Here is a 55586-nt window from a genome sequence, read left to right as displayed (position 1 = left end):
GCCCAGCTCGGCGACGACGTAGTGCCGGGTGCGCGGCTGGTCGGCGAGCTCGCCGCGCATCATGGCCTCGCTCCAGGCGTCCGCGGGGAACGTGGTCCGTTCGATGTCCATCACGGCGGGCAGATCGTCGTGGGTCATCCGGCGCAGCACGATTTCGGTCTGCCTCACGACGTGCCTCCGGGGCGGGTCACGCCGTCACCCGCTTCGGCGCCCCGGGCACCTGCGCGTCGGGACGCCGCAGGTAGATGGGCCGGGGCGGGCCGAGCACGGCCAGCTCCCGCGCCTTCTCGACCGAGTCCACGCGGCCCTCGGGCACCCGGGCGAGCTCCGCCGCCGCCTCCTCGCTCAGCGTCGCGAGGTGCTCGGCCGCCAGGGCCGCGAGCGCGCCCGCCGAGGGGTGTTCGGGGCCGCGCACCCGGTCGGGGCCGATCACGTCGGCGTACATGGCGCCGCCCGCGCCGATCACGGGCAGTTCCCCGGGCAGGTCGTGCGGCCGGTCCACGCGCGGCCCGTCGAGCCGCGTGCGCGAGTCGCCGTACCGGGCCCAGAAGACCTCCTTGCGGCGCGCGTCGGTCGCGACGAGGAACGGACCGCTCTCCCGCGCGGCGTACGCGAGGGCGTCGAGCGTGCACATCCCGAACGCCGGCACCCCGGCGGTCATGGCCAGCGCCGTCGCGGTCATCAGGCCGACCCGCAGGCCGGTGTACGGCCCGGGGCCGGTCCCGGCGACGATGGCGGTCACGTCCTTGAGCGTCGCGCCGGACTCGCGCAGGACGTGCTCGACGGCGGGTGCGAGGAGCTCCCCGTGCCGCCGCGCGTCGATCGTCGTCGACTCCGCCACCACGCGCTCGCCGTCGTACAGCGCTGCGGTGACGGCGGGAGTGGCGGTGTCGAAGGCCAGAACAAGCACGAAGGTCAAGGGTAGTCGCTGTGCGGAGGCGGACCGCCACGCCGGGGACCGGTCCCGGCCCGTACGGCCGCCGCCGGCCGTACGGGCCGGGCGCCGGGGCGTCGGGTGGCTCAGGCGGGCTTCAGGCGTCGCGGATCAGCGAGGCGTAGACGATGACGTTGTCGCGGTATTCGTGCCGCGACCAGTCGAATGTGCCGCCGCAGGTGATCAGGCGCAGGCCGTCTTCGGTGTAGACGCGCTCGGCGGGGAAGTCGTCCTTCGGCACGCGCTCCACCGAGTCGACCCGATAGGAGGCGGTCTTGCCATCGCTGCGCACCACCTTCACGACTTCTCCCCGGCGCAGGTCGCGCAGCCGGTAGAAGACGGCGGGCGCGGTCTTGGTGTCCACGTGACCGATGATCACGGAGGCGCCGGGGTCACCCGGCACGGCGCTTCCCGTGTACCAGCCCGCGGTGGACGGCTTGTCGAACGGCGGCAGCTCGACGTCGCCGTCGCCGGTCAGGCCGAGTTTCATCACGGGTGCCTTGAGGTGCAGCGCCGGGATGTCGATCCGCTTGGGTACGACGGAGGATCTGGCGGCGGGCTGGTCCGTCATCCCTCTGCCGCCCGCGACGGCGGCGAACGCGAGACCGGTGACCACCCCGGCGATGATCACCCCCCGGGTGGACAGCGCCAAGGTCAGGCCCCGGAGCGCCTGCGGACCACGCCGATGCCGACGCCGAGCGCGGCCAGCAGCACGACGACGGTCACGCCCATCGGCAGGCCGGACTCGTCTTCGGAGCCCCCGGCCGCCGTGCCGCCGCCGCCCGCGTGCGGCGCCCGGGTGGGAATCCTCGTGTGATCCTGGGTGTGGTCCTGGGTGTGGTCCGGCTCCGGCGCGACGATCCGGAACGACGCGCTGCCGATGTCGTTGGTGGCCTCGCAGCGCACCTGCACGCGGTAGCCGCCCGGCTTGGCTCCGGCCCTGATGGTCGCGCTGCCGCGCACCATCGGCACGGCGGCGGACGGAGTGGCCTCCGACGACGCCGGGGCGACGAGCGTGACGAGACCGGTGAAGGCGTCGGAGCGGGCGGTCGCCCGATATGCCGTGCCGCCCTGGGGCAGCGGGCACCTGGCGGTGATGTGGATGCTCTTGGTCGACCCGCCGACGATCCGCTTCGGATCGAGCTCCACCCGCACGTCCTGCCGGGGGACGGAGACGAGCGGCGTCGACTGGGCCGGGGTCTGCGCCGCCGCGGGGTCGGTGGAGACCGTCTCGGCCGACGCGGTGCAGCCCAGCGCGGCGAACAGTAAGGCTCCCCCGACGGCGACCTGCGTGATCCTGCTCAACGGCACACCTCTTCCACGCCGGTCCCTTACCCAGAAAATCCTTGCCGACTCATGACCGGGGATCTTCCTTGCCCCGATGATCCTCAGGTACGCGGACAGGCGTCAAGGACTGTGCGGCCGACCGGTCTGGAACCCGTACGGACGACGTCCGGCTTGTCCCCGCAGGTCCTTGTCGCACGTCAGAGTCCGAGTTGCGGCCTTTATACGGCTATCCGGCCCAGGGCGGCGGGTGCTCAGGCGGTGAGGAACCAGGGCGGTCAGGCGGCGCGATCAGGGGACGGTGTGATCAAAGCGACAGGGTGATCCGGTGACGCGGTGATCAGGCGGTGGGATGGTCGGGCGTGGTGAGATCACACGGCGCGGTGATCAGGGCGGCAGGTGCTCAGGCGGCGGATGCTCAGGCCAGGGAGAGCTCCGACCAGCGCGGGCCCACGCCGGTCACCCGTACGCGGCGCTCCTCGTCCTCGGCGCCCCGCTCGATCTGGACGTCCAGGCGGTCCTCGGACAGGCCCTCGACCAGGCCCTCGCCCCACTCGACCACGGTCACCGACTCCTCAAGCGACGCGTCGAGGTCGAGGTCGTCCACCTCCAGCGTGCCGCCCAGCCGGTAGGCGTCCACGTGCACGAGCGCGGGCCCGTCGGACAGGGACGGGTGGACCCGGGCGATCACGAACGTGGGGGACGTGATCGGCCCGCGCACCTTCAGGCCCTCCGCGAGGCCCTGCACCAGTGTGGTCTTCCCCGCGCCCAGCGGGCCGCTCAGCACGACCAGGTCTCCGGGGGCGAGCAGCCCGGCCAGCCGCGCGCCCAGCTCACGCGTCTCATCGGCGGTCGTGGCCCGGAACTCGGCCGTGGTCACGTGTTCCCCCTCTCGGCTCGCTTCAGCAGCTCGCGGAGCGCCTCGTTCACGGCGTCGGGCCGTTCGAGCTGAACGAGGTGCGAGGTCTCCGGCACGATGGTGAGCTGCGCGGTCGGCACGGCCGCCGCGATCGCCTTGCTGTGGTCGAGCGGCGTCAGCCAGTCGCGGTCGCCCACGATGATCGCGGTCGGCACCTTGTTGAGCACGTCGAGCGAGGTGAGCTTGTCGTGCGTCATCAGCGCCGGATAGAAGTCGGCGATCACCTCGGAGGGGGTCGCCCTGATCATCGACTCGACGAAGTCCACGACGGTGGGGCTGACGTTCTTGGAATCGCCGAACCCGAGGTGGCGCAGCGCCAGGAAGGACAGGTCGGTGCCGGCCTCACGGCCCCGGTCGACCAGCGCGCCGCTCCTGCGCATGATCGAGACGGCCGACGGCACCGCGAGGTTGACGAGCTTGGAGACCAGGGCGGGCAGGCCCAGGGTGATCTCGGCGAGCTTGCCCGCCGAGGTCGCCACCAGCGAGACGCCGCGGATCTTGTCGCCGAACAGCTCGGGCCGCCGCTCCGCCAGCGCCATGACCGTCATGCCGCCCATGGAGTGGCCCACCACCACGCACGGCCCCGGGACGAGCTCCTCCAGCACCAGCGCGAGATCCTCGCCGAGGCGCTCGATCGTGCAGTCGCTTGCCATCGCGCGCGCGGAGTGGCCGTGGCAGCGCTGGTCCCACAGCACGAGCCGGTAGGAGTCGCGCAGATCGCGCCGCTGGTAGTGCCAGGAGTCCGACGACAGGCAGTAGCCGTGGCACAGCACCACGGTCAGCGGCGCGTCCTCCACACCGTCGATCTCGGCATGGATCTGCACGCCGTCCGAGGTCTCGAGCGTCACCGAACGTCCGTGCAGCTCGCCGAAGGGCTCACTCGCCTCCAGGTCCGGCCGCAGGCGGATGCGGCCCACGGCGTACCTTTTGGCGAGCGTGGCCGCCGCCACTCCCGCGGACGCCGCACCGAAGACCGCTCCGGCGATCCCGACCTTGCGACGTGTGCTCATGCCTGCCCTCCTCGCAGCCGCGGCTCAGCGTCCGTCCGTATGGACACGAGGCACGCGGGATCCGATCCTCGTCACGATCTCATGGGTAATCGTGCCCAGGGAATCCGCCCATTCCTGACAAGTTGGCTCACCATTGTCCCCGGGACCGAAAAGGATCACCTCGTCCCCCGATTCCGCAGGATCGTCACCCAGGTCGATGACGAACTGGTCCATGCACACCCGCCCGGCGATACGCCGCCGCCGGCCCGCTGCCAGCACCTCCGCCCGGTTGGTCCCGTTTCTCAGGATGCCGTCCGCATACCCGAGAGGAACGAGGCCAAGCGTGGTCTCACGCTCCGTGACGTACAGGTGCCCGTACGACACGCCCGCGCCCGGGGCGGCCCGCTTCACCTGCGCGAGCCTGGCCGTCAGCGTCATGGCCGGGCGCAGCCCGAAGTCGCCGAGCTCGGGGATCGGGCTCAGGCCGTAGACGGCGATGCCCGTACGGACCATGTCATACCTGGCCTGCGGCAGTGTGACTGTCGCCGCCGAGTTGGCGAAGTGACGGATCGCGTCGCTCGGCACCCCCGCCTTGTCGGCGACGGCGAGCGCCTCCTCGAACGTCGCGAGCTGGTCCTCGATCGAGGGATGGCCGGGGATGTCCGCGCAGGCGAAGTGCGACCACAGCCCGGCGATCTCGATGGCCCCGCTCACCCGCGCGGCGAGCGCGTGCTCGACCAGCGACGACCAGTCCGCCGGTGTCGCGCCGCCGCGGGAGTTGCCGGTGTCGGCCTTCAGGTGCACCCGGGCGGTGCGCCCGGTGCGCCGGGCGGCCTCGACGATCTCGTCCACGACCCATGTCGCCCCGGCCGACAGCTCGACGTCCGCGAGCAGCGCGGCGTCCAGCGGCTCGCCGGGGGTGATGAGCCACGACAGGATCGGCGCGGTGATCCCCGCCTCGCGCAGCGCCAGCGCCTCGCGGACGAGCGCCGTGCCGAGCCGGCTCGCGCCCGCCTCCAGGCACGCCTTGGCCACCGGAGCCGCGCCGTGACCGTACGCGTCGGCCTTGACGACGGCCATCATCTCGGCGCCGGCGGCCGACTCCGCGAGCAGCCGCACGTTGTGCGCGATGGCGGACAGGTCGACGCGCGCCTCGGCCGGGGTGGCGGAGTGCACCGTTGAGAAGCTCATTTTTCCAGTGTGTCAGGTGGACCCGGGTGAATGCGCCCACCCTGACACCGCACGTCATAGCGTGCGCAGGGCCTCGGGCAGCGCCTCGGCGACGTCGAGCGCGGCGATCGGCGCCTGCCCGGGCCCCGCCGCGACGCCGCCGCCCGAGGCGACCCGCGCCGCCAGGCCGTGGACGTACGCCGCGCACGAGGCCGCGTCGTAGCCCGTCAGCCCGGCGGCCAGCAGGGCGCCCGCGATGCCCGACAGGACGTCGCCGGTGCCGCCCGTCGCGAGCCAGGGCGTCCCGGTGGTGTTGACCCGCACCGGTCTGTGCTCCTCGGCGACGAGCGTGGTCGAGCCCTTGAGCAGCACCGTCGCCCCCAGCTCGGTGGCGGCCCTGCGCACGTGTTCGAGCCGCTCGGCCTCGATGTCCTCGCGCGGCACGCCGAGCAGCCGCGACAGCTCTCCCGCGTGCGGCGTGAGCACGGTCGGGGCGGCCCGGCGCAGCAGCGAGCGGTCCTTGGCGACCAGCGTCAGCCCGTCGGCGTCCACCAGCACGGGCACCCCGGTGGACAGCACCGCGCGGGCCACCGCGTGCGCCTCCGGGCCCGTGCCCAGCCCGGGGCCGAGCACCCACGCCTGCACCCGCCCGACCTCGTCGAGCGAGCTCCTCAGCACCAGCGACGGGTCGAGCACGGTCGTGACGGCCTCCGGCCAGCGGGTCCTCACCAGCCGCACCGGCTCGGCCGAGCTCGCGAAGCGGACCATCCCCGCTCCGGCGCGCACCGCGCCGCCGACCGAGAGCACGGCGGCCCCGGTGTACCTGTCGCTGCCTGCGGCGATCCCGACGACGCCGCGCCGGTATTTGTCGCTCTCCGCGCCCGGGCGCGGCAGCAGGTCGGCCACGTCGTCGCTGGTCAGCGCGGTCACCTCGGGATCCGGCAGGTAGGGCCCGAGGCCGATGTCCACCAGCTCGACCGCGCCCGCGTGGGCGGCGCCGGGATCGATCAGCAGACCGGCCTTGTACGCGCCGAACGTGACCGTGAGGTGCGCGCGCACCGCCGGTCCCTCGACCCGCCCGCTGCTCGCGTCCACCCCGCTCGGCACGTCGACCGCGACGACCAGGCCGTCGGTCCGGCCGGTCAGCTCCGCGAGCGTGGCGTACGGCTCCCGCAGCGCCCCGCTGCCTCCGATGCCGACGAGGCCGTCCATCACGAGGTCGGCGCGGGCCAGCAGCTCACGGGCCCGCTCGGCGTCGTAGGGGTGCGCCCGGCCGCCCGCCTGCCGCAACGCGGCCAGGCCGCCCTCGTGGGTACGCGAGCCGGCGAGGACCGCCTCCACCCGTGCTCCCCGGCGGGCCAGCCTGGCCCCGGCGTACAGGGCGTCCCCGCCGTTGTCGCCGCTGCCGATCAGCAGCGCCACGCGGGAGCCGTACACCCGGCCGCAGGAGCCGGCGAGCAAGTGTGCGCAGACGGCGGCGAGCCCGGCGGCGGCCCTGCCCATCAGCGTTCCCTCGGGGAGCCTCGCCATCAGCGCGCGCTCGGCGGAGCGGATCTGGTCGGAGGTGTAGGCGGTCCGCATGCGTCCGACGGTAGCCTGCCGGGTCCGCGATGGCGATCACCCGGCGTCCGGCGTCGGCGGGAGGACGCCGGCACGGCGCGGGCAGCGGTCCTCCCGGCGTGGGTCCTCCCGGCGTGGCCGGGCGTGCCTCAGGCGGCAGGACGCCGCCACGCGCGGCGGCCGGGCGTGCCACTCTGTGAAAGGCGTGCGCTCAGGACTCGGCGACGACATAGGCGACCGCCATGCCGCCGTCGTGCGACAGCGAGACGTGCCATCTGCCTACGCCGAGGTCGCGGGCCACCTCGGCGGCCCGGCCCGTGATCCGCAGCTCCGGCCTGCCCTGCGCGCCGCGCACGATCTCCGCGTCGAGGTGCCGCAGGCCCGGCGGCGCCCCGAGGGCCTTGGCCACGGCCTCCTTCGCGGCGAACCGCGCGGCCAGCGACTCCAGCGGCAGCGCGCCCTCGGCATCGGTGAACAGGCGCTTTCGCAGCGCGGGCGTGCGCTCCAGGGCCGCGCCCAGGCGCGCCACCTCGACCACGTCCACCCCGATGCCCACGATCACACCGCCAGCGTACGGGCCAGTTGTTGTTCCCCGTCGCGCGCCGGAGTAATCCATCGATTTCTGTCCACAGGCTGTGCACGACCCCGGATGGGCGCGGGCGAAGGCCATGGCTACGCTTGCCGTCGTGGCAGATGGGGACGCGTACGTCGAGCTGAGCCGGGAGCAGTGGCGTGACCTGCGTAAGAACACACCGCTCACGCTCACAGAGGCGGAGCTGGAAGAACTGCGCGGCGTCCACGACCCGATCGACCTGTCCGAGGTCACCGACATCTACCTGCCGCTGACCCGACTGCTGAACCTGCACTTCACCGGTTCGCGGCAGCGCGGCGCGGCCGTCGGCGCGTTCCTCGGCGAGCAGGACGCGCCCCCGCCGTACGTGCTGGGCATCGCGGGCAGCGTCGCGGTCGGCAAGTCGACCACGGCGCGCCTGCTGCACGCGCTGCTCGCCCGCTGGCCCGAGCACCCCCGGGTCGACCTGATCACCACCGACAGCTTCCTCTACCCCAACAAGGTCCTGGAAGAGCGCGGGATCATGCACCGCAAGGGCTTCCCGGAGAGCTACGACCGGCGGGCGCTGGTGAGCTTCGTGGCCGACGTGAAGGCGGGCCGCCACGCGGTGGAGGCACCCGTCTACAGCCATCTGGAGTACGACATCGTGCCCGGCGCGGCACATACGGTGGACCGGCCGGACATCCTCATCGTCGAGGGCCTCAACGTCCTGCAGCCCGCGCCGCCGGACGCCCTGGCGGTCTACGACTACTTCGACTTCTCCATCTACGTGGACGCCCGGATAGAGGACATCCGCACCTGGTATGTGGAGCGCTTCCACAAGCTGCGCCGCACGGCCTTCTCCGACCCGAAGTCCTACTTCCGGGACATCGCGGCGCTGTCGTACGAGGAGGCGACCACGTTCGCCGAGAACGTGTGGCGTGACATCAACGAACGCAACCTGGTGGAGAACATCGCCCCCACCCGCCGCCGGGCCGGCCTGATCCTGCACAAGGGCCCCGACCACTCCGTCACACGGGTGCGGCTGCGCAGAACCTGAGCCGGATGCCCCCGGTACGGCGGCGGTCTTCGGAAGGGCGTGAGAGGCATACCTGAGACGTAGGCGGGTTCCTCCATCAGGCGGAGGCCCGGCGAACGCCCAGCCCAGTAGGGTCGGATCATGACAGCGAGCGCGACTCCATGCTTCGCGACCGAGGGGCTGACCAAGCGTTTCCCCCGCGTCACGGCGCTCGACGACCTCACGGTCGCCGCCGGCACCGGCGTGACCGGCCTGGTGGGCGCCAACGGCGCGGGCAAGTCGACGCTGATCAAGATCCTGCTCGGCCTGCTTCCTCCGACCTCCGGGCGTGCCTCGGTGCTCGGCTTCGACACGGCCACCCAGGGCCTGGAGATCCGGCGCGCCGTCGGCTACATGCCCGAGCACGACTGCCTGCCGCCGGACATGTCCGCGACCGAGTTCGTGGTGCACATGGCCCAGATGTCCGGGCTGCCGCGTACGGCCGCCCGCGAGCGCGCCGCCGACACCCTGCGCCACGTGGGGCTGGACGAGGAGCGCTACCGCCCGATGGGCGGCTACTCCACAGGCATGCGGCAGCGGGTCAAGCTCGCCCAGGCCCTCGTCCACGACCCGAAGCTGGTCTTCCTCGACGAGCCCACCAACGGGCTCGACCCGCAGGGCCGCGACGACATGCTCACGCTGATCCGGCGCATCGGCACCGAGTTCGGCATCAGCGTGCTGGTCACCTCCCATCTGCTCGGCGAGCTTGAGCGGGTGTGCGACCACGTCATCGTGATCGACGGCGGGCGGCTGCTGCGCTCCTCGGCGATCCGGGAGTTCACCCGGGCCGAGCAGACCATCGCGGTGGAGGTCGAGGAGGGGCAGCAGCGGCTGGCCGAGCGCCTGACCGCCGGCGGCGAGACGGTCGTCACGCAGGGCAGGCTGATCACGGTCCAGGTCTCCGCGGACGACCCCGGCCGCACCTACGACGCCGTACGCGACGCCGTCTGCGACCTCGGCCTCAGCCTCCTGCGGCTGGAGCAGCGCCGGGGCCGCATCGAGGACGTGTTCAAGGAGCCGGTGGCATGACGACAGAGCCGACCGCGGTCATCCACGACATCGGATACCGCCACTACGACGGCGTACGGCTGGGGCGTGGCAGGGCGACGCTCGCCCTCGGCGTGCAGAGCCTGCGCGGCGTGTTCGGGCTCGGCCGCACGGTCCGCGCCAAGATCATGCCGCTGCTGCTGGCCGCGATCATGCTGATGCCGACCGTGGTGTCGATCGGCGTGATGGCGCTCGCCAAGCAGTTCGTCATGCCCTATCCGAACTACGCGGTCTTCATGCAGGCGGTGATCGCGGTCTTCCTGGCCGCGCAGTCGCCGTACCTGGTCGCGCCGGACCTGCGCTTCCGCGTGCTGCCGCTGTATCTGTCCCGCCCGCTGACCGTGACCGACTACGTGCTGGCGAAGCTGGCCGCGCTGGCGGTCGCGCTGTTCGGGCTGCTGGCCGTGCCGCTGACGATCGAGTTCGTCGGCGAGCTCCTGGTCGACATGCCCGGCCCGCCGCACACCGCCGACTATCTCGGCGCGCTGGGCGGCGCGGTCCTCCACGCGGTTCTGCTGTCGTCCGTGGGCATCGCCCTGGCGTCGTTCACCCCGCGCCGCGGTCTCGGCGTCGCGTCGGTGATCGCGTTCTACATGTTCACCGCGGCCGTCTCCGGGATCTTCGCCGGCGTGCTGATCTCGTCGGGACGCGACGATCTCGCCGGGTGGGCCCTGCTGCTCAACCCGTTCTTCCTCGTCGACTACGCCCAGTCGGCCCTGTTCGGCACCACGCCCGTCAACACGGAGTCGGCTCCGCCCGGCATCGCGACGTGCCTGATCCTGCTGGCCGTGATCGCCGTGGCCGTGACGGGCGTTCTCCTGCGCTACCGGAAGGCGGCGTCGTGACCACCACAAGCTCTCCCGTGACCACCCGCCAGGGCGTGCTCGAACTCGCCCAGGTGTCCCGCTGGTATGGCAACGTCGTGGCGGTCAACGACGTCACGATGACCATCGGACCCGGCGTCACCGGCCTGCTCGGGCCGAACGGCGCGGGCAAGTCGACGCTGCTGCACATGATGGCCGGGTTCCTCGCGCCGTCCAGCGGCACGGCGACCCTCGACGGCGGGCGCATCTGGCACAACCACGAGATCTACCGGCGGATCGGCCTGGTGCCCGAGAAGGAGGCCGTCTACGGCTTCCTCACCGGGTGGCAGTTCGTGCTGTCGTCGGCCCGGCTGCACGGCCTGCCCTCGCCCGCCGACGCGGCCGAACGGGCCCTCGACCTGGTGGAGATGACGGACGCCGCCGGCCGCCGCATCGAGACCTACTCGAAGGGCATGCGGCAGCGCGTCAAGGTCGCCGCCGCCCTCGTCCACGACCCCCAGGTGCTGCTGCTGGACGAGCCGTTCAACGGCATGGACCCCCGGCAGCGGCTCCACCTCATGGACCTCGTACGCCGCATGGGCGAGGAGGGCCGGACGATCCTGTTCAGCTCGCACATCCTCGAAGAGGTCGAGCGGGTGGCCCACCACATCGAGGTCCTGGTCGCCGGGCGACACGCCGCGTCGGGCGACTACCGCGAGATCCGGCGCCGCATGGCCGACCGGCCGCACCTGTTCCGGGTCAGGTCGAGCGACGACCGGCGCCTGGCCGCCGCGCTCATCGCCGACCCCTCCTCCAGCGCGGTCTCGCTGACCGAGCAGGGCGTCGAGGTCCAGGTGACCGACTACGCGCGCTTCACCGCGCTGCTGCCGCGGATGGCGCGCGATCTCGCCGTACACCTGTGGCAGGTCTCCCCCACCGACGAGGACCTGGAAAGCGTCTTCTCCTACCTCATCTCCGGGAGCTCTCGATGAACACGGTGGTGGCGGACATCACCTACCGGGCCATGCTCGGGCGCAAGCGGATCTGGCTGCTGATCCTGCTGCCGGTGGCGCTGGTCGCGCTCGCCGCGCTGCTCAGGGTGGTGAACGGCCAGGACGAGCAGACGGCCGTGCTGCTGATGAAGAGCTTCGCGATCGGCACGATGCTGCCGCTGCTCGGGCTGATCGCCGGGACGGGCGTGATCGCACCGGAGATCGAGGACGGCACGATCATCCACCTGCTGGCCAAGCCGATCTCCCGCCCGGTGATCGCGGTGACGAAGTTCGTGGTCGCGGCCTCCCTCATCGCGGTGCTCGCGGCCGTCTCGACCTACGCCTCCGCGTATCTCCTGGTCGGCTCGGAGTCGGGCGTCGCGAGCGGCTTCGCCCTCGGAGCGCTGTTCGGCGGCATCGCGTACGCCGCGGTGTTCCTGCTGCTGGGCGTGCTCACCCGCCACGCGGTCGCGGTCGGCGTCATCTACGCCCTCGTGTGGGAGGGCGTGGTCGGCGGCTACGTGCCCGGCGCCCGGAAGTTCTCCATCCAGCAGTGGGCCCAGTCGCTCGCCGACCAGGTCTCCTCCTCGCCCTTCTTCTCCACCGAGGTGACGCTCGGCTTCGCCGTACCGGCGATGATCATCGTCACGATCGGCGCGGTCGTCTGGACCGGTCAGCGCCTGCGCTCCCTCTCCCTGACCGGCGACGACTGATCGGGTCCAGAGGTTTCCAGAGGTCGAAGCCCGCCCGACACGTCGATGTTCTGGGCCGCGTAGGCCGAATGACCGTCTGCTCGGCGGCGTCATGCGGTGGCGTCGGGGGACAGGACGCGGGCGAGCCACTCGGTGCGCGTACGGCGGGCCGTGGCCGAGATCCGCGCCTGCGGAAAGAGGGCGTCGAATCCGTGGAAGCCGCCCGCCCAGACGTGCAGCTCGGCCTGACCCCCGGCCGCCCAGATGCGGGTGGCGTAGTCGGCGTCCTCGTCGCGGAAGACCTCGGCGGAGCCGGTGTCGATGTAGGTGGCCGGCAGGCCCGACAGGTCGTCCGCCAGCGCGGGCGGGACGTACGGGGGCACCTCGTCGCCGGTGCGGCCGCCGAGGACGGACCGCCAGCCGAACTCGTTCATCTCACGGGTCCAGACGCCGGGCACGCCGGAGAACTGGCGGCTCGACGTGCTGGTGTTGCGGTGGTCGAGCATGGGGCAGATCAGCACCTGCGCGGCGATAAGCGGGGTGCCGCGGTCGCGGGCCAGCAGCGTGACGCCCGCGGCGAGGCCGCCGCCCGCGCTGGCGCCCGCGACGACGATCCTGGCGGGATCGACGCCGAGCTCGGCGGCGTGCTCGGCGACCCAGAGCAGGCCCTGGTAGCAGTCGTCGACGAGGGTTGTGCCGGTGGCCTCCGGGGCGAGCCGATATTCGACGGAGACCACGACCGCGCCGAACCGGTCGAGCCACTCCAGCGGGATGTCGATCTGCGAGAAGCGGTCGCCCATGACCATCCCGCCCCCGTGCATCCAGTAGACGCAGGGCGCGTCGGCGGCGTTCTCCGGACTGAAGATCGAAAGGGCGATCGGGGCGCCGTCCGGGGCGGGCACGGTGACCTCGCGCCGGTCGACCCGCCGGTCTGCGAGGAGGGAGTCGACGGGGGCCGCCGGAAGCCGGCGCAGGTGCGCGAGCACTTCGGCGTCGAGCTGCGACATGAGGGGCATCTCGGCCAGCAGGTCACGCAGTTGGGGGTCCAGGGCGGGGCGTACGGGGGTCATGGTCACTGCCTTTCAGAGGGGAGGGTCGCCGGGTGGCCGGCGGGGTCAGAAGGCGGCCTTGCCGCGCACCGGGACGTGGTCGGCATATTCCGACTCCTTGGCCAGCAGCCCGCCGATCCGCGCAACGATGGCCTGGGCGGCCTCGCCGGCGAAGACCCGGTGGTGGTCCTCCTCGCTGGTCCAGCCCTCGATGACGTGGACGACCTCGGGGTCGGAGGCGGAGCGGGAGACCAGATAGACGACGCAGTGCTCGCTCGCGGCGGGGCTGCCCTCGTCAAGGCCGGTCAGCAGCACGTCGACCAGCAGGTCGCCCATGCCGGGCCTGGCGGTCAGGGTCGCGGCGAAGCCGTAGGTGACGGTCATTGATTCCCTCGTGTTTCTCATCGGTGGAGTGAGCTGATCCCATTAAATCGGTTTGACCTGCGGAAACGTTAGAATGATGCTCGCCGCTATTTGCACGATCCTCTCGCGTTCGGGAACGCGGGCCCGGAATCGTGCTGCAATGGCCGCATGTGCCTCGAAGAGCTCCGCACCCTGCTGGCGCGGCATGCCCGGCCCGACGGGACCACCGCCATCGACGGCGTGCTCGTCTCGAAGGTCGACAGGTCGGACCCGCCGGCGCCCTCGATGTCCGGCACCGTGCTGGCGGTCATCGCCCAGGGCGCCAAACGCCTCGCGCTCGGCGACCGGATCTTCGAGTACGGCGCCGGACAGTATCTGGTCGCCTCGGTCGATCTGCCGGTGACCGGGCAGTTCACCCAGGCGGACCCCGAACGTCCTGCGCTGGGCTTCGGTCTCGTCCTGGAACCGTCCGCCGTAGCCGAGCTGCTGCTGCAGGCCGCGCCCGGTGACACTCCCCTCACGAGCGGAGGCGCGGCGCCGGGGATCACCGTCACCGACGCCCCGGCTCCGCTGCTCGACGCGGTGGTCCGGCTGCTGCGCCTGCTCGACGAGCCGCGCGACCGGGCCGTGCTCGCCCCGCTGGTCAAGCGCGAGATCCTGTGGCGCGTGATCACCGGCGAGCAGGGCGCGACGGTGCGCCAGCTCGGCCTCGCCGACAGCGGCCTCAGCCACATCTCGCGGGCCGTGCGCTGGATCCGCGAGCACTACGCCCGGTCGTTCCGCGTCGAGGACCTCGCACGGCTGTCCGGCATGAGCGTCTCCGCCTTCTACCGCAACTTCCACGCGGTGACCGCGATGAGCCCCATCCAGTTCCAGAAGCAGATCCGGCTGCAGGAGGCCCGGCTGCTGCTCGCCACCCACCCGGGCGACGTCATCGGAGTCGGCCACCGCGTGGGCTACGACAACCCGTCGCAGTTCAGCCGGGAATACCGCCGTCAGTTCGGCGCGCCGCCGAGCCAGGACGCCGCCCGCCTGCGGCAGAGCGTCCGCACTCCCGCCGGCGTCCTGCCCTGACAGCAGTCAGCGGCGTACGGACGACCGCCGTGAACGGGCGGCCGTCCGTACGCCGGAGAGACGCCGGGGAGACGTCAGAACGGGCAGGTGCTGCGGTATTCCTCCACGGTCAGACCACGGCTCGGGCCCGGGCAGAGGAACCGGTCATAGCGGGTGTCGTCGTCCACGAACCGCTTCATCCAGGCCACGGCGTACTTGCCGATGGTGGTGTTGGTCGTGTTCGGCGCGAAGTGGGTGGCGTTGTTCAGTTCCAGATATGCCTTGTCGAGCGAGGACGGCAGGCTGGTGTAGAAGGGCACCGCGTGCGAGGAGACCGGCGCGACCGTGTCGTTGTCCGCGCCGATGATCAGCGTCGGGGTCTGCACGCCCGGCCAGGTCTTGTCGAGGTTCCACGGCGTCAGCGGCACCGAGGCCCGCAGCGACGGCCGGTCGTCCACGGCCTCCAGCGTGCCGCCGCCGCCCATCGAGTGGCCCATCACGCCGAGCCTGCTCGCGTCCACCCGGCCGCGGACCGAGCTGCGCTCAGTCAGGTAGTCGAGGGCCGCGAGCAGCTGCCTGCCCCGGCTGTCGGGCTGGTCGAGCCGGGTCAGCGTGTCGATGTTGAACACCACGAAGCCGTGCGAGGCGAGCCGGGCGGCCAGCCACGCGAGGCTCGACTTGTCGGCCGTGTAACCGGGGGCGATGGCCACGCCGCCGAACGTCCCCTCGGACGTGGTGGTCGGATAGTAGATGGTCCCGCCGCCGAAACCGCTCACGAGCAGCGACGACACGTCGACCTGCGCGGTCGTGTACGGCCCGCGCGACGCCTCCAGCAGCGCGTCGGTGGGGTCGGGGCCGTGTACGGCGGCGTGGGCGGCGGGAGCGGTGAGGAGACCGCCGGCCAGTGCGAGCAGTACGACGAGCGCCAGCGTCGTGACCGCGGAGGACAGGCGTCGCAGAAGCAGGGTTGGGGAGTGTGTCGGCACGTCGGTGCACTCCTTGGGGGGAGGAGTGGGAACGGCCACACGGGCCCGTTCCCGCGAGCAGTTTGACCGTCGTCACTGTCGCGCCGCCGACGCCGCACGCGCATCGGCGAAATCACCGGCCGCCGCCACGCACCCTCCTCAGTACAGAAGGCGGGTCAGCTCGACCCGGGAGCGCACGCCGAGCCTGGCGAAGATGTTGCGCAGGTGGTGCTCCACGGTGCGCGGGCTGATGAACAGCCGGGCCGCCACCTCGCGGTTCGTCGCGCCCTCCGCCACCAGGGTGGCGATCTGGAACTGCTGAGCCGTGAGCAGCCGGTCTGCCTCCGAGCGGGAACCCGAGGGCCGCACCGACTCCCCGGCCGCGCGCAGCTCCGCGCGGGCGTGCTCGCTCCACAGGCGGGCGCCGTACCGCTCGAACGTCTCCAGCGCACCGTGCAGGTGCTCGCGGGCCGCGCCGGGGCGGCGCGACCGCCGCAGCATGCCGCCGTACAGCAGCCGCGTGCGCGCGGTCTCGAACGCGCACGCCCCCTGGCGGTGCAGTTCGAGCGCCTCGGAGAAGCGCTCCCCCGCCTCGGCCGGGGGCGCGAGCAGCGCGTGGCACCGGGCCGCCAGCGCCAGCCGGTCGGGGTCGCGGGTGCTGTCGGCCCAGCGGTCCAGTATGACCAGCGCGTCCCGCGCCTGCGCGATGTCTCCGGTGCGTACGGCGCTCTCGACGAGCAGCGGCGTCGCCATCACCCGCACGACGAGGGGGTCACCCGTACGGGCGACCGTGCGCAGCCGGTTCACGGCGTCGGCGTGGCGGTTCGCCGCGACGTCCAGATGGGCCAGGGCCAGCGTGCCGAGCGCCTCGGCCACGCTGACGCCGTGGGCGTTGGCCAGCTCGACGGCCCGCGCCGCCCGCAGGACACAGGTCTCCTCGTCGCCCGCGACGGCGGCGGTGAACGCGAGCCAGGCGAGATGCTGCGCGCCGCTGGTGGCCCGGCCCGTCTCCTGCGCCAGGCGCAGGCCGTCCATGGCGTTGGCCGCGACCGCGTCATAACGGCCGCTCCAGAGCTGGGCCTGGATCAGGATCTCCAGCATCTGCGGCATGCTGGCGACCGCGCCGTGAGCGCGCGCCATCTCGACCGCCCGGGACGCCAGCCTGAGCGCGTCGGCGCCGTTGCCGAGCAGAAGGTGCGCCACGCCGCCCCACACGAGCGCCGAAGGGCTGCCGGCCGAGGGCGGCGCCGTCACGCCGGTGACGACGCGGCGCAGCGAGGCGGTCGCCTCACGGTGTCGGCCCCGGAAGGTGGCGGCCATGCCCGCGAGATACTCCAGCGCCAGGCGCGTGACGTGGTCGTCGTCGGGCCGCCGCAGGGTCTCGGCCCGGCGTGCGATCGCCAGGAACCGGCGGTTGTCCCCCGCCAGGTAGCTCGCCTCGCCCGCCCGGACGAGCGCGCGTACGGCCTGCTCGCGGTCGGTGCGCAGCAGCCGCTCCGCGGCGGCGAGCAGCGTGTCGCAGGCGCTGTCGGTCGTGCCGGCGCGCAGCTCCAGGCTGCCCCTGACGAGTTCGGCGTGACCGCGCACCTCGACCCCCGCCCCGAGCGTGTCGATCCGGGACAGCAGCGACCTCGCCCGCTGCGGCTGCCCGGCCTGCCAGGCGTGCCGGGCGGCCGCGGCCAGCCGTGCGGCCTTGGCCTCGCCGTGCCCGGTGAGCTCGGCCGCCCGTTCGAGGACGCGGAACGGCTCGGGAAACGCCGTCGCCTTCGCCGCCGCCTTCGGTGCCGCCGCGAGCGCGCGTACGAGGTCTTCCGCCAGGTGGTCGGCGGGCCCGTCGAGTGCGGCGGCGCGGTGCCAGGCCCGCCGCAGCCGCTGGTGCTCCCCGCCGGGAACACCGTCGTAGAGGCGTGCCAGCAGGCGGTGGGCGGCCCGCCGCCGGGCGAGGGACGCCTCGGCGTACGCGACGTGCCGCAGGATCGGGTCGGCCAGGTCGAAGCCGCCGTCCGGAGTCTCGGCGACGACGCCCGCGGTCTCCGCCGCCTCCAGGGGCGCGAGCCCGCACCGCGACTCCGCGGCGCGCACCAGCGTGGCGGCGTCGATGCCGGGATCGGCCGCGATCAGCAGGACGAGGTCGGCCGTGTCGGCGGGCAGGCCGCGGAGCCGGTCGGCGTACGCCCGCCACAGCCGTCCGGCGCGTGGCGGCGTCTCGGGCGGCGGCGCCGCGCCCGTGCGGTGCGCGCCGGTCAGCGAGCCGGCGAGCTCGGCCAGCGCGAGCGGGTTGCCCCGGGCCGCCCGCACCAGCGCCGTACGCAGGTCGCCCGGGAGACCGTCGGGGACGAGGTCGTCGAGCACCTGGCAGGACGCCCGCTCGTCGAGCGGGGCGAGCGGCAGCGGGGGCAGGTCGCCGGGGGCCGTGCCGGGCTCCCCGGAGGCGAGCAGCACCGCGACGGGCGCCGCGGCGGCCCGGCGCGCCACGAAACAGATCGCCTCCCGGCTGGGGGCGTCGAGCCACTGGAGGTCGTCGGCGCACACCAGCACCGGGCGCCCGGCGGTCCGCAGGAGCCGCAGCAGCGCGGCGGGCAGCGCCAGGCCGCCCGGGGCGACGCCGGCGCGCAGCGCCTCGGCGAGCATCCGCATGTCGGCCGCCGTCGTGTCCAGCCGATCCGCGATCGGGTGGAGCAGGGCGTGCAGCCCGGCGTACGGCAGGTGGGTCTCGCCTCTCACCCCCTGGGTGCGGAGCACGAGGAACCCGTGCGGGGTTTCGCCGGCCGCGTACGCGGCGGCGAGATCGAGCAGCGCGGTCTTGCCCGTGCCCGGGCCGCCGAGGAGGAGCAGGCACCTGCCCGCACCGGCCCCGGCCCGGTCCACGAGCGCGCGCAGCGCGTCCGACTCCTTGTCACGCCCCCTTAACGCCCCCGTCGGAACACCGGTCAGATAAGACATAAATCAGTGTTACGCGCACATTACGCAATTGAGAAGCGCTTCCAATAAGGAACCCCGCCGGGCACACACCCGGCGGGGTTCCTTGTCGGCTGGTGACGCGCGTCAGACGCAGACCGTACGGACGACGTCCGCGAGGCGATCGGCCACGGCCTTGGCCTGGTCGTGCGACGCGGCCTCGACCATGACCCGGATCATCGGCTCGGTGCCGCTCGGGCGGATCAGCACGCGGCCGGTCTCCCCGAGCTCGGCCTCCGCCTCGGCCACGGCCGCCCGCAGCGCGGGGTCGGAGGCCTTCGCCTTGGCCACGTCCCTGACGTTGACGAGCACCTGCGGCAGCTTCGTCATCACCGACGCGAGGTCGGCGAGGGAACGGCCCTGCCGGGCCACCTCGGCCATCAGGTGGAGCGAGGTCAGCAGGCCGTCCCCGGTCGTGGCGTGGTCCAGCATGATCACATGACCGGACTGCTCGCCGCCGAGCGTGTAGCCGCCGTCCTGCATCGCCTCCAGGACATACCGGTCGCCGACCGCGGTCTCCACCACGGTCAGGCCTGCCTCTCTGAGGGCGAGCTTGAACCCCAGGTTGGACATGACCGTCGCGACGACCGTGTCCTTGGCGAGGCGGCCGTCGGCCTGCATCGACAGCGCCAGGATCGCCATGATCTGGTCGCCGTCGACCTCCTCGCCCGCACCGGTGACCGCGAGGCAGCGGTCGGCGTCGCCGTCGTAGGCGATGCCGAGGTCGGCGCCGCTTCCGACGACGGCCTCCCGCAGGGCGGCCAGATGGGTCGAGCCCACACCGTCGTTGATGTTCAGCCCGTCAGGGGCGGCGCCGATGGTCTCCACGACCGCTCCGGCGCGCAGCAGCGCCTCCGGGGCGACCATGTGCGCCGCGCCGTGCGCGCAGTCGACGACGACCCGCAGCCCGTCGAGGCGGTGGGGCAGCGTGGTGAGCAGGTGGGAGACGTATCGGTCGGCCTCGCCGTACGCCTCACGGACCCGGCCGACGGACGCGCCGACCGGGCGGTCCCACTCCTCCCCGAGCCGCTGCTCGATCTCGTTCTCCACCGCGTCGGGCAGCTTGTAGCCGCCCCGGCTGAAGAACTTGATGCCGTTGTCCGGCGCGGGGTTGTGCGACGCGGAGAGCATGACGCCGAGGTCGGCTCCCAGCGCGTTGGTCAGGTACGCGACCGCGGGGGTGGGCAGCACGCCGAGCCGCAGCACGTCCACACCAGACGACGCGAGGCCGGCGACCACGGCGGCCTCCAGGAACTCTCCTGAAGCCCGCGGGTCCCGGCCTACGACGGCGATCGGGCGGCCGCGCCGCCCGACGCTGGCGTGGAACGCCCCGGCGTCGCCGAGCACGTGCGCGGCGGCCACGGACAGGTCCATGGCCAGCTCCGCGGTGAGGTCGCGCCCGGCGACCCCACGTACCCCGTCGGTGCCGAAGAGGCGCCCCCGGGAGGGGGCGCCCACGGGGTTCCGCGACATTAACGCTTGCTGTACTGCGGAGCCTTACGGGCCTTCTTGAGGCCGTACTTCTTCCGCTCCGTGGCGCGGGCGTCACGGGTGAGGAAGCCGGCCTTCTTCAGCGGCGGGCGGTTGACCTCGGCGTCCAGAGCGGCGAGCGCGCGGGACAGGCCCATGCGCAGCGCACCGGCCTGGCCGGTCACGCCGCCGCCGTCGATGCGGGCGATGACGTCGAACGCGTCCTCGGCGCCGAGCACGACGAACGGCTCGTTGATCAGCTGCTGGTGGACCTTGTTCGGGAAGTAGCTGTCCAGCGAGCGGCCGTTGATCGTCCACTTGCCGGTGCCCGGCACGATGCGGACACGGGCGATGGCCTCCTTGCGGCGGCCGGTGCCGTACGAGTTGCCCGTGGTGACGGGCTTGCGCACGGCGCCCTCGCCGGCAGGGGCCGACTCGGTGGTGTACTCGGAGGGGAACTCCTCCGAGGAGTAGTCTTCCGGCTCGCCCTCGACGAGCGTCTCGATACCGGTGGGCTCGGCCACGGTTCTCCTCTTAACTTTCCTGGCTCGCGATTACTGGGCGATCTGGGTGATCTGGAAGGGCACCGGCTGCTGGGCCTGGTGCGGGTGCTCGGCGCCGGCGTAGACCTTGAGCTTCTTGGCCATCTTCCGGCCCAGGGCGTTCTTGGGAAGCATGCCACGGACGGCCTTCTCGACGGCCCGGTCCGGACGCTTCTCCATGAGCTCGCCGTAGCTGACGGAGCGCAGACCGCCGGGGTAACCCGAGTGGCGGTACGCCTTCTTCTGCTCGAGCTTGTTGCCGCTCAGGGCGATCTTGTCGGCGTTGATGACGATGACGAAGTCACCCGTGTCGACATGCGGAGCGAAGATCGGCTTGTGCTTCCCGCGGAGCAGGGTCGCCACCTGGCTGGCCAGCCGGCCGAGCACGACGTCGGTCGCGTCGATGACGTACCACTGACGTTCGACGTCGTTGGGCTTCGGTGAGAACGTGCGCACGGCAGTGCCTTCTGTCGGAATGTGAACTCTCGGTAGGTTGCGCAGGCACGGCGACAACCTCCGTCTCCACATGTACGGGAGAAGACGCCGGACGCGCCGTGCACCGGTCTGCGGACAGACCGATCCACACACAACGAACTAGCAGACTACCGACCCGATGCCGCCTGGTCAAAACAGCGAGGGGCACGCGGGATTGGAACGCCTCATTTGAACGTTCATCAAATCCATACCCATTAGCCTCTTCTTCCCCATGGCGCGGATCTCTATATTTGACTGCGGTATGTGGCAGACCCCTTACAAAAAACACACCTTCCGTGGCCCCCTGCGGGGGACTCAGATGGGTCTGCTGGCGTGCGCGGTGGCCATCCTGCTCACCGGCGTCGTGATCGGCAGAATGAGCGCCAGGTCGAGCGCGCTCGACGACGTCTATCTGCGCGAGACGGAGCCGTCTCCGTCGCTGAGCGTGAACGCGGCGGGCGCGGTGCCGCGCGAGCGGCCCACTCTCGACCACGTGCTGCACACCACGACTCCGACCGCCCCCCGGGAGGAGCCGCAGCGCCGCCCCCGGAAGGAGAAGCCGCCCTCCAACCTGATCGACGGCTACGGCAGCGGCTCGCGGCACACCGTCATCACACCCGGAAACGACGGCGGCGGCGACGACGCGTACGACGCCGACTCGATGCAGTACGCCTCGATGGAGGCCGAGGTCGTGCGCCTGGTCAACGCCGAGCGCCGCAAGCACGGCTGCCGGCCCCTGCGCGTGGACCCGCGCCTGGTGGAGTCCGCCCGCGCGCACTCGGACGAGATGGCGTCGAGCAAGCTGTTCCGGCACAGCTCTCCCGGCGGCGCCTCCCCCTGGGAGCGCATGGGCGCGGCGGGCTACTCCGACGGCGGGGCCGAGACGATCGCCAGGGGCTACCAGACCGCCGAGGCGGTCGTACGCGGCTGGATGGCCGGGCGCAGCGACCGCTCCACGCTGCTCGACTGCCGCCTGGTCGCGACGGGGGTCGGCGTGAGCACGGGCGAGGGCGGTCCGTGGTGGACCGAGGACTTCGGGTATTCCTGACCCTTCCTCATCTGTCCAGATCGCCGACTAATCTCAGCGCCATGGGTTACCCCGGCGACCAGCAACCACCTCCGCCGCATCATCCCCCGGATCCCCGCAGGCGAGACCTGCCGCCGTACTCCGGCGGGGACGACGCGCCCCTCGCCGGCCGTCGCGACGCGCCCCCTTACGGCGGGGGGCAGCCGCCATACCAGCGCGAGCCGTCGCCGTATGCCCGCGAGCAGTCTCCATACGAGCGCGAGCGGTCGCCGTACGCACGTGAGCAGGCGCCTTACCAGGGCCATCCGCAGCAGGGCCATCCGCAGCAGGCGTACCAGCAACAGGGGTACCAGCAGCAGCCCGAGCAGCCGCCGTACGCCGGGGCCTACGAGCAGGAGGGCCCCCAGCGTGCGGAGGAGCTCGCGTCCGGGCCGTACGCGGCGCCGACCGGGCCGTACGCGTCTTCCACCGACCCGTACGCGTCCCCCTCGGGCGCGTACGCGGCCTCCTCGGGCGGTCAGGCGGGCGGCGCGGACGCGGACGCGCGGCGGCAGCGGGCGGCGTCGCGGATGCCTCCGCCGCCGGAGCCGGTGTGGGATCCGGACGCGAAGGGCCCATGGTGGCGTCGCCCCTGGGCGCTCGGCCTCGCCCTGCTGCTCATGATCGGGGCGTTGTTCACCGGTCTGTGGTACGCCGCGCGCAACGAGAAGCCGCCGGTCGCCGCCCCGACGCCCACCGTCCGCCCCACGAAACCGCTCGTCTCCGAGGGACCCCCCGGCAAGTTCGGCTACACCGCCTCACGGACGACCGACAAAACCCCGCTGTCGCTCCGGGAACTGTTCGCGAAGGGCAAATTCGTCAAGAACAAGCGTTCATACGTCCGCACGGCGTACCGCAAGGAGAAAAAATGTGCGGACGGCGTCACGGGCGACAAAATCACCAAGGCGCTCAAGGCGGGCGCATGCACGCAGCTGCTGCGGGCGAGCTTCGCCGACTCCAAGGGCGTGGTCATCGGCACCGTGGGCGTCGCCAACCTCAAGACGTCCGCCACGGCGAAGAAGGTCGCCTCGGCCGGAGGCGGCGGCGAGCGCAAGGACTACCTCAAGCCGCTGCCGGGCAAGGACGAGGCCACCAAGCACCTCGGCACCGGCGAGGCGTACGCGGGCGGCTGGACCCACGGCCACTACGCGGTGCTGCTCTGGTTCCAGTTCAAGGATGGCCACAAGCCGGCCAAGAACGAGCTGAAACGGCTCTACCAGGCAGCGGTGGACGTCACCGACGCGACTGTTTTCCCTGCCCTCGACACTCGTTCGCTGAACGGTGGCCCCAGCTGAGGCCAGGCGTTCGCTGAGGTGAAGGCCGGTGGGCGAGCTGGGGCGGCACGGACCGAAACGCCCATAGGGGCACGCCGATCGCGCCCGCGCCGTTACGCTTCCGGCTATGCGTGGCAAGGATTCCGGTTCCGGGCACGAGCACGAAACGGCGCGGGCCCGCCCCGAGGCGGACGCCGAAGGCTCGGCGACATCTCCGACGCCACCTCCGAGCTTCGGGCAGACCCCGTCGCCCGGGTTCGGTCAGCCCGCGGCGGACGACGGCACGGCCTGGGCCCCGGACGCCGTGGGTGCGGCGGACCGGACGACGGAAGTGTCCTACCCGACCAGGTTCGGGCTACCCGGCGGTCTCGGGGCGCCGCAATCGTCTGACGACGACCCGGAGAGCACGAACAGGTTCAGGGCCGTCCCAGCGTACGGCCCGCCGCCCGCCGCCCCTGGAAACGCCGCTGTGCCCGGCGATGCCGGAACGCCGGGCGGCCACGGAGTGTCGGGAGACGCCGGAACGCCCGGGAGCGAGGGCATGCCGGGTGGCTACGGGGTCTCCGGGAGCGCCGGAACGCCCGGGAGCGAGAACCTGCCGGGGAACGCGGGAGTTTCGGGGGACACCGGGGTGTCAGGCGACGCCGGGAACCTTCCCGTGCCGCGCCGCCCCGGCGACGAGGCCCTCGCCCTGCCCGCACCCGGTGAGCCGCACTCCGGAGCCGATCAAGGAGCCGATCACCGCGCCGGCCAGGGAGCCGACCAGGGTGTCGGCTACGGCGCCGCTGACGGTGCCGGCTATGGCGCCGTTCCTCCGCAGCCCGCTTATGGCGCCGGCACGCCCACCTGGCAGCAGCCTGAAGGCCAGGGCATCCACGCGTGGCAGCAGCCCGGTCCCGGCGAGCCGCAGCAGCCCGGCCAGGGCGCCCAGGGACACCCCGGGTATGGCCCGCCTGCCTGGCAGCCCCCGGCTCCGGCCACGTCCCCGTGGCAGCCTCCGGCCGACCCGAACGCCGCCATCCCCCAGCAGCCCGCGCTCGGCCCCGGCGGACCCTCCTGGCAACCCGAGAACCAGGGCAACCCGTGGCAGCCACCGGCCGACCCCAACGCCGCCAACCCGCAGCCACCCGCGCTCGGCCCCGGCGGACCCTCCTGGCAACCCGAGAACCAGGGCAACCCGTGGCAGCCACCGGCCGACCCCAACGCCGCGCAGTGGGACCACCAGCACCCGCAGCACGCACAGGGCCCGGACGCCGCGTCCTGGCAGCCCGCGCAGCCGTCCTGGCAACCCGCACCGGGCGCGGGCGGCCCGGCGTACCCGCAGCTTCCCCCGCCTCCGGGCCCGCAGCAGCCCGCCCACGGCCCCGGGGCGCACTCCTGGCAGCCGCCCGCAGATGGGGCGAACCCTGCGGCGTGGCAGCCGCCCATGGAGGGGCCCAACCCGGCGTGGCAGGCGCAGGCCGATCCGGGAGCGCAGCCGTGGCCTCCGCACGGCCCCGGAACACCGGCCTGGCAGCCGGCCCCGCCGGGCCCGATCCCGCCTCCGCCTGGTTCGGCCCCGCAGTCGTGGCAGCAGGAGCCGCCCTCCGCGGGAGCCCCGCAGATGTGGCCCGCCCCCGTCGGCGATCCCGGCACGCAGCCTGGTCCCCAACCCGGTCCCCAGCCCGGCATGCAGCCTGGCGGCGTCACCTCCTGGCCTTACTCGGGCAACGAGTCGCAGTGGCCGCAGGGCCCCGCCCCGGCCGGGACGGGTGACACCGGCCCCGCCCCGTGGCAGGCCCCGCCGGGTGGCGCACCGGCCGGTCCCGGTGCCTTCGGCGCGTCCCCCTCGCCGTACGACGAGGGATCTCACGGCGGGGCGTGGCAGGGCCCGGCCGGGCCTCCCGCCTGGCAGCAGCCCGGCGGCCCTCCTCCGGCACCGGGGTCGTACGGGCCGGATCAGCAGAACACCGGCGGACCCTGGGCCGCCCAGCCCGGCGTGCCGACGTTCCCGGAGTGGGGACCCGCCCCGGGGCAGCCGTCCGGCGGGGACGGCTGGCATCAGGCTCCCGCTCCCCACCAGGGGTATCCGCCCGCCGCCCCGCCGCAGTCCGGGCCCGAGTACGCACCCCAGCACGGGCCCCAGCACGGGCCGCAGCATGGGCCCCAATACGGGCAGCAGTACGCGCCGCAGCCCGCCCCGGAGTTCGCCCCGTATCCGGAGGCGTACGGGCAGGGAGCCGTGCCCCCGGAGGCGGTCCGTCCCGGGGAGCCCGGAGACGTGCCCGTGTGGCCGCCACGGCTGCCGGGCGAGCCGTACCCGCAGGGCGAGCTGCCCGCGGGCACCTCCTGGCCGCCGACGCACGCCTACCAGGAGGAGCCCGCCATAGTGCAGGCGTCCGAGGGCGCGTCCGGCGACGGTGCGGGCACGAGCGAGCCGGGCGACGCACCTGGCGACGCGCTCGCTCCCACCGGCACGCCCGACCAGTCCACAGCGTCCGACCAGTCCACAGCGTCCGACCAGTCCAGGGCGTCCGGCCAGACCACGGCATCTCACCAGACCACGGCATCCCACCAGACCACCGTGCCCGACCTGCCCACCCCGTCCGGCCGCCACAGCGCTCCCGAGCACGCCACCGCACCCGACCACGCCATCGCACCCGACCGAACCACCGGGCCGGATCCCTCCGCCGCGGCAGAGCACACGGGATCATCCGCGGACCCGGCACGCCCTGCCGACATGCAGGCCGACGCGCATGCCGACATGCAGGCCGACGGCGGCTCGTCCGCCGAAGGACCAGGACAGTCCGCACGGGGCGGCTCGGGGCAGGACGCTCCCGCGGACGCGTCGTATCCCCCCGCGCAGCATCACGCGGCACCGGATCACGCGGCACCGAATCACGCAGCACCGAATCATGCGGCATCGGATCACACGGCGCCGATCGCCGGGCCGCCCGCGGGCTTCGGGGCCGAGATCGCCGCCGCGGTGACCCCCATCGAAGGGTTGCCGCTGCCCGGCACACCGCACGAACCCGGCCATGCCCTCGTGCCCTCCGGACAGACCGCTCCGATCACCGAACCGCAGCACCCGGCCCACGACACGACGACACAGCCGCTGCCCGCACCGCAGCCCGAGGAACCGTTCCCAGCACCCACACAGACATCGATCGCGCCTGGTCAGGCGCAGGACAGCGCACCGTACGGGACACCACTGGGGAGACAGGACGAGACACAGGGTCAGACCGCGTCTCAGTCACCGTCCCCGTCGCCGTCCGCGACGTCCCCCTCGGATGTCCCGCCATCCGCCGTGCCCTCTGGCGCGGCGCCATCCGACACGCCGCCCCCGGGTCCGTCCGCGAGCGATGGCACCGACGGGGCGGACTCCCCCGACCCCAGTTCAGGACAGATGGCGACAACCTCTCCCACGACCGGTTCGCCCTCGCAGCCGACCGGTGAGACCCCGTTCGCGTTCACGCCGGTGACCCCGGCCAAGGCGGGCAAGCCGACGCCTCCACCCGGATTCGGGCCCGACCCCTCCACCCCCGGCGGCTCCGAGGGCAACCTCCCGGCACGGCTGGGCACCGCCGGCTCTCCCCCGTCCGGCGGGAAGATCAAGCGGATCCTGATGGCCGCCGGCGCAGTGGTCGTCGTGGGGGCGATCGGCACCGCGGCCTACTTCGCCTACTCGGGCGAGCCTGACGGCAGCCAGGCCGCGCCCACGCCGGCCGCCACCACCGCCACCCCGACCCCCACCGAGGAGCCGACGCCGGCTTCCACGGTCTCCTCCACGATCCTCGACTCCGAGCAGACCGACCCCAAGACCCTGAAGCCGACGGAGGCGTTCCCGGACGAGAAGGTGACGCTGGCGGGCCGGACGTACCGCAGGGTCACGATGAACGTGACCGACGACTGCGGGAAGGCGGCGACGGGCGCGTTCGCGCAGGCCCTCGCCGAGCAGCAGTGCCGCAGGGTGCTCCGGGCGACCTTCGTGGACAGCAAGCGCCAGTACGCCGTGACCACGGGCATCGCCGTGCTGCCGGGCAAGACCGAGGCCCTCGCCGTCGACCAGGCCAAGGATCTCAACGCGAACGTCTGGTTCCGCGGCCTCGACGGCGACAAGAAGAGCCGGGCGGACAAGGTGTCGATCTCCGGCGGCTACGCCGCGGGCATGGTGTGGGGGCGCTACATCGTGTTCAGCTACGCCACCTACACCGACGGGCACACCCCGGACGCGAACGACAAGAACCTCGGGCCGATCAGCGGCGCCTTCCGCGACCACATGGCGAAGGTGATCGAGAAGCGCGCCTCACGCTGACGATCCCGGCGCGCGGCCTCCGCGAGAGGCCGCGCGCCGCCACAGCCCCGATCCGCACCAACGGCTCGGCGCGCACAGGGCATCGCGGGCGGCAGACCGGGACGGGATCTGCGGGGTGCGCCGGCCTGGTGATGCGCAGGGAGCTCATTACGTCCCTTTTTTTGAGGATCTTGCTCATGCGTTGCGGGTCACTCCGCGGTGCGCCCCGAACGCCCCGAGGGCCCCGGCGACCTCGAACGATCCCCAACGGCCCCCAAGCCGCTCGGCCCTGCGTCAGGTGCTCAGGGTGCGCACGCGGCGGGTTGCGGCGGCCCGGCGTGCCAGCTCCTCCGGCCCGGGATAGCGCACCTCCTCGAGCGTGAGACCGTGCGCGGGCGCGACGTGCACGCCCGAGTCCCGTACGGCTCTCGCCAGCACCTCGGCGGGCCACTCGACGGGCCGCCTGCCCTCCCCCACGGTCAGCAGCGAGCCGACCAGCGCCCGGACCATCGAGTGGCAGAACGCGTCGGCGACCACGGTGGCGAGGAGGATCCCGTCCTCGCCCCTGACCCAGTCGAGCCGCTGCAGTTCGCGGATGGTGGTGGCGCCCTCACGCTTGCGGCAGAAGGCGGCGAAGTCGTGCTCGCCCAGCAGACGGGCGGCCGCCGCGTTGAGCAGGTCCACGTCGAGCGGCCGGGCGTACCACAGCACCTCGCGCCGCCGCAGCGGGTCCACCCCGCCCGGGGCGTCGCAGACGCGATAGCCGTACCGGCGCGAGAGCGCGGAGAACCGGGCGTCGAAGCCCTCGGGCGCCACGCTGACGGCGTGCACCCGCACGTCGAGGGGCAGCACACCGGCCAGCCGCCTCGTCAGCGCAGCGAGCCACTCAGCGCCGCGCTCCTCCCATGCCCGTTCCGGATCCTCGGGGGCGGGGGCACGCCCGGACGAGGCAGCGGCCAGCGCCGCGAGCGGGACGTCGACGTGCGCCACCTGCCCCCTCGCGTGGACGCCCGCGTCGGTGCGGCCCGCGACGGTGAGCGACGGCGGGGTCTCCAGCCGCAGGACACGGCCCAGCGCGTCCTCGATCTCCCCCTGCACGGTCCGCCGCCCCGGCTGGCGCGCCCAGCCGGAGAAGTCCGTGCCGTCGTAGCCCAGGTCCAGTCTCAGCCGCAGTTCTCGCTCCACGCCATCCCTCGTGCGGTGCCTCGGAGAAACGAAGAGCGGGCCCAGCATCCCCCGGAAGGGAAACTGAGCCCGCTCACAGAGCCTGGGATCAGGCCTCGTCCTTCTTGTCGCCCTCCGCCGGAGCGGCCTCGGTGGCCTCGGCGGTGGTGCTCTCGGCGGCCTCGTCCTGCGCCGCCGGCGTCTCCTCGGCCTCGGCGGCGGCCGGAGCGGCCGGCGCGGCCTCGGCGGCCGGAGCCGTACGGGAGACCCTGACCGGGTTCAGCTGCTCGGTGACCAGCTCGATGACCGCCATCGGAGCGGCGTCGCCCTTACGCGGGCCGAGCTTGGTGATCCGGGTGTAGCCACCGGGACGCTCGGCGTACGTCGGGGCGATCTCGGTGAAGAGGTGGTGGACGACGCCCTTGTCGCGGACGACCGTCAGCACCTGGCGACGGTTGTGGATGTCGCCCTTCTTCGCCTTGGTGATCAGCTTCTCCGCGAGCGGGCGGAGACGCCTGGCCTTGGCCTCAGTGGTGGTGATCCGGCCGTTCTGGAACAGCGCCGTGGCGAGGTTCGCCAGGATCAGCCGCTCGTGGGACGGGCTGCCACCGAGACGGGCGCCCTTGGTGGGCTTGGGCATTTCATGCTCCTCATGGATAACCCGCTCCGGCCGTGTCAGGTACCGGGGTCGGGCCGACCGGCGTACCGGTCGTGACTTGTCATCGCCGTCTCATGCCGCCCTGGACGGGCGGCACGAGACGGTGGTGCCGCTGCGCGGAGACGGATCAGTACTGCTCGGTCTCGATGAACCCGCCGTCCTCGTCGTCGTACCCGCCGCCGGCGACGGCGGAGGGGTCGAACCCGGGCGGGGAGTCCTTGAGAGCCAGGCCCATCTCGTGCAGCTTCTGCTTGACCTCTTCGATCGACTTGGCGCCGAAGTTGCGGATGTCCAGCAGGTCCTGCTCGCTGCGGGCGACGAGCTCACCCACGGTGTGGATGCCCTCGCGCTTGAGGCAGTTGTACGAACGGACGGTGAGGTTGAGCTCCTCGATCGGCAGCGCCAGGTCGGCCGCGAGAGCCGCGTCCGTCGGCGACGGGCCGATGTCGATGCCCTCGGCCTCGACGTTGAGCTCACGGGCCAGTCCGAACAGCTCGACCAGGGTCTTGCCGGCCGAGGCCACCGCGTCGCGGGGCTTCATGGACGGCTTGGTCTCGACGTCGAGGATCAGGCGGTCGAAGTCCGTGCGCTGCTCGACACGGGTGGCCTCGACCTTGTAGGTGACCTTGAGGACCGGAGAGTAGATCGAGTCGATCGGAATCCGGCCGATCTCCTGGCCAGGCTGCTTGTTCTGGGCGGCGGAGACGTAGCCGCGGCCGCGCTCGACGGTCAGCTCCATCTCCAGCTTCGCCTTGCCGTTCAGCGTGGCGATGTGCAGGTCGGGGTTGTGCACCTCGACACCGGCCGGAGGCGCGATGTCGGCGGCGGTGACCTCACCCGGGCCCTGCTTGCGCAGGTACATCACCACGGGCTCGTCGTGCTCGGACGAGACGACCAGCGACTTGAGGTTCAGGATGATGTCGGTGACGTCTTCCTTGACCCCGGGCACGGTCGAGAACTCGTGGAGCACGCCCTCGATGCGGATGCTGGTGACCGCCGCCCCCGGGATGGAGGACAGCAGCGTGCGCCGCAGCGAGTTGCCGATGGTGTAGCCGAAGCCCGGCTCGAGCGGCTCGATGATGAACCTGGACCGGTGCTCCTCGAGCGACTCCTCCTGGAGGCTCGGGCGCTGTGCGATGAGCATCAGGATCTCCTGGATCCGGGACGGCCCCGCCACGCTGGACGGGAGGTCCCTGGGTTACGGCGACGCCCGCTATTTGACGCCGCTCGCCTACAACCATGATGCCGTACGGCCGGGAGTGTACCGGCCGTACGGCGTCATGAAGTGCCGGGGCTCTACTACTTGGAGTAGAGCTCGACGATCAGCTGCTCCTGGACCAGCGTGTCGATCTGCTGGCGGACCGGGAGCTGGTGCACGAGGATGCGCATGTTCTCGGCTGAGACGCCCAGCCAGGCCGGGACGGTCTTGTCGCCGGCGGTCGCGCGGGCCACCTCGTACGGAAGCAGGTTGCGCGACTTCTCGCGGACCTCGATGATGTCGTGCTCGCGCACGCGGTACGACGGGATGTCGACCTTCTTGCCGTTCACGAGGAAGTGGCCGTGGCGCACCTGCTGGCGGGCCGCGTCACGCGACTCGGCGAAACCGGCGCGGTAGACCACGTTGTCGAGACGGCTCTCCAGGATCTGGAGCAGGTTCTCACCCGTCTTGCCCGCCTTGCGGTTGGCTTCCTCGTAGTAGTTGTGGAACTGCTTCTCGAGGACGCCGTAGATGCGGCGGGTCTTCTGCTTCTCACGGAGCTGGAGCTGGTACTCCGACTCCTTCGGACGGCCGCGGCCGTGCTCACCCGGCGGGTACGGGCGGATCTCGATGGGGCACTTGGCGGACTCGCACTTCTTGCCCTTGAGGAAGAGCTTGGTCTTCTCACGGCGGCAGAGCTTGCAGTCCGGACCCGTGTAACGAGCCATTTCTCTCTACTCTCCTGAGCTCAGACGCGACGGCGCTTGGGCGGACGGCAGCCGTTGTGCGGGACCGGGGTCACGTCCTGGATGGACCCGACCTCAAGACCGGTCGCCTGCAGCGAACGGATCGCGGTCTCACGGCCGGAGCCGGGACCCTTGACGAAGACGTCGACCTTGCGCATGCCGTGCTCCATGGCGCGGCGGGCGGCGTTCTCGGCAGCCATCTGCGCGGCGAACGGGGTGGACTTACGGGAGCCCTTGAACCCGACGTGGCCGGCGCTGGCCCAGGAGATCACGTTCCCGTTCGGGTCGGTGATCGAAACGATCGTGTTGTTGAACGTGCTCTTGATGTGGGCGTGCCCGTGAGCGACGTTCTTCTTCTCCTTGCGGCGCACCTTCTTCGGTGCGCCCTGGCGGCTCTTCGGCGGCATTGAAGCGCTAACTCCTGGAAATGTGGCTGCTAAGGACTACTTCTTGCCCGGCTTCTTCTTGCCGGCGACGGTCTTCTTCTTACCCTTGCGGGTGCGCGCGTTCGTCTGCGTCCGCTGACCGTGGACAGGCAGCCCCTTGCGGTGCCGGATGCCCTGGTAGCAGCCGATCTCGATCTTGCGTCGGATGTCGGCCTGAATCTCGCGGCGGAGGTCACCCTCGATCTTGTAGTTCGCCTCGATGTAGTCACGCATCGGGACGAGCTCGGCGTCCGTGAGCTGGTGGACGCGCAGGTCGGGGCTGATGCCGGTCGCGTCAAGGATCTCCTTGGCGCGGGTGCGGCCGATTCCGAAAATGTAGGTGAGAGCGATCTCCAGCCGCTTGTCGCGGGGGAGGTCGACGCCAACCAGGCGGGCCATGGTCGGGCATTCTCCTTCAGTGTGGCGGAGGTCTTGCGCCACACTTCCCCTCCCATGCCCGGGCGAGGGCCCCGGCCTCCGACCGGGGGTCTCCCGCGTGGTACGGACTCCTCGCGGAGGCCGCCTGCGCGGGTGTGTGACGCGATTTCGTTGTCCTGGCCCGCACGCGGTCGAGACCGCCACGGGGGCGGACTCAGCAGGGGCCTGGTGGCGACGTACTGAGAGCTGGGCTCAGCCCTGGCGCTGCTTGTGGCGCAGGTTGTCGCAGATCACCATGACGCGACCGTGCCGGCGAATCACCTTGCACTTGTCGCAGATCTTCTTGACGCTCGGCTTGACCTTCATAGTCCTTATTCGTTCCGCATACGGCCCGTCCCCGCTGGCGGGGGGGCTACTTGTACCGGTAGACGATCCGTCCGCGACTCAGGTCGTAGGGGCTGAGCTCCACGACCACCCGGTCGTCGGGCAGGATCCTGATGTAGTGCATCCGCATCCGCCCGCTGATGTGGGCCAGGACCTTGTGACCGTTGTCGAGCTGCACCCGGAACATGGCGTTCGGAAGCGACTCAATAACAGTGCCCTCAATCTCGATGGCGCCGTCTTTCTTGGCCATGGCCCTCGCGTTTCACAGTTCGGATCGTCAGAGGCTTCGGAACACTAAGCAGCCGCGACCTTCGGGCGCTTCCAGAGAGCGGCGACCAGCCAGGCCGCCTAGGCGCAAAGGTCATAGTGAACCGACAAAGGAGTGTACGACAACCCGGGCCGAATTGCGAAACGACGGCAGGGGTCCCGACACAACCAGATCACAGAGTACCCCCCGTGGGGGTGTCCGGCCAGCGCGCCGCCTGCCGATTCCGATGTGGGCTTTCTGGGGAGGCCGCCGCACCCGCCCGCCCGGCACCGCCGAAATGCCGCCGCGCGCGGGTGCGGCCCGAGCACCGCGGGGGCACGGCCCGAGCGGGCCGTACGTCGCGACACCGGACGTCTACCCGCCCCAGACTCCCGCGACGGCGGTACCCCGGTAAAGAAGGCTCAGGCGCCGCCTCGGGACCGTCCGCCCGCGTCGGAAATCGTCTTGAGGAGGAGGATGACGCCCCACGGGCCCATGACCCACATCGGCCACGGAGGGATGAAATGCCCCGAAGCGACAGTGGCGATGAGCCAGATCATCCAGCTGATGGCGCTCGCGCCCGCCCAGGCGGTCCACGCGCTCCTCAGGCTGCCCTGCGCCTTACCGGGCTGGGCGACCTGGGCCCGTTGCGCGGGCTCGGTCGCGGCGGGCATCCGGTGCAGGTCGATCTCCGGCAGATCGGAGGTGAGCCGGGCCAGTTCCCCGTACGTGCGGCTCTGGTAGACCGCCTCAAGCCGCTCGTTGAACTCGTCGATGGTGAGCCTGCCTTCGGCCACGTGCTCACGCAATGCCGCGGCGACCCGGTCACGGTCGCCGTCGGAGGCCCGCATCTCCGGCATTGCCGCCATCTACCATCTCCCGGTCCGTCGAGCGATAAGACCATTATTGTTCAAGCGACGCCGAAATGGGCGTTCCCATTCGGGAGGCGGTTCAGGAGGCGCTTTCTCCCGCGTCCGTGGCGACGCCGGGGAAACGGGAGGCCCCGCCGTCGAGCGCCGTGAGAACAAGGGGGCCGTTCTCCGTCACCGCGACGCTGTGCTCGAAGTGCGCCGAGGCCTTGCCGTCGAGCGTCACGACCGTCCAGTCGTCGGCCAGCACCTTGGTGCGGTCGGTGCCGAGGTTCACCATCGGCTCGATCGCGAAGCACATACCGACCTCGAAGCGGGGGCCGCGCCCCGGCTTGCCGTGGTTGGCCACCCAGGGGTCCATGTGCATCTCGGTGCCGATGCCGTGCCCGCCGTACTCCTGGGGGATGCCGTAGCGGCCCTGAGAACGCACGTACTTCTCGATCTGGTGGCCGATGTCGGACAGGTGCCCGCCGACCCGCAGGGCGGCGATGCCGCGCCACATGGCCTCCTCGGTCACCCGCATGAGCTCGGTCAGCTTGGGGTCGACCTCACCGATGCCGACGGTGATCGCCGAGTCGCCGTGCCACCCGTCGAGGATCGCGCCGCAGTCGATCGAGATGATGTCGCCCTCGCGGAACGGACGCCGGTCGGTGGGGATGCCGTGGACGACCTCGTCGTTCACGGAGGCGCAGATCGTGGCGGGAAAGCCCTGGTAGCCCTTGAACGACGGGATCGCGCCCTCGCCCCGGATGGCCTTCTCGGCGATGGCGTCGAGGTCGAGCGGCGTCATCCCGGGCTCGACCGACTTCCGGAGCAGCTCCAGCGTGCGCGCGACGACCAGGCCGGCCGCACGCATCTTCTCCAGTTGCTCGGCGCTCTTGATTTGAATTCCGTGCCGGTTCTTCTTGAACACCTGACGCACCCCCTCCCGAAATTGTCCCATATAAGCCTGAACGCCACCCCATGTACTGGAGTGGCGTTCCCGGCCGCGGTAATGAATCAGTCGGCGAACCGCCGCAGCGCCGACATCGCCCGCTGAGTGATCTCCTCGACCGGCCCGGTCGCGTCGACCCCCTGCAGGATCCCCTCGTCGGCGTAGAACGCGATCAGCGGCTGCGTCTGCTCCTGGTAGACCTCCAGGCGCCGCCTGATGGTCTCCTCACGGTCGTCGTCCCGCTGGAAGAGCTCCCCGCCGCAGGCGTCGCAGACGCCCTCCACGGCGGGCGGGTCGAACACGACATGCCACACCTTGCCGCAGGAACGGCACGTACGGCGGCCCGCGAGGCGCCGGACGACCTCGTCGTCCTCGACGACCAGGTTGAGGACCACGTCGAGCGCCGTGCCGAACTCGGCCAGCATCTTCTTGAGGACCTCGGCCTGGGGCACGTTGCGAGGGAAGCCGTCCAGGAGGAAGCCCTCCTGCGCGTCGTCCTCCGACAGCCGGTCGCGGACCATGGCCACGGTCACCTCGTCGGGGACGAGGTCGCCGCGGTCCATGTACTCCTTGGCGAGCTTGCCGAGCTCCGTGCCGCCGGAGACGTTGGCACGGAAGATGTCGCCTGTCGAGATTTTCGGGATCGACAGGTGCGAAGCGATGAACTGGGCCTGCGTCCCCTTACCCGCTCCGGGGGGCCCAACCAGGACGACGCGCACTATCTCAGGAAGCCCTCGTAGTTGCGCTGCTGAAGCTGGCTCTCGATCTGCTTGACCGTGTCCAGACCAACACCAACCATGATCAGAATGCTGGTCCCTCCGAACGGGAAGTTCTGGCTCGCTCCGGCCACCGCCAGCGCGATGATCGGGATGAGCGAGATCACACCCAGATACGGAGCGCCTGCGGCCGTGAGCCTGTTGAGCACGTAGCTCAGGTACTCAGCGGTCGGCCGGCCCGGACGGATGCCCGGGATGAACCCACCGTACTTCTTCATGTTGTCAGCCACTTCAGGGGGGTTGAAAGTGATGGACACGTAGAAGTACGTGAAGAAGACGATCAGCAGGAAGAACGTGGCCATGTAGACCGGGTGGTCGCCCCTGATCATGTTCTGGGCCAGCCACTCGATGACCGCGTTGGGCTTCTGGCTGTTGCCGAACAGCGTCACCAGAAGCTGCGGCAGATAGAGCAGCGACGAGGCGAAGATGACCGGGATGATGCCGGCCTGGTTCACCTTGAGCGGGATGTAGGTCGAGGTGCCGCCGTACATGCGACGGCCGACCATCCGCTTGGCGTACTGGACCGGGATCCGGCGCTGCGCCTGCTCGATGAACACGACGACGCCGATCATCACGATGCCGACGATCATCACGATGACGAACTTGAACGGGCTCTGCCGGAAGATGTTCACGAGCTCCGACGGGAACACCGCGATGACCTGAGTGAAGATCAGGATCGACATGCCGTTGCCGACGCCGCGGTCGGTCACCAGCTCGCCCAGCCACATGATCACGGCGGTGCCGGCGGTCATCGTGATGACCATGGTGATCAGCGGGAAGACGTCCTGGCTGAGCAGGATCTCCTGGTTGCAGTTCTGGAAGAGCTGCCCGCTGCGGGCCAGAGCGACGAACGCGGTGGACTGCAGCACCGCCAGCCCGATGGTCAGGTAACGGGTGTACTGCGTGATCTTCGCCGTGCCCGCCTGGCCCTCCTTCTTGAGGGCCTCCAGCCGCGGGATCACCACCGTCAACAGCTGCAGGATGATGCTCGCGGTGATGTACGGCATGATGCCGAGCGCGAACACTGAAAGTTTCAACAGGGCGCCGCCGCTGAAGAGCTGCACCATCCCGTAGATGTTGGCAGCGTCTCCCGCCTGGGCCTGCTCCAGACACAGGGCCACGTTCTGGGCGTTGACCCCCGGAGTGGGAAGCACCGAGCCAAGCCGGAACAGCACGATGATGCCCAGTGTGAAGAGCAGCTTCTTGCGCAGGTCAGGCGTCCGGAACGCCCGGGTAATCGCGGTCAGCACGGTCCCTCCTGCGCGCCAGTGACGCGGTAACGGTCGGCGATGGCCCGCAAGGCGTCCATCGACATGTCTTCCTGCCAGAGTGCTTGGTCGAACACGGGGGGACCCCCGTGCCAGGCGAACTCTAACGCACTACGGGCGCGGAGGCTCATAGTGAACCTCCGCGCCTCGCAGCACGTGATGCCTACAGCTCGGAAACCGAGCCGCCGGCCGCGGCGATCTTCTCCTTCGCGCTGGCGGAGAAGGCGTGCGCCTGCACGTTCAGCGCCACGGAGATCTCGCCGGTGCCCAGCACCTTGACGGGCTGGTTCTTGCGGACCGCACCCTTGGCCACCAGGTCGTCGAGCGTGACGTCGCCGCCCTGGGGGAACAGCTCCCCGAGCCTGTCCAGGTTGACGACCTGGTAGGTCGTCTTGAACAGGGCGTTGGAGAAGCCCTTCAGCTTCGGCAGCCGCCGCTGGAGCGGGACCTGGCCACCCTCGAAGCCCGGCATGACAGCCGTACGGGCCCGGGTGCCCTTGGTGCCACGGCCGGCCGTCTTGCCCTTGGAGCCCTCGCCACGGCCCTTGCGGGTCTTGGCCTTGTTGGCGCCGGGGGCCGGACGGAGGTCGTGGATCTTGAGCGGAGCGTTCTCGGTCATGACTAGTCGACCTCCTCAACCTCGACGAGGTGCGACACCTTGGCGACCATGCCCCGGATCTCCGGGCGGTCCTCCTTGACGACGACGTCGCCGATTCGCTTCAGACCCAGCGAACGCAGCGAGTCACGCTGGTTCTGCTGGCCACCGATCTTGGACCGGGTCTGGGTGATCTTCAGACGAGCCATCACTAGCTCACCGCCTTCGCGGCCGCGGCCGCCTCGGCCAGACCCTCGGCACGAGCCTTCAGCATCGCCTTGGGAGCGACGTCCTCGATCGGCAGGCCACGGCGGGCGGCGATCTCCTCGGGCCGGCTGAGGCCCTTCAGAGCCGCCACGGTGGCGTGCACGATGTTGATCGGGTTGTCCGAGCCGAGTGACTTGGACAGCACGTCGTGGATCCCGGCGCACTCCAGGACCGCGCGGACCGGGCCACCCGCGATGACGCCCGTACCGGGCGAGGCCGGACGCAGGAGGACGACGCCGGCGGCGTCCTCGCCCTGCACCGGGTGCGGGATGGTGCCCTGGATGCGCGGAACCTTGAAGAAGTGCTTCTTGGCCTCCTCGACACCCTTGGCGATCGCCGCGGGCACCTCCTTGGCCTTGCCGTAGCCGACCCCGACGAGACCGTTGCCGTCGCCGACGATGACCAGCGCGGTGAAGCTGAAGCGCCGGCCGCCCTGGACGACCTTGGCCACTCGGTTGATCTTTACGACGCGCTCGATGTACGAGACGCCCTTGTCTGCGGCGCCACCGCGGCGGTCCTCACGACGGTCACGCCGCTCGCCACCGCCGCCGGCACCGCGACGCGGAGCTGCAGCCATCAGTGGTTCCTCTTCTCGTTGCTCTTTGGACGGGTCGTCGGTCGCGACCCACGGACCGGAGTCATCAGAACTCCAGCCCGCCTTCACGGGCGCTGTCCGCGAGAGCGGCGATCCGCCCCGCGTAGCGGTTGCCACCGCGGTCGAACACGACAGCGGTGATCCCGGCGGTCTTGGCCCGCTGAGCGAGAAGCTCGCCGACCTTCTTCGCCTTCTCGGTCTTGTCACCCTCGGCGTTGCGCAGCGAGACGTCCATGGTGGACGCGCTCACCAGCGTGTGGCCCTGAGTGTCGTCGACGATCTGCACGAACAGGTGACGGGTCGACCGGTTGACGACCAGGCGCGGACGCTCGGCCGTGCCGAAGACGTTCTTGCGGACACGGCGGTGCCGGCGAGCCCGGGAGACCGTGCGGGCGGCCGTGTGCTTGCCGAACGCAGTCTTTCCAGCCATGCCTACTTACCAGCCTTTCCGACCTTGCGGCGGACAACCTCGCCCTGGTAGCGCACGCCCTTGCCCTTGTACGGGTCCGGCTTGCGCAGCTTCCTGATGTTGGCGGCGACCTCGCCGACCCGCTGCTTGTCGATGCCGTCCACGTGGAACAGGGTCGGCCTCTCGACACGGAAGCTGACGCCCTCGGGGGCCTTGACGATCACCGGGTGGCTGAAGCCCAGAGAGAACTCCAGCTCCGTCGGACCCTTGGCCTGGACGCGGTAACCGACGCCGACGATCTCGAGCGTCTTCGTGTAGCCCTGCGTGACACCCGCCACCATGTTGGCGATGAGCGTGCGGGACAGGCCGTGCAGCGCACGAACCTTGTTCTCGTCGTTCGGGCGCGTGACGGTGATGGTGCCGTCCTCGCCGCGCGAGACCTCGATGGGCTCGGCGACCGTGTGAGTGAGCGTGCCCTTGGGCCCCTTGACCTGGACTTCCCGGCCGTCGATCGTGATGTCGACACCCGCCGGTACGGGGATGGGCAGCCGTCCGATTCGCGACATGCTGAGTGCCTCCCCTCGTTACCAGACGTAGGCGAGGACTTCCCCGCCCACTCCACGCTTGCTCGCCTGCCGGTCCGTCATCAGACCGCCGGACGTCGAGATGATCGCGACGCCCAGACCGCCCAGAACGCGGGGCAGGTTGTCCTTCTTTGCATAGACCCGCAGACCGGGCTTCGACACCCGGCGCAGGCCCGCGATGGCGCGCTCGCGGCTGGGGCCGAACTTCAGCTCCATCACGAGGTTCTTGCCAACCTTGGCGTCCTCGACGCTCCAGCCCTGGATGTAGCCCTCCTGCTGGAGGATCTCCGCGATGTGTGCCTTGATCTTGGAGTAAGGCATGCTCACGGTGTCGTGATAGGCCGAGTTCGCGTTACGCAGACGAGTCAACATGTCTGCGATCGGGTCGGTCATCGTCATGGCCGGTGGCCTTCCTCACCGCGGTTTCCCCGATGGGACCTTCGGTGTGGTCGTGGGCGCTGCGACCAGCGCCCGGTTGATATGACTTCTTTACGGCTGGCCCGCGGAGGGCTTACCAGCTCGACTTGGTGATGCCGGGCAGCTCGCCCCGGTGCGCCATCTCGCGGAAGCACACGCGGCACAGCCCGAACTTGCGGTAGACAGCGCGGGGACGCCCGCAGCGGGAGCACCGAGTGTACGCCCGGACCTCGAACTTCTGCTTGCGCGCTGCCTTGACCTTCAGCGACGTCTTCGCCATGATCAGGCCTCCTTGAAGGGGAAACCGAGGAGCTTCAGCAGCGCCCGGCCCTGCTCGTCGTTCTTCGCGGTGGTCACGACCGTGATGTCCATGCCCCGCTGCCGGTCCACCTTGTCCTGGTCCACCTCGTGGAACATGACCTGCTCGGTGAGGCCGAAGGTGTAGTTGCCGTTGCCGTCGAACTGCTTCGGCGACAGACCACGGAAGTCCCGGATACGCGGCAGCGCCAGCGACAGCAGACGGTCGAGGAACTCCCACATGCGGTCGCCGCGCAGCGTCACGTGCGCGCCGATCGGCATGCCCTCACGCAGCTTGAACTGCGCGATGGACTTGCGGGCGCGGGCGACGGCCGGCTTCTGGCCGGTGATCGCGGTCAGGTCGCGAACGGCGCCCTCGATGAGCTTCGAGTCGCGGGCGGCCTCGCCGACACCCATGTTCACCTTGATCTTGGTGATCGTGGGCACCTGCATGATGTTCTCGATGCCGAACTCCTCGCGCAGCTTCGCGATGATCTCCTCGCGGTAGCGCTGCTTGAGGCGCGGAACGATGCGCTCTTCAGTCGTGGCGGTCATCAGCTGTCCTCACCCGTCGCCTCGGCGTCGCCCTTCGCGGCGGCCTTCTTCTCGGGCTTCTTCTCGTCATCCTTGAGCTTCTTCACGTTGCTCACGTGGATGGGAGCCTCCATGGTCTGCACGCCGCCTTCCTTGGCGCCGCGCGGTCCCTGGTTGGTGACCTTGGAGTGCTTCTTGATCATGTTGACGCCCTCGACCACCACGCGCTCCTCGCGCGGGTAGGCGGCGATGATCCGGCCCTTGGCGCCCTTGTCCTTGCCGGCGATGACCTGGACGAGGTCGCCCTTCTTCACGTGCAGCTTCGGCATCACAGCACCTCCGGCGCGAGCGAGATGATGCGCATGAACTTCTTGTCGCGCAGTTCACGGCCGACGGGGCCGAAGATGCGGGTGCCCCGAGGGTCGCCGCTGTCCCTGATGATGACCGCGGCGTTCTCGTCGAAGCGGATGTAGGAGCCGTCGGGGCGGCGGCGCTCCTTCACGGTGCGCACCACGACAGCCTTGACAACGTCGCCTTTCTTAACGCCCCCGCCGGGAATAGCGTCCTTCACCGTGCCAACGATGACGTCGCCGATTCCCGCGTAGCGCCGACCCGAGCCGCCGAGAACGCGGATGCACAGAATCTCCTTGGCACCCGTGTTGTCGGCGACCTTGAGCCGCGACTCCTGCTGGATCACGTCTACTCCTGTTTGTCGTGCCGGTTCTCACCCTCGCGGTGAGCCTGGCCGAACCTGATGTGGTCTTTTTCCCTCGGCGACAGCCGTACGACCGCCGCCGCGGGCGGACGGGACCGATGCCCGGCCCCGCCCCTTGGACGCCATCATGGGGGGCGGTCTCCCACCCCCCACGAGGCGCGTCTGTGGTGTGTTACTTGGCCTTCTCGAGGATCTCGACGACCCGCCACCGCTTGGTGGCCGAGAGCGGCCGGGTCTCCATCAGGAGGACGCGGTCGCCGACGCCGCAGGCGTTCTGCTCGTCGTGGGCCTTGTACTTCGTCGTACGGCGGATGACCTTGCCGTACAGCGGGTGCTTGACGCGGTCCTCGACGGCGACGACGACGGTCTTGTCCATCTTGTCGCTGACGACCAGGCCCTCGCGGGTCTTGCGGTAGTTCCGCGCCGTCTCCGCGGTCGTCTCAGTGGTAGGGGTCTCGGTTGCTTCAGACATCGCTCGGCTCCTTCTCGACCGTGACGATTCCGAGCTCGCGCTCGCGCATCACGGTGTAGATGCGGGCGATCTCGCGGCGGACGGCGCGCAGCCGCCCGTGGCTCTCCAGCTGACCCGTCGCCGCCTGGAAGCGGAGGTTGAACAGCTCCTCCTTGGCTTCCTTCAGCTTCTGGACCAGCACCTCCTGGTCCTCGACACGCAGCTCCGCGGCGGTCAGACCCTTAGCCATCACGCCTCACCCACTTCACGCTTGACGAAACGGCACTTCATGGGGAGCTTGTGCATCGCGCGCCGCATGGCCTCGCGGGCCACGGGCTCGGCGACACCGGACAGCTCGAACATGACACGGCCGGGCTTGACATTGGCGATCCACCACTCCGGAGAACCCTTACCGGAACCCATGCGGGTCTCGGCCGGCTTCTTCGTCAGGGGACGGTCCGGGAAGATGTTGATCCACACCTTGCCGCCACGGCGGATGTGCCGGGTCATGGCGATACGCGCGGCCTCGATCTGGCGGTTGGTCACGTAGGAGTGCTCAAGCGCCTGAATGCCGAACTCGCCGAAGACGACCCGGGTGCCGCCCTTGGCGGCTCCGCTGCGGTCGGGCCGGTGCTGCTTGCGGTGCTTGACCCTGCGCGGGATCAGCATGGTCAGCTCCCTTCAGCACCCGGCTGCTCCGCCGGGCCGGTCTCGGGGGCGGCCTGCGCGACCGCCTCAGTCCTGGGTGCACGGTCGCCGCGGCCTGCGCCGCCACGACGGGGACGGTCGCCGCCACGACGCGGACGGTCGCCCGCGCCACCGCGACGGTCGTCGCGCTCACGACGCTGGCTCGCACGGGCGCCGGCCGCGGCCGCCTCCCGCTCGGAGCGGCTGGTCGGGGCCTCGCCCTTGTAGATCCACACCTTCACGCCGATGCGGCCGAAGGTGGTGCGGGCCTCGTAGAAGCCGAAGTCGACGTCCGCACGGAGCGTGTGCAGGGGCACGCGGCCCTCGCGGTAGAACTCCGAGCGCGACATCTCGGCGCCGCCCAGACGGCCGGAGCACTGGACACGGATGCCCTTGGCCCCGCTCTTCATGGCGGACTGCATGGCCTTGCGCATGGCCCGGCGGAACGAGACGCGGCTGGAGAGCTGCTCGGCCACGCCCTGCGCGACGAGCTGCGCGTCGATCTCGGGGTTCTTCACCTCGAGGATGTTCAGCTGGACCTGCTTCTTGGTCAGCTTCTCCAGGTCGCCGCGGATGCGGTCGGCCTCCGCGCCGCGACGGCCGATGACGATGCCCGGCCGGGCGGTGTGGATGTCGACCTGGACGCGGTCGGTCGTGCGCTCGATCTCGACCTTGGAGATGCCGGCCCGCTCCATGCCCTTCTGCAGCATGCGACGGATCGCCACGTCCTCGGCGACGTACGACTTGTACAGCTTGTCGGCGTACCACCGGCTCTTGAAGTCGGTCGTGATGCCGAGGCGGAACCCGTGCGGGTTAACCTTCTGGCCCACTAGCGGGTCCTTCCCTTCGGCTCGCGGGACTCCACGATCACAGTGATGTGGCTGGTCCGCTTGTTGATCCGATAGGCACGACCCTGGGCACGCGGGCGGAAGCGCTTGAGCGTCGGGCCCTCGTCGACCCACGCCCGGCTCACGAAGAGCGTGTCCCGGTCGAGCTTGAAGTTGTGCTCAGCGTTCGCGATCGCGCTCGAGAGCACCTTGTAAACGGTCTCGCTCGCCGCCTGGGGAGCGAACTGCAGCACGGCCTGCGCCTCCGAAGCGGGCAGCCCGCGAATGAGGTCCACCACGCGGCGGGCCTTCCGGGGCGTGTGGCGCGCGTACCGCGCCTGTGCCCTGGCTTCCATCGCTTTCTCCTCTAACTGCTGGCTTGAAGGCGCTTACCGCCGGCTGCGGCGGTCTTCCTTGACGTGGCTGCGGAACGTCCGCGTGGGGGCGAACTCACCGAGCTTGTGACCGATCATCGACTCGGTGATGAACACCGGGACGTGCTTGCGGCCGTCGTGCACGGCGATCGTGTGGCCGATCATGTCGGGCACGATCATGGAGCGCCGCGACCACGTCTTGATGACGTTCTTGGTGCCCTTCTCGTTCTGGGCGTCCACCTTCTTCTGAAGGTGATCGTCCACGAAGGGACCCTTCTTAAGACTACGTGGCATTTCGGCTGCTCCTACCGCTTCTTCCTCTTGCTCCGACGACGGATGATCAGCCGGTCGCTGGGCTTGTTCGGCTGGCGGGTGCGACCCTCCGGCTTGCCCTTCGGGTTGACCGGGTGACGACCACCGGAGGTCTTGCCCTCACCACCGCCGTGCGGGTGGTCGACCGGGTTCATGGCAACACCGCGGACCGTGGGGCGCTTGCCCTTCCAGCGGTTGCGGCCGGCCTTACCGATGCTGATGTTGGCCTGCTCGGCGTTGCCCACCTGGCCCACGGAGGCCCGGCAGCGCACGTCGACCTGACGCATTTCTCCGGACGGCATGCGCAGCGTGGCGTACATGCCCTCCTTGGCGAGCAGCTGGATCTGCGCGCCGGCGCTACGGCCGAGCTTGGCGCCGCCACCGGGACGCAGCTCCACCGCGTGGATGAAGGTACCGGTCGGAATGTTGCGCAGCGGCAGGCAGTTGCCCGGCTTGATGTCGGCCGCGGGGCCGTTCTCGACCTGGTCCCCCTGCTTGAGGCCGACCGGGGCGAGGATGTAACGCTTCTCGCCGTCGGCGTAGTGCAGCAGCGCGATGCGGGACGTGCGGTTGGGGTCGTACTCGATGTGAGCGACCTTGGCCGGGATCCCGTCCTTGTCGTGGCGGCGGAAGTCGATGATCCGGTAGGCGCGCTTGTGCCCGCCTCCCTGGTGCCGGGCGGTCACCCGGCCGTGGACGTTACGGCCGCCCTTGCTGTGCAGGGGGGCAAGCAGCGACTTCTCCGGAGTGCTGCGCGTGATCTCGGCGAAGTCCGAGACGCTCGCGCCGCGACGACCCGGAGTCGTCGGCTTGTACTTACGGATGCCCATCTCTTTCGTTCATCCTTCGTCGGTTCGTACCGGTCGGGGTCCGCCTCACGGCGGTCCCCCCGGTGCTTACTCAATGGGGCGAGTCCCTCGCTCGGAGGCGAGGGGCCCCTCTCCCCGCTGCGGCAGGTGCTAGCCGATCTGACCGAAGATGTCGATACGGTCGCCCTCGGCCAGGCTCACGATCGCGCGCTTGGTGTCCGGGCGCTGGCCGTAGCCGTGCCGGGTCCGCTTGCGCTTGCCCTGGCGGTTGATCGTGTTCACGCCGGTCACCTTGACGCCGAAGATCTGCTCGACGGCGATCTTCACCTGCGTCTTGTTGGCACCCTTGCGCACCAGGAACGTGTACTTGTTGTGCTCATCGATCAGGCCGTAGCTCTTCTCAGAGACGATCGGCTTGAGGATGATGTCGCGCGGGTCGGCGATCTTCTGCATCAGGCCTCTTCCTTCCCGCTCTTCGCCAGCCGGGCCACGACCTGGTCGTAGGCCTCACGGGTGAAGACCACGTCGTCGTGGCACAGCACGTCGTAGGTGTTCAGCTGTCCCGCGTCCAGCAGGTGGACCTCGGGCGCGTTACGCAGGCTGAGCCAGGTGATCTCGTCGTTCTCGTCGACGACGACGAGCACGCTGCGGGCCTGCGTGATCTTGCGCAGGGCCTCCAGGGCGGCCTTGGTCTTGGGCGTCTCACCCGTGACCAGGCTGTCCACCACGTGGACGCGGCCGCCGCCGGCGCGGTCGGACAGCGCGCCCTTCAGGGCCGCCGCCTTCATCTTCTTCGGCGTCCGCTGCTCGTACGAGCGCGGCTGCGGGCCGTGGACGGTGCCACCGCCGGCGAACTGCGGAGCGCGGGTCGAGCCCTGACGGGCGCGGCCGGTGCCCTTCTGCCGGTACGGCTTCTTGCCGCCACCGGAGACGTCACCGCGGGTCTTGGTCGCGTGGGTGCCCTGCCGGCGAGCGGCGAGCTGGGCGACGACCACCTGGTGGATCAGCGGGACGTTGACCTTGGCCCCGAAGACCTCCTCGGGGAGGTCGACGGTCCCCGTCTTGGCGCCGCTGGCGTCGAGGACGTCAATGGTCGTGGTCACTTCGCAGCAACCCCCTTCTTGGCAGCGGTGCGGAGGAGGACCAGGCTGCCGTTGGCGCCGGGGATCGCACCCTTGATCAGGATGAGGCCCTTCTCGGCGTCCACGGCGTGCACCTTGAGGCTCTGGACCGTCGTGCGGACGTTGCCCATCCGGCCGGCCATGCGCAGGCCCTTGAAGACGCGGCCCGGGGTGGCGCAGCCACCGATGGAACCCGGGGAGCGGTGCTTGCGCTGGGTACCGTGCGAAGCGCCCAGACCACGGAAGTTGTGGCGCTTCATGACACCGGCGTAGCCCTTGCCCTTGCTCTTGCCCGTGACGTCGACGTACTGCCCGGCCTCGAAGGTGTCGGCGAGGACTTCCTGGCCGACCGTGTACTCGGAGGCGTCGTCGGTGCGAACCTCGGCGAAGTAGCGGCGCGGGGTGATGTCGTGCTTGCGCAGGTAGTCGCCCAGGGGCTTGTTCACCTTGCGCGGGTCGATCTGCCCGTAGCCGAGCTGGACGGCGGAGTAGCCGTCCTTCTCCGGAGTGCGGACCCGGGTCACCACGCACGGACCGGCCTCGACGACGGTGACCGGGATCACCCGGTTCGCCTCATCGAAGACCTGGGTCATGCCGAGCTTCTTGCCCAGGACGCCCTTGATCTGCTTAGCCATGTCAGTGCGTTCCTTAGAGCTTGATCGAGATGTCCACGCCGGCGGGAAGGTCGAGACGCATGAGCGAGTCGACCGTCTTCGGCGTCGGGTCGATGATGTCAATCAGCCGCTTGTGCGTACGCATCTCAAAGTGCTCGCGGCTGTCCTTGTACTTGTGCGGCGACCGGATGACGCAGTACACGTTCTTCTCGGTCGGCAGCGGCACCGGGCCAGCGACCTTGGCGCCGGTCCGCGTCACCGTCTCGACGATCTTCTTGGCCGAGCTGTCGATGACCTCGTGGTCATACGCCTTAAGCCGGATGCGGATCTTCTGTCCCGCCATAATGGCCTCGGTGTCCTTCGCTGTCGTCCTATAAAGCTTCGCGCGGCCTGTTGCCGCAGGTCGTTTCCACGCGACCGACGTCCCGGAACCCGTCCGGTTCTCCGTGATCTGGCAGTGGCTTCGGCCGGCGCTCGGCCGAAAACACTGCGAGATCACGGTCTCGTCGTCCGTGGGGGGTCGTCTCCGGCCCCTGCGTGGTGCGGCGGTCAGGCCCTCGCGGACCCGACCGCCGCCCAGCGGTGCTACTACTTGATGATCTTCGTGACGCGACCGGCGCCGACGGTGCGGCCACCCTCGCGGATCGCGAACTTCAGGCCCTCTTCCATGGCGACCGGCTGGATGAGCTCGACGCGCATCTCGGTGTTGTCGCCCGGCATGACCATCTCGGTGCCCTCGGGGAGGTTCACCACGCCGGTCACGTCCGTCGTACGGAAGTAGAACTGCGGACGGTAGTTGTTGAAGAACGGCGTGTGGCGGCCGCCCTCGTCCTTGGACAGGATGTAGACCTGCGCCTCGAACTCGGTGTGCGGGGTCGTGGTGCCCGGCTTGATGACACACTGACCACGCTCGACCTCCTCGCGCTTGATACCGCGCAGGAGCAGACCGACGTTGTCACCGGCCTGGCCCTCGTCGAGGAGCTTGCGGAACATCTCGACGCCGGTGACGGTCGTCGTGGTGCTCTTCTCCTTGATGCCGATGATGTCGACGGTCTCGTTGACCTTGATGATGCCGCGCTCGATACGACCGGTGACGACGGTGCCGCGACCGGTGATCGAGAACACGTCCTCGATCGGCATGAGGAACGGCTTGTCGGTGTCACGAACGGGCTCGGGGACGTTCTCGTCCACGGCGTTCATGAGCTCGATGATGGAGTCGCCCCACTTCTCGTCGCCCTCAAGCGCCTTGAGCGCGGAGACGCGCACGACCGGCAGGTCGTCGCCCGGGAACTCCTGGGCGGACAGCAGCTCGCGGACCTCGAGCTCGACGAGCTCCAGGATCTCCTCGTCGTCGACCATGTCGGCCTTGTTGAGGGCCACGACGATGTAGGGAACGCCGACCTGGCGGGCCAGGAGGACGTGCTCCTTCGTCTGCGGCATCGGACCGTCGGTCGCCGCGACCACCAGGATCGCGCCGTCCATCTGGGCGGCACCGGTGATCATGTTCTTCACGTAGTCGGCGTGACCGGGGCAGTCCACGTGGGCGTAGTGGCGCTTCTCGGTCTGGTACTCGACGTGCGCGATGGAGATGGTGATTCCGCGAGCCTTCTCCTCGGGCGCCTTGTCGATCTTGTCGAACGGGGTCGCCTCGTTGAGCTGCGGGAAACGGTCGTGAAGCACCTTGGTGATCGCCGCGGTCAGAGTGGTCTTGCCGTGGTCGATGTGCCCAATGGTGCCGATGTTCACGTGCGGCTTGTTCCGCTCGAACTTGGCCTTGGCCACTGGTCTGTCTCCTTAGAGATTCTGACTTGACTTTCGTCTTCTACCTCAGGCTCGGCACGGCGGGGCGCCCCTGGAGGCGCTCCGCCGTACCGCGAGCGGAACTATTCGCCCCGAGCCTTCGCGACGATCTCCTTGGCGATGCCCGGGGGCACCTCCGCGTAGGAGTCGAACTGCATGCTGTAGCTCGCCCGCCCCTGAGTGCGGCTGCGAAGGTCGCCCACGTAGCCGAACATCTCGGAGAGCGGAACGAGCGCCCTGATCACACGGGCGCCGGACCGTTCGTCCATTGCCTGGATCTGTCCGCGACGACCGTTGAGGTCGCCGATGACGTCTCCCATGTAGTCCTCGGGCGTGGTGACCTCGACGGCCATCATCGGCTCGAGGAGTACGGCGTCTGCCTTGCGCGCGGCCTCCTTGAAGGCCATCGAGCCGGCAATCTTGAAGGCCATTTCCGACGAGTCGACCTCGTGGAAGGCACCGTCCTGAAGCGTGACCTTGACGCCGACCATCGGGTAGCCGGCGAGCACGCCGAACTCGGCCGCCTCCTGCGCGCCCGCGTCCACCGACGGGATGTACTCCCGCGGGATGCGGCCACCGGTGACCTTGTTCTCGAACTCGTAACCGTCGTTGCCCTCGCCCAGCGGCTCCAGGTCGATGATCACGCGCGCGAACTGGCCGGAACCACCGGTCTGCTTCTTGTGCGTGTACTCGACCTTCTCCACCTTGCGGCGGATGGTCTCGCGGTAGGCGACCTGCGGGCGGCCGACGTTCGCCTCGACCTTGAACTCGCGGCGCATCCGGTCGACGAGGATCTCCAGGTGGAGCTCGCCCATACCCCAGATGACGGTCTGGCCGGTCTCCTCGTCACGGCGGACCTGGAAGGACGGGTCCTCCTCCGCCAGCCGCTGGATCGCGGTCGACAGCTTCTCCTGGTCGCCCTTGGTCTTGGGCTCGATGGCCACGTTGATGACCGGCGCCGGGAACGTCATCGACTCGAGGACGACCTGCTTGACCGGGTCGGAGAGGGTGTCACCAGTGGTGGTGTCCTTCAGACCCATGACAGCGACGATCTGACCAGCGGTCGCGGTGGGGCGCTCCTCGCGCTTGTTCGCGTGCATCTGGTAGATCTTGCCGATCCGCTCCTTCTTGCCCTTGACCGAGTTCACCACGGTGGTGCCGGCCTCGAGCGTCCCGGAGTAGACGCGGATGTAGGTGAGCTTGCCCAGGTGCGGGTCGCTCATGATCTTGAACGCCAGCGCCGCGAACGGCTCGTTCGGGTCCGCGTGGCGCTCGATGATCTCCTCCTCGTTGCCCACCGCGTGGCCCTTGAAGGCCGGGATGTCGGTGGGAGCCGGGAGGTAGGCGACGATCGCGTCGAGCAGGGGCTGCACGCCCTTGTTCTTGAACGCGGTGCCGCACAGGACCGGGTTGATCGCGCCGCTGATGGTCGCCCGGCGGATCGCCGCGACAAGCTGCTCCTCGGACGGCTCGACGCCCTCCAGGAAGAGCTCCATGAGCTCGTCGTCGTTCTCGGCGACGGTCTCGACGAGCTTGTCGCGCCACTCACGGGCCGCGTCGGCGTGGTCGGCCGGGATGTCGACGGTGTCGTACATCTCGCCCTTGGCCGCCTCGGCGCTCCAGAGCAGGCCCTTCATCTTCACCAGGTCGATGACGCCCTTGAAGTCGGCCTCGACGCCCCAGGGAAGCTGGATGACCGCCGGCGTGGAACCCAGCCGGTTGATCATCATGTCGACACAGCGGTGGAACTCCGCGCCGACCCGGTCCATCTTGTTCACGAAGCAGATGCGGGGCACGCCGTACCGGTCGGCCTGGCGCCAGACCGTCTCCGACTGCGGCTCCACGCCGGCGACGCCATCGAACACCGCGACCGCGCCGTCCAGAACACGCAGCGACCGCTCGACCTCGATGGTGAAGTCCACGTGTCCGGGCGTGTCGATGATGTTGATCGTGTGATCAAGCCAGCTGCAGGTGGTCGCGGCGGAGGTGATGGTGATGCCGCGCTCCTGCTCCTGCTCCATCCAGTCCATGGTGGCAGCGCCCTCATGAACCTCACCGATCTTGTAGTTGATGCCGGTGTAGAACAGGATGCGCTCAGTCGTCGTGGTCTTGCCCGCGTCGATATGGGCCATGATCCCGATGTTGCGGACCCTGGCCAGGTCAAGAGCGGTCGTGGTGGCCACTTCTTCGCGTCCTTAACTCGTCGTCGGTGCTCACTACCAGCGGTAGTGGGCGAAGGCCTTGTTGGACTCGGCCATCTTGTGCGTGTCCTCGCGCCGCTTGACGCTGGCGCCGAGGCCGTTGCTCGCGTCGAGCAGCTCGTTCATGAGCCGCTCGGTCATGGTCTTCTCGCGGCGCGCGCGGGAGTACTGGACGATCCACCGCAGCGCCAGCGTGGTGCTGCGCGAGGCCTTGACCTCGACCGGCACCTGGTAGGTGGCGCCACCGACGCGGCGGCTCTTCACCTCGAGCGTCGGGCGGACGTTGTCGAGAGCGCGCTTCAGGGTGACGACCGGGTCGTTGCCGGTCTTCTCCCTGCAGCCCTCGAGGGCGCCGTAGACGATCGACTGCGCGAGGGAGCGCTTGCCGTCCAGGAGAACCTTGTTGATCAGAGCGGTGACCAGCGGCGAGTTGTGCACCGGGTCAGCGACCAGCTGGCGGCGGCCAGGGGAACCCTTGCGCGGCATGTCAGCTCTTCTCCTTCTTCGCGCCGTAGCGGCTGCGGGCCTGCTTGCGGTTGCGGACGGCCTGAGTGTCCAGCGAACCACGGATGATCTTGTAGCGAACACCCGGCAGGTCCTTCACACGACCACCACGCACGAGCACCATCGAGTGCTCCTGGAGGTTGTGGCCCACCCCGGGGATGTAAGCCGTGACCTCGATGCCGTTGGTGAGCCGAACACGGGCCACCTTGCGCAGCGCCGAGTTGGGCTTCTTGGGGGTCGTCGTGTAAACGCGGGTGCAAACGCCGCGCCGCTGCGGGCTCCCCTTGAGGGCAGGAGTCTTGGTCTTGCTGACCTTGTCCTGCCGGCCCTTACGGACCAACTGCTGAATGGTGGGCACCGCGTCTCCGTTTCGTGCCTAGCCGGTGATACGTAGGACCCGGTCGAGGTGGCGAGGCCGCCTCTCACAGGCTTGCAGGTACTGCCGGTGTCATGACCTGCTGGTTTTCCATCCCCTTCGACCCCCGCGGTCGGGCGTGTCGCGCTCTTGTCGCAGCACACCCGAGCAGATCCGGTCGATCTGGAGGAGTCACACGGCGCCCCCCGCACGCCCCTCTCTTCGAGAAGCGGCATTTGAGCGCACGCATGCGAGCCCACAGACGGGCACGAGGGTAAAGCCTACCCTCCCCCGTACAACACGTCAAAACAGAGGAGGACGCCCCGGAGGGACGTGCCCCGCTGTCTTGACGTGCCGCTGCGCCGACGGCCCAAGCCGGACCGTCGAAGGACTCGGCCCCCCATCATACCGCCCTCACGAGGGGCTTCTCACGGTTTCCACGCCGTCCCCGCCCGGCGTCGCGCGCGTACGCGGAGCGCGGACAACGGAAAAGCGGCCCGGGGGATGCCCCGGACCGCTTTTCCGTATGTAGCCCGCCGCGGCGATCTCTCACCGCGGCGACCTGTCAACGGCCGTACTGGCCGAAGTCGTACTCCTCCAGCGGGACGGCCTCGCCGCTGCCGGAGCCGAAGGTGTAGTCCGCGGCAGAGCCGTCGTAGCCGCCGACCGTGTACATCGCGGCCTTGGCCTCCTCGGTCGGCTCCACCCGGATGTTGCGGTACTGGGGCATGCCCGTACCGGCCGGGATGAGCTTACCGATGATGACGTTCTCCTTGAGGCCGAGCAGCGAGTCGGACTTGGCGTGGATCGCCGCGTCGGTGAGGACTCGCGTCGTCTCCTGGAAGGACGCCGCCGACAGCCACGACTCGGTCGCCAGCGAGGCCTTGGTGATACCCATCAGGACCGGACGGCCGGAGGCCGGCTGGCCGCCCTCCGCCACGGTCTGACGGTTGATGGCCTCGAAGCGCGGCCGCTCGACCAGCTCACCGGGCAGCAGCTCGGTGTCGCCGGACTCCAGCACGTTCACGCGCTTGAGCATCTGCCGGACGATGACCTCGATGTGCTTGTCGTGGATCGACACACCCTGCGAGCGGTAGACCTGCTGCACCTCGTCCACGAGGTGGAGCTGGACGGCGCGCGGGCCGAGGATGCGCAGCACCTCGTTGGGGTTGCGCGCACCGGCGACCAGGAGCTGGCCGACGTCCACGTGCTGCCCCTCCGAGACCAGCAGCCGCGACCGCATCGACACCGGGTAGGCGACCTCGTCGGAGCCGTCGTCCGGAGTGATGACGATCTTGCGGGTCTTGTCGGTCTCGTCGATCCGCACCCGGCCGGCGACCTCGCTGATCGGGGCCACACCCTTGGGGATGCGGGCCTCGAACAGCTCCTGGACACGCGGCAGACCGGGGGTGATGCCCGCGCCCGCCACACCACCGGTGTGGAAGGTACGCATGGTCAGCTGGGTGCCGGGCTCACCGATCGACTGGGCCGCGATGATGCCGACGGCCTCGCCGACGTCCACGAGCTTGCCGGTGGCCAGCGAACGGCCGTAGCAGGTCGCGCAGACACCGATCTTGGCCTCGCAGACGAGCGTGCTGCGGGTCCTGACCGTCTCGATGCCGGCGTTCACCAGCGCCGTCACGACGTCGTCGTTGATGTCGACGCCCGCCGACGCGATGAGCTTGCCGTCCACCTCGACGTCCTCGGCCAGGATGCGGCCGTGCACGTTGCTCTCGGCGTTCTCGGCCTTGACCAGGTTGCCCTGGGAGTCGCGCTCGCCGACGTGCAGCGGGACGGCCCGGTCGGTGCCGCAGTCGATCTCGCGCACGATGACGTCCTGCGCGACGTCGACCAGACGACGGGTCAGGTAACCGGAGTCGGCGGTCCGCAGAGCGGTGTCCGCCAGACCCTTCCGCTGACCGTGGGTGGAGATGAAGTACTCCAGCACCGACAGGCCCTCGCGGAAGGAGGACTTGATCGGGCGCGGGATCGTCTCACCCTTGGTGTTGGACACCAGGCCGCGGATGCCGGCGATCTGCCGGACCTGCATGCGGTTACCACGGGCGCCGGAGTTGACCATCATCCAGACCGGGTTGGTCGCCGGGAACGCGTTGACCATGTCGGTCTCGACGTCCGCCGTCGCGTGGGTCCAGATCTCGATGAGCTCCTGACGGCGCTCCTCGTCGGTGATCAGACCGCGGTCGTACTCCCGCTGGACCTTGTCGGCCCGGCGCTCGTACGACTCCATGATCTCGGCCTTGTTCGGCGGCGCCACGACGTCCTCGATGGAGATCGTGACACCGGCGCGGGTCGCCCAGTAGAAGCCGGCGTCCTTCAGCGAGTCGAGCGCGTTGGCCACCTCCACCTTCGGGTACCGCTCGGCCAGCTCGTTGACGATCGCCGAGAGCTGCTTCTTGCCGACCTGGTAGTTCACGAAGGGGTAGTTGTCCGGCAGCGTCTGGTTGAACAGGCATCGGCCCAGCGTGGTCTCCAGCCGGATCGGGTCGCCGGGCTCCCAGCCCTCGGGGGCCTCCCAGCCGCGCGGCGGCGGGACGTCCTTGAGCCGCACCTGGACCTTGGCCTGGATGTCCAGCTCGTGGCGGTCGAAGGCCATGAGAGCCTCCGACACCGTCGCGAACACCCGGCCCTCGCCGACGCCGCCCTCCTTCTGGGTGGTCAGCCAGTAGAGACCGATGACCATGTCCTGGGTGGGCATCGTCACCGGCTTGCCGTCCGCCGGCTTGAGGATGTTGTTGGTGGACAGCATCAGGATCCGGGCCTCGGCCTGGGCCTCGGCCGACAGCGGCAGGTGCACCGCCATCTGGTCGCCGTCGAAGTCCGCGTTGAACGCGGTGCAGACGAGCGGGTGGATCTGGATGGCCTTGCCCTCGACGAGCTGCGGCTCGAAGGCCTGGATGCCCAGGCGGTGCAGGGTGGGCGCGCGGTTGAGCAGCACCGGGTGCTCGGTGATGACCTCTTCCAGCACGTCCCACACGACCGGCTTGGACCGCTCGACCATCCGCTTGGCGGACTTGATGTTCTGCGCGTGGTTGAGATCGACCAGGCGCTTCATCACGAACGGCTTGAACAGCTCCAGCGCCATCTGCTTGGGCAGGCCGCACTGGTGGAGCTTGAGCTGCGGGCCGACGACGATGACCGAACGGCCGGAGTAGTCGACGCGCTTGCCGAGCAGGTTCTGCCGGAAACGACCCTGCTTACCCTTCAGCATGTCGCTGAGGGACTTCAGCGGACGGTTGCCGGGGCCCGTGACCGGGCGGCCGCGGCGGCCGTTGTCGAACAGGGCGTCGACGGCCTCCTGGAGCATCCGCTTCTCGTTGTTCACGATGATCTCGGGCGCGCCGAGGTCGAGCAGACGCTTGAGGCGGTTGTTCCGGTTGATGACCCGGCGGTACAGGTCGTTCAGGTCCGAGGTGGCGAAGCGGCCACCGTCGAGCTGGACCATCGGCCGCAGGTCCGGCGGGATCACCGGGATGCAGTCGAGGACCATGCCGCTCGGCGAGTTGCGGGTGTTGAGGAACGCCGCGACGACCTTGAGCCGCTTGAGGGCGCGGGCCTTCTTCTGGCCCTTGCCGCTGCGGATGGTCTCGCGCAGGTTCTCCGCCTCGGCCTCCAGGTCGAAGCTGGCGAGCCGCTCCTGGATGGCCTGGGCGCCCATGCCGCCGCGGAAGTAGCGGCCGAACCGGTCGCGCATCTCGCGGTAGAGCAGCTCGTCGCCCTCCAGGTCCTGGACCTTGAGGTTCTTGAAGCGGCTCCAGACCTCCTCCAGCCGGTCCAGCTCACGCTGGGCGCGGTCGCGGAGCTGGCGCATCTCGCGGTCGGCGCCCTCACGCACCTTGCGGCGGGCGTCGCCCTTGGCGCCGCTGGCCTCCAGCTCGGCCAGGTCGGCCTCGAGCTTCTTCTGGCGGGCCTCGATGTCGGCGTCACGGCGCTGCTCGATGTGCTGCCGCTCGACGGAGATCTTCGCCTCCAGCGACGGCAGGTCGCGGTCACGCATCTCGGTGTCGACATGCGTGATCATGTACGCCGCGAAGTAGATGACCTTCTCCAGGTCCTTCGGGGCGAGGTCGAGCAGGTAACCGAGGCGCGACGGGACGCCCTTGAAGTACCAGATGTGGGTGACCGGAGCGGCGAGCTCGATGTGGCCCATCCGCTCGCGGCGCACCTTGGCGCGCGTGACCTCGACGCCACAGCGCTCACAGATGATGCCCTTGAAGCGGACGCGCTTGTACTTGCCGCAGTAGCACTCCCAGTCCCGGGTCGGACCGAAGATCTTCTCGCAGAAGAGCCCGTCCTTCTCCGGCTTGAGGGTCCGGTAGTTGATGGTCTCGGGCTTCTTCACCTCGCCGTGCGACCACTGCCTGATGTCGTCGGCGGTCGCGAGGCCGATGCGCAGCTCGTCGAAGAAGTTGACGTCGAGCACTAGATAATCCCCTTTTGAATCAGACCTCGTCGACGGTCATCGCGCCCTCGTGGGGACGCCGGGACAGGTCGATGCCGAGCTCCTCCGCCGCGCGGAAGACGTCCTCGTCGGTGTCCCTCATCTCG

63 protein-coding genes (1 of these 63 running past the window's edge) are annotated in these 55586 nt (G+C 70.2%); 9 read left to right on the top strand and 54 right to left on the bottom strand.

Features of this window, described 5'->3' with window-relative positions; genetic code table 11:
• The 9 genes from rimI to FLV34_RS19040 all read right to left on the bottom strand — a co-directional run.
• On the bottom strand, nt 1-168 hold the start of the coding sequence (rimI, locus tag FLV34_RS19080; protein WP_261985829.1) for a ribosomal protein S18-alanine N-acetyltransferase. Its footprint begins 321 nt before the window's first position; 168 of the gene's 489 nt are visible here — the first part of the coding sequence; the start codon lies at nt 166-168; its stop codon lies off the left edge, out of view.
• A 19-nt stretch (nt 169-187) separates the two neighbouring features.
• Nucleotides 188-910 carry a tRNA (adenosine(37)-N6)-threonylcarbamoyltransferase complex dimerization subunit type 1 TsaB gene (tsaB, locus tag FLV34_RS19075; RefSeq protein WP_142646693.1) on the bottom strand — a complete coding sequence of 241 codons (723 nt, stop codon included), beginning with the start codon at nt 908-910 and terminating at the stop codon, nt 188-190.
• A 121-nt stretch (nt 911-1031) separates the two neighbouring features.
• A complete protein-coding gene (locus tag FLV34_RS19070; protein ID WP_147943709.1) occupies nt 1032-1586 on the bottom strand; it encodes a class F sortase in 555 nt (184 codons plus the stop codon).
• A 2-nt stretch (nt 1587-1588) separates the two neighbouring features.
• The gene (locus FLV34_RS19065) at nt 1589-2239 is read right to left on the bottom strand and encodes a hypothetical protein (protein WP_147943708.1); all 651 of its coding nucleotides are present in this window, start codon (nt 2237-2239) and stop codon (nt 1589-1591) included.
• Between the two features lie 397 nt (nt 2240-2636).
• Nucleotides 2637-3098: a tRNA (adenosine(37)-N6)-threonylcarbamoyltransferase complex ATPase subunit type 1 TsaE gene (gene tsaE / locus FLV34_RS19060; protein ID WP_142646696.1), complete on the bottom strand. Its 462-nt coding sequence runs from the start codon at nt 3096-3098 to the stop codon at nt 2637-2639.
• Nucleotides 3095-4147 (bottom strand): alpha/beta fold hydrolase, encoded by a 1053-nt coding sequence (locus FLV34_RS19055; protein WP_147943707.1) that lies wholly within the window; start codon nt 4145-4147, stop codon nt 3095-3097. Before FLV34_RS19055 ends, tsaE begins: the two co-directional genes overlap by 4 nt.
• Nucleotides 4148-4171: 24 nt before the next feature.
• Nucleotides 4172-5317 carry an alanine racemase gene (gene alr / locus FLV34_RS19050; protein WP_147943706.1) on the bottom strand — a complete coding sequence of 382 codons (1146 nt, stop codon included), beginning with the start codon at nt 5315-5317 and terminating at the stop codon, nt 4172-4174.
• A gap of 54 nt (nt 5318-5371) precedes the next feature.
• Nucleotides 5372-6877: an NAD(P)H-hydrate dehydratase gene (locus tag FLV34_RS19045; RefSeq protein WP_147943705.1), complete on the bottom strand. Its 1506-nt coding sequence runs from the start codon at nt 6875-6877 to the stop codon at nt 5372-5374.
• Nucleotides 6878-7067: 190 nt separating this feature from the next.
• Nucleotides 7068-7418 carry a holo-ACP synthase gene (locus tag FLV34_RS19040; RefSeq protein ID WP_142646700.1) on the bottom strand — a complete coding sequence of 117 codons (351 nt, stop codon included), beginning with the start codon at nt 7416-7418 and terminating at the stop codon, nt 7068-7070.
• Between the two features lie 106 nt (nt 7419-7524).
• Between FLV34_RS19040 and coaA the strand changes: the two genes are divergently transcribed.
• The 5 genes from coaA to FLV34_RS19015 all read left to right on the top strand — a co-directional run bounded on the left by coaA (nt 7525) and on the right by FLV34_RS19015 (nt 12039).
• Nucleotides 7525-8466: a type I pantothenate kinase gene (coaA, locus tag FLV34_RS19035; RefSeq protein WP_147943704.1), complete on the top strand. Its 942-nt coding sequence runs from the start codon at nt 7525-7527 to the stop codon at nt 8464-8466.
• A 120-nt stretch (nt 8467-8586) separates the two neighbouring features.
• Nucleotides 8587-9513 carry an ABC transporter ATP-binding protein gene (locus FLV34_RS19030; RefSeq protein ID WP_142646702.1) on the top strand — a complete coding sequence of 309 codons (927 nt, stop codon included), beginning with the start codon at nt 8587-8589 and terminating at the stop codon, nt 9511-9513.
• The gene (locus FLV34_RS19025) at nt 9510-10376 is read left to right on the top strand and encodes an ABC transporter permease (RefSeq protein ID WP_147943703.1); all 867 of its coding nucleotides are present in this window, start codon (nt 9510-9512) and stop codon (nt 10374-10376) included. Before FLV34_RS19030 ends, FLV34_RS19025 begins: the two co-directional genes overlap by 4 nt.
• Nucleotides 10373-11326, top strand: a complete 954-nt coding sequence (locus FLV34_RS19020) for an ABC transporter ATP-binding protein (protein WP_260617170.1) — start codon at nt 10373-10375, stop codon at nt 11324-11326. The genes FLV34_RS19025 and FLV34_RS19020 overlap by 4 nt, the downstream gene beginning before the upstream one ends.
• Nucleotides 11323-12039: an ABC transporter permease gene (locus FLV34_RS19015; protein WP_147943702.1), complete on the top strand. Its 717-nt coding sequence runs from the start codon at nt 11323-11325 to the stop codon at nt 12037-12039. The genes FLV34_RS19020 and FLV34_RS19015 overlap by 4 nt, the downstream gene beginning before the upstream one ends.
• A gap of 89 nt (nt 12040-12128) precedes the next feature.
• Here FLV34_RS19015 and FLV34_RS19010 read toward each other — a convergent pair whose 3' ends face one another.
• The gene (locus FLV34_RS19010; RefSeq protein WP_147943701.1) at nt 12129-13088 is read right to left on the bottom strand and encodes an alpha/beta hydrolase; all 960 of its coding nucleotides are present in this window, start codon (nt 13086-13088) and stop codon (nt 12129-12131) included.
• 45 nt (nt 13089-13133) lie between these two features.
• Entirely contained in the window at nt 13134-13451 is a 318-nt protein-coding gene (locus tag FLV34_RS19005) for a putative quinol monooxygenase (protein ID WP_147943700.1), read from the bottom strand.
• A gap of 147 nt (nt 13452-13598) precedes the next feature.
• Here FLV34_RS19005 and FLV34_RS19000 point away from each other — a divergent pair, with 147 nt between their 5' ends.
• Complete coding sequence (locus FLV34_RS19000) at nt 13599-14504, top strand: AraC family transcriptional regulator (protein ID WP_142646707.1); 906 nt, start codon at nt 13599-13601, stop codon at nt 14502-14504.
• A 74-nt stretch (nt 14505-14578) separates the two neighbouring features.
• Here FLV34_RS19000 and FLV34_RS18995 read toward each other — a convergent pair whose 3' ends face one another.
• From FLV34_RS18995 to rplM, 5 genes are all read right to left on the bottom strand, one after another.
• Complete coding sequence (locus FLV34_RS18995; RefSeq protein ID WP_261985832.1) at nt 14579-15397, bottom strand: alpha/beta hydrolase; 819 nt, start codon at nt 15395-15397, stop codon at nt 14579-14581.
• Between the two features lie 210 nt (nt 15398-15607).
• Nucleotides 15608-18391, bottom strand: a complete 2784-nt coding sequence (locus FLV34_RS18990; RefSeq protein WP_147943698.1) for a LuxR family transcriptional regulator — start codon at nt 18389-18391, stop codon at nt 15608-15610.
• Nucleotides 18392-18493: 102 nt separating this feature from the next.
• Nucleotides 18494-19879, bottom strand: a complete 1386-nt coding sequence (glmM, locus tag FLV34_RS18985; RefSeq protein ID WP_142646710.1) for a phosphoglucosamine mutase — start codon at nt 19877-19879, stop codon at nt 18494-18496.
• Nucleotides 19879-20400 carry a 30S ribosomal protein S9 gene (gene rpsI / locus FLV34_RS18980; protein ID WP_142646711.1) on the bottom strand — a complete coding sequence of 174 codons (522 nt, stop codon included), beginning with the start codon at nt 20398-20400 and terminating at the stop codon, nt 19879-19881. Before rpsI ends, glmM begins: the two co-directional genes overlap by 1 nt.
• A gap of 30 nt (nt 20401-20430) precedes the next feature.
• On the bottom strand, nt 20431-20874 hold the full coding sequence (gene rplM / locus FLV34_RS18975; protein ID WP_079316251.1) for a 50S ribosomal protein L13: 444 nt from the start codon (nt 20872-20874) through the stop codon (nt 20431-20433).
• A 337-nt stretch (nt 20875-21211) separates the two neighbouring features.
• Here rplM and FLV34_RS18970 point away from each other — a divergent pair, with 337 nt between their 5' ends.
• The 3 genes from FLV34_RS18970 to FLV34_RS18955 all read left to right on the top strand — a co-directional run bounded on the left by FLV34_RS18970 (nt 21212) and on the right by FLV34_RS18955 (nt 27526).
• Nucleotides 21212-21940: a CAP domain-containing protein gene (locus FLV34_RS18970; protein WP_187280665.1), complete on the top strand. Its 729-nt coding sequence runs from the start codon at nt 21212-21214 to the stop codon at nt 21938-21940.
• A gap of 41 nt (nt 21941-21981) precedes the next feature.
• On the top strand, nt 21982-23253 hold the full coding sequence (locus FLV34_RS18965; protein WP_147943696.1) for a hypothetical protein: 1272 nt from the start codon (nt 21982-21984) through the stop codon (nt 23251-23253).
• Nucleotides 23254-23773: 520 nt separating this feature from the next.
• Nucleotides 23774-27526, top strand: a complete 3753-nt coding sequence (locus tag FLV34_RS18955; RefSeq protein WP_147943695.1) for a hypothetical protein — start codon at nt 23774-23776, stop codon at nt 27524-27526.
• 273 nt (nt 27527-27799) lie between these two features.
• Here the strand turns inward: FLV34_RS18955 and truA are convergent, their stop codons facing one another.
• The 38 genes from truA to FLV34_RS18765 all read right to left on the bottom strand — a co-directional run bounded on the left by truA (nt 27800) and on the right by FLV34_RS18765 (nt 55461).
• A complete protein-coding gene (gene truA, locus FLV34_RS18950) occupies nt 27800-28690 on the bottom strand; it encodes a tRNA pseudouridine(38-40) synthase TruA (RefSeq protein WP_260617171.1) in 891 nt (296 codons plus the stop codon).
• 88 nt (nt 28691-28778) lie between these two features.
• On the bottom strand, nt 28779-29309 hold the full coding sequence (gene rplQ, locus FLV34_RS18945; RefSeq protein WP_147943694.1) for a 50S ribosomal protein L17: 531 nt from the start codon (nt 29307-29309) through the stop codon (nt 28779-28781).
• Nucleotides 29310-29454: 145 nt separating this feature from the next.
• Complete coding sequence (locus FLV34_RS18940; protein WP_030508347.1) at nt 29455-30471, bottom strand: DNA-directed RNA polymerase subunit alpha; 1017 nt, start codon at nt 30469-30471, stop codon at nt 29455-29457.
• Nucleotides 30472-30626: 155 nt separating this feature from the next.
• Entirely contained in the window at nt 30627-31253 is a 627-nt protein-coding gene (gene rpsD, locus FLV34_RS18935; RefSeq protein ID WP_142563118.1) for a 30S ribosomal protein S4, read from the bottom strand.
• Between the two features lie 20 nt (nt 31254-31273).
• Complete coding sequence (gene rpsK / locus FLV34_RS18930) at nt 31274-31678, bottom strand: 30S ribosomal protein S11 (RefSeq protein WP_020542285.1); 405 nt, start codon at nt 31676-31678, stop codon at nt 31274-31276.
• A gap of 36 nt (nt 31679-31714) precedes the next feature.
• Nucleotides 31715-32095 carry a 30S ribosomal protein S13 gene (gene rpsM / locus FLV34_RS18925; protein ID WP_079319852.1) on the bottom strand — a complete coding sequence of 127 codons (381 nt, stop codon included), beginning with the start codon at nt 32093-32095 and terminating at the stop codon, nt 31715-31717.
• Between the two features lie 231 nt (nt 32096-32326).
• Nucleotides 32327-32440 carry a 50S ribosomal protein L36 gene (gene rpmJ / locus FLV34_RS18920; protein WP_003956441.1) on the bottom strand — a complete coding sequence of 38 codons (114 nt, stop codon included), beginning with the start codon at nt 32438-32440 and terminating at the stop codon, nt 32327-32329.
• A gap of 46 nt (nt 32441-32486) precedes the next feature.
• Nucleotides 32487-32708, bottom strand: coding sequence for a translation initiation factor IF-1 (infA, locus tag FLV34_RS18915; RefSeq protein ID WP_030508344.1), 222 nt, complete (start codon nt 32706-32708; stop codon nt 32487-32489).
• A gap of 419 nt (nt 32709-33127) precedes the next feature.
• Nucleotides 33128-33574: a DUF1707 domain-containing protein gene (locus FLV34_RS18910; protein WP_142646717.1), complete on the bottom strand. Its 447-nt coding sequence runs from the start codon at nt 33572-33574 to the stop codon at nt 33128-33130.
• Between the two features lie 82 nt (nt 33575-33656).
• A complete protein-coding gene (gene map, locus FLV34_RS18905) occupies nt 33657-34487 on the bottom strand; it encodes a type I methionyl aminopeptidase (protein ID WP_147943693.1) in 831 nt (276 codons plus the stop codon).
• Nucleotides 34488-34573: 86 nt separating this feature from the next.
• On the bottom strand, nt 34574-35227 hold the full coding sequence (locus FLV34_RS18900; RefSeq protein ID WP_142646719.1) for an adenylate kinase: 654 nt from the start codon (nt 35225-35227) through the stop codon (nt 34574-34576).
• On the bottom strand, nt 35227-36534 hold the full coding sequence (gene secY, locus FLV34_RS18895; protein ID WP_142646720.1) for a preprotein translocase subunit SecY: 1308 nt from the start codon (nt 36532-36534) through the stop codon (nt 35227-35229). Before secY ends, FLV34_RS18900 begins: the two co-directional genes overlap by 1 nt.
• A gap of 181 nt (nt 36535-36715) precedes the next feature.
• The gene (rplO, locus tag FLV34_RS18890) at nt 36716-37171 is read right to left on the bottom strand and encodes a 50S ribosomal protein L15 (RefSeq protein ID WP_139573656.1); all 456 of its coding nucleotides are present in this window, start codon (nt 37169-37171) and stop codon (nt 36716-36718) included.
• A 2-nt stretch (nt 37172-37173) separates the two neighbouring features.
• The gene (gene rpmD, locus FLV34_RS18885; protein WP_079319858.1) at nt 37174-37356 is read right to left on the bottom strand and encodes a 50S ribosomal protein L30; all 183 of its coding nucleotides are present in this window, start codon (nt 37354-37356) and stop codon (nt 37174-37176) included.
• A gap of 2 nt (nt 37357-37358) precedes the next feature.
• Complete coding sequence (rpsE, locus tag FLV34_RS18880; protein WP_079319859.1) at nt 37359-37991, bottom strand: 30S ribosomal protein S5; 633 nt, start codon at nt 37989-37991, stop codon at nt 37359-37361.
• 64 nt (nt 37992-38055) lie between these two features.
• A complete protein-coding gene (gene rplR, locus FLV34_RS18875) occupies nt 38056-38439 on the bottom strand; it encodes a 50S ribosomal protein L18 (RefSeq protein WP_142646721.1) in 384 nt (127 codons plus the stop codon).
• A 2-nt stretch (nt 38440-38441) separates the two neighbouring features.
• Entirely contained in the window at nt 38442-38984 is a 543-nt protein-coding gene (gene rplF, locus FLV34_RS18870; protein WP_142646722.1) for a 50S ribosomal protein L6, read from the bottom strand.
• Nucleotides 38985-39002: 18 nt separating this feature from the next.
• Nucleotides 39003-39401, bottom strand: a complete 399-nt coding sequence (rpsH, locus tag FLV34_RS18865; RefSeq protein WP_030508333.1) for a 30S ribosomal protein S8 — start codon at nt 39399-39401, stop codon at nt 39003-39005.
• 112 nt (nt 39402-39513) lie between these two features.
• The gene (locus FLV34_RS18860) at nt 39514-39699 is read right to left on the bottom strand and encodes a type Z 30S ribosomal protein S14 (RefSeq protein ID WP_030451489.1); all 186 of its coding nucleotides are present in this window, start codon (nt 39697-39699) and stop codon (nt 39514-39516) included.
• A gap of 2 nt (nt 39700-39701) precedes the next feature.
• The gene (rplE, locus tag FLV34_RS18855; RefSeq protein WP_142646723.1) at nt 39702-40271 is read right to left on the bottom strand and encodes a 50S ribosomal protein L5; all 570 of its coding nucleotides are present in this window, start codon (nt 40269-40271) and stop codon (nt 39702-39704) included.
• On the bottom strand, nt 40271-40570 hold the full coding sequence (gene rplX / locus FLV34_RS18850; RefSeq protein ID WP_205830048.1) for a 50S ribosomal protein L24: 300 nt from the start codon (nt 40568-40570) through the stop codon (nt 40271-40273). Before rplX ends, rplE begins: the two co-directional genes overlap by 1 nt.
• Before the next feature lie 8 nt (nt 40571-40578).
• Entirely contained in the window at nt 40579-40947 is a 369-nt protein-coding gene (gene rplN, locus FLV34_RS18845; RefSeq protein WP_142646725.1) for a 50S ribosomal protein L14, read from the bottom strand.
• A gap of 190 nt (nt 40948-41137) precedes the next feature.
• Nucleotides 41138-41437 carry a 30S ribosomal protein S17 gene (rpsQ, locus tag FLV34_RS18840; protein WP_142646726.1) on the bottom strand — a complete coding sequence of 100 codons (300 nt, stop codon included), beginning with the start codon at nt 41435-41437 and terminating at the stop codon, nt 41138-41140.
• Nucleotides 41430-41666: a 50S ribosomal protein L29 gene (gene rpmC, locus FLV34_RS18835; protein WP_079319874.1), complete on the bottom strand. Its 237-nt coding sequence runs from the start codon at nt 41664-41666 to the stop codon at nt 41430-41432. The genes rpsQ and rpmC overlap by 8 nt, the downstream gene beginning before the upstream one ends.
• Nucleotides 41666-42085, bottom strand: coding sequence for a 50S ribosomal protein L16 (rplP, locus tag FLV34_RS18830; RefSeq protein WP_030508327.1), 420 nt, complete (start codon nt 42083-42085; stop codon nt 41666-41668). Before rplP ends, rpmC begins: the two co-directional genes overlap by 1 nt.
• A gap of 2 nt (nt 42086-42087) precedes the next feature.
• Nucleotides 42088-42933, bottom strand: coding sequence for a 30S ribosomal protein S3 (rpsC, locus tag FLV34_RS18825; RefSeq protein WP_147943692.1), 846 nt, complete (start codon nt 42931-42933; stop codon nt 42088-42090).
• The gene (gene rplV, locus FLV34_RS18820) at nt 42933-43286 is read right to left on the bottom strand and encodes a 50S ribosomal protein L22 (protein ID WP_079319864.1); all 354 of its coding nucleotides are present in this window, start codon (nt 43284-43286) and stop codon (nt 42933-42935) included. The genes rpsC and rplV overlap by 1 nt, the downstream gene beginning before the upstream one ends.
• 33 nt (nt 43287-43319) lie before the next feature.
• The gene (gene rpsS / locus FLV34_RS18815; RefSeq protein ID WP_079319865.1) at nt 43320-43598 is read right to left on the bottom strand and encodes a 30S ribosomal protein S19; all 279 of its coding nucleotides are present in this window, start codon (nt 43596-43598) and stop codon (nt 43320-43322) included.
• 11 nt (nt 43599-43609) lie between these two features.
• A complete protein-coding gene (rplB, locus tag FLV34_RS18810; RefSeq protein ID WP_142646728.1) occupies nt 43610-44446 on the bottom strand; it encodes a 50S ribosomal protein L2 in 837 nt (278 codons plus the stop codon).
• Between the two features lie 129 nt (nt 44447-44575).
• Nucleotides 44576-44878, bottom strand: a complete 303-nt coding sequence (gene rplW, locus FLV34_RS18805) for a 50S ribosomal protein L23 (protein WP_142646729.1) — start codon at nt 44876-44878, stop codon at nt 44576-44578.
• Nucleotides 44878-45528 carry a 50S ribosomal protein L4 gene (gene rplD / locus FLV34_RS18800; protein WP_142646730.1) on the bottom strand — a complete coding sequence of 217 codons (651 nt, stop codon included), beginning with the start codon at nt 45526-45528 and terminating at the stop codon, nt 44878-44880. Before rplD ends, rplW begins: the two co-directional genes overlap by 1 nt.
• Nucleotides 45525-46181 (bottom strand): 50S ribosomal protein L3, encoded by a 657-nt coding sequence (gene rplC / locus FLV34_RS18795; protein ID WP_142646731.1) that lies wholly within the window; start codon nt 46179-46181, stop codon nt 45525-45527. The genes rplD and rplC overlap by 4 nt, the downstream gene beginning before the upstream one ends.
• A 13-nt stretch (nt 46182-46194) precedes the next feature.
• Nucleotides 46195-46503, bottom strand: a complete 309-nt coding sequence (gene rpsJ, locus FLV34_RS18790) for a 30S ribosomal protein S10 (RefSeq protein ID WP_012887830.1) — start codon at nt 46501-46503, stop codon at nt 46195-46197.
• Between the two features lie 245 nt (nt 46504-46748).
• Nucleotides 46749-47942 (bottom strand): elongation factor Tu, encoded by a 1194-nt coding sequence (gene tuf / locus FLV34_RS18785; protein ID WP_142646732.1) that lies wholly within the window; start codon nt 47940-47942, stop codon nt 46749-46751.
• Between the two features lie 101 nt (nt 47943-48043).
• Entirely contained in the window at nt 48044-50143 is a 2100-nt protein-coding gene (fusA, locus tag FLV34_RS18780) for an elongation factor G (protein WP_142646733.1), read from the bottom strand.
• 33 nt (nt 50144-50176) lie between these two features.
• On the bottom strand, nt 50177-50647 hold the full coding sequence (gene rpsG / locus FLV34_RS18775; protein WP_142616379.1) for a 30S ribosomal protein S7: 471 nt from the start codon (nt 50645-50647) through the stop codon (nt 50177-50179).
• Between the two features lies 1 nt (nt 50648).
• The gene (gene rpsL / locus FLV34_RS18770) at nt 50649-51023 is read right to left on the bottom strand and encodes a 30S ribosomal protein S12 (protein ID WP_030508316.1); all 375 of its coding nucleotides are present in this window, start codon (nt 51021-51023) and stop codon (nt 50649-50651) included.
• 562 nt (nt 51024-51585) lie between these two features.
• Nucleotides 51586-55461 carry a DNA-directed RNA polymerase subunit beta' gene (locus tag FLV34_RS18765; RefSeq protein WP_147943691.1) on the bottom strand — a complete coding sequence of 1292 codons (3876 nt, stop codon included), beginning with the start codon at nt 55459-55461 and terminating at the stop codon, nt 51586-51588.
• Nucleotides 55462-55586: the final 125 nt, after the last annotated feature.

This window comes from Microbispora sp. CSR-4 (assembly GCF_008033685.1).
In the GTDB taxonomy this organism is placed as follows: Bacteria; Actinomycetota; Actinomycetes; order Streptosporangiales; family Streptosporangiaceae; genus Microbispora.
This window is presented reverse-complemented; position numbering and strand designations above follow the sequence as displayed.

Excerpts from the sequence above, each read along its gene's own strand:
- rpmC (WP_079319874.1), bottom strand. The coding sequence starts at position 41,666 with ATGGCTAAGGGTCTGACCGCCGCGGAGCTGCGTGTCGAGGACCAGGAG.
- FLV34_RS18910 (WP_142646717.1), bottom strand. The coding sequence starts at position 33,574 with ATGGCGGCAATGCCGGAGATGCGGGCCTCCGACGGCGACCGTGACCGG.
- rplE (WP_142646723.1), bottom strand. The coding sequence starts at position 40,271 with ATGACCGCCACGACTGAAGAGCGCATCGTTCCGCGCCTCAAGCAGCGC.
- infA (WP_030508344.1), bottom strand. The coding sequence starts at position 32,708 with ATGGCCAAGAAAGACGGCGCCATCGAGATTGAGGGCACTGTTATTGAG.
- FLV34_RS19015 (WP_147943702.1), top strand. The coding sequence starts at position 11,323 with ATGAACACGGTGGTGGCGGACATCACCTACCGGGCCATGCTCGGGCGC.
- rplO (WP_139573656.1), bottom strand. The coding sequence starts at position 37,171 with ATGACCGAGAACGCTCCGCTCAAGATCCACGACCTCCGTCCGGCCCCC.
- FLV34_RS18970 (WP_187280665.1), top strand. The coding sequence starts at position 21,212 with ATGGGTCTGCTGGCGTGCGCGGTGGCCATCCTGCTCACCGGCGTCGTG.
- rplV (WP_079319864.1), bottom strand. The coding sequence starts at position 43,286 with ATGGAAGCCAGGGCACAGGCGCGGTACGCGCGCCACACGCCCCGGAAG.
- coaA (WP_147943704.1), top strand. The coding sequence starts at position 7,525 with ATGGCTACGCTTGCCGTCGTGGCAGATGGGGACGCGTACGTCGAGCTG.
- FLV34_RS18955 (WP_147943695.1), top strand. The coding sequence starts at position 23,774 with ATGCCGGGTGGCTACGGGGTCTCCGGGAGCGCCGGAACGCCCGGGAGC.
- alr (WP_147943706.1), bottom strand. The coding sequence starts at position 5,317 with ATGAGCTTCTCAACGGTGCACTCCGCCACCCCGGCCGAGGCGCGCGTC.
- FLV34_RS18965 (WP_147943696.1), top strand. The coding sequence starts at position 21,982 with ATGGGTTACCCCGGCGACCAGCAACCACCTCCGCCGCATCATCCCCCG.
- rpsQ (WP_142646726.1), bottom strand. The coding sequence starts at position 41,437 with ATGTCTGAAGCAACCGAGACCCCTACCACTGAGACGACCGCGGAGACG.
- rplP (WP_030508327.1), bottom strand. The coding sequence starts at position 42,085 with ATGCTGATCCCGCGCAGGGTCAAGCACCGCAAGCAGCACCGGCCCGAC.
- rpsE (WP_079319859.1), bottom strand. The coding sequence starts at position 37,991 with ATGGCTGCAGCTCCGCGTCGCGGTGCCGGCGGCGGTGGCGAGCGGCGT.
- rplB (WP_142646728.1), bottom strand. The coding sequence starts at position 44,446 with ATGGGCATCCGTAAGTACAAGCCGACGACTCCGGGTCGTCGCGGCGCG.
- FLV34_RS19025 (WP_147943703.1), top strand. The coding sequence starts at position 9,510 with ATGACGACAGAGCCGACCGCGGTCATCCACGACATCGGATACCGCCAC.
- rplR (WP_142646721.1), bottom strand. The coding sequence starts at position 38,439 with ATGGCTGGAAAGACTGCGTTCGGCAAGCACACGGCCGCCCGCACGGTC.
- rpmJ (WP_003956441.1), bottom strand. The coding sequence starts at position 32,440 with ATGAAGGTCAAGCCGAGCGTCAAGAAGATCTGCGACAAGTGCAAGGTG.
- FLV34_RS18990 (WP_147943698.1), bottom strand. The coding sequence starts at position 18,391 with ATGTCTTATCTGACCGGTGTTCCGACGGGGGCGTTAAGGGGGCGTGAC.
- glmM (WP_142646710.1), bottom strand. The coding sequence starts at position 19,879 with ATGTCGCGGAACCCCGTGGGCGCCCCCTCCCGGGGGCGCCTCTTCGGC.
- FLV34_RS19055 (WP_147943707.1), bottom strand. The coding sequence starts at position 4,147 with ATGAGCACACGTCGCAAGGTCGGGATCGCCGGAGCGGTCTTCGGTGCG.
- rpmD (WP_079319858.1), bottom strand. The coding sequence starts at position 37,356 with ATGGCTCGTCTGAAGATCACCCAGACCCGGTCCAAGATCGGTGGCCAG.
- FLV34_RS19045 (WP_147943705.1), bottom strand. The coding sequence starts at position 6,877 with ATGCGGACCGCCTACACCTCCGACCAGATCCGCTCCGCCGAGCGCGCG.
- rplC (WP_142646731.1), bottom strand. The coding sequence starts at position 46,181 with ATGGCTAAGCAGATCAAGGGCGTCCTGGGCAAGAAGCTCGGCATGACC.
- rplF (WP_142646722.1), bottom strand. The coding sequence starts at position 38,984 with ATGTCGCGAATCGGACGGCTGCCCATCCCCGTACCGGCGGGTGTCGAC.
- rplQ (WP_147943694.1), bottom strand. The coding sequence starts at position 29,309 with ATGCCCAAGCCCACCAAGGGCGCCCGTCTCGGTGGCAGCCCGTCCCAC.
- rpsS (WP_079319865.1), bottom strand. The coding sequence starts at position 43,598 with ATGCCACGTAGTCTTAAGAAGGGTCCCTTCGTGGACGATCACCTTCAG.
- rpsK (WP_020542285.1), bottom strand. The coding sequence starts at position 31,678 with ATGCCGCCGAAGAGCCGCCAGGGCGCACCGAAGAAGGTGCGCCGCAAG.
- rpsH (WP_030508333.1), bottom strand. The coding sequence starts at position 39,401 with ATGACGATGACCGACCCGATCGCAGACATGTTGACTCGTCTGCGTAAC.
- FLV34_RS19010 (WP_147943701.1), bottom strand. The coding sequence starts at position 13,088 with ATGACCCCCGTACGCCCCGCCCTGGACCCCCAACTGCGTGACCTGCTG.
- rpsD (WP_142563118.1), bottom strand. The coding sequence starts at position 31,253 with ATGGCTCGTTACACGGGTCCGGACTGCAAGCTCTGCCGCCGTGAGAAG.
- rpsJ (WP_012887830.1), bottom strand. The coding sequence starts at position 46,503 with ATGGCGGGACAGAAGATCCGCATCCGGCTTAAGGCGTATGACCACGAG.
- FLV34_RS19000 (WP_142646707.1), top strand. The coding sequence starts at position 13,599 with ATGTGCCTCGAAGAGCTCCGCACCCTGCTGGCGCGGCATGCCCGGCCC.
- FLV34_RS18940 (WP_030508347.1), bottom strand. The coding sequence starts at position 30,471 with ATGCTCATCGCACAGCGCCCGAGCCTCCAGGAGGAGTCGCTCGAGGAG.
- FLV34_RS19030 (WP_142646702.1), top strand. The coding sequence starts at position 8,587 with ATGACAGCGAGCGCGACTCCATGCTTCGCGACCGAGGGGCTGACCAAG.
- FLV34_RS19005 (WP_147943700.1), bottom strand. The coding sequence starts at position 13,451 with ATGACCGTCACCTACGGCTTCGCCGCGACCCTGACCGCCAGGCCCGGC.
- FLV34_RS18860 (WP_030451489.1), bottom strand. The coding sequence starts at position 39,699 with ATGGCGAAGACGTCGCTGAAGGTCAAGGCAGCGCGCAAGCAGAAGTTC.
- rpsM (WP_079319852.1), bottom strand. The coding sequence starts at position 32,095 with ATGGCCCGCCTGGTTGGCGTCGACCTCCCCCGCGACAAGCGGCTGGAG.
- rplW (WP_142646729.1), bottom strand. The coding sequence starts at position 44,878 with ATGCAGAAGATCGCCGACCCGCGCGACATCATCCTCAAGCCGATCGTC.
- rpsG (WP_142616379.1), bottom strand. The coding sequence starts at position 50,647 with ATGCCGCGCAAGGGTTCCCCTGGCCGCCGCCAGCTGGTCGCTGACCCG.